Raw genomic sequence first — 57,671 nt, 5'->3', positions numbered from 1 at the left:
CCATTACACAGTCGATATCGACGCCCGGCACTTCGGCTACCTGCTGCAAGCCATCGTGCGCATTCGCCCCTTGCCTGGCAAATTGCAGGAGGTGGAGCGCCAGATCCAGGCGATCCCGGAATTCACCGAATGCGACAAGGTCACCGGCGACGATTGCTTCATCGCCCGCCTGCATGTGCGCACCATGGAACAGCTGGACACCCTGCTTGATCGGCTCAACACCTATGCCGAAACCAACACGGCCATCGTCAAGAAAACCCCGGTAAAACGGCGCTTGCCGCCGCTGGCCGGTTAATAATTGGTCTCACGCATTCACGTGCGCCCCCCGACGACCGCTCAACAACGTCTTGGTGTTCACAGATCAGCTCTAACCCATCAGCGCCTAATCAAACGTTTTAGTGAAACTATTACCTGCCAAATTAAAACGGCAAACCCCACATAAAAGATAAGGCTGACAAACTCCATTCCTGGATGTAAAAATTGTTTAAACGGAATTACACCGGCGGCAACATCATTCAAAAAGTCAGATATGTTTTCTATCGCCCCATTGGCACTTGGGTAGAGACTATACAGATAGTTTTCTTTTTGTTTTACCGTCAACTAATGAAACAGCAAAGCAAGAGCCGCGATCCAGATCAAAGGCCTTACATAGCTTTGCCCAAAATTTGACGCCCACTGATTACTTAGGTATACCCACTTATCCAGCCTGGACCCTCGACCCTCTGAAAGTTCTTTCTGTCTTCTTTTCATTTCCAGTGCAAAAAAGTAATTGGCCTCAATGTGAGCGCCATGGCTGTCAAGCGCATGCTTTATTATCCTGAACGTTTCCCTTGGCGTTCCATCATAACTCACCTTGGCGCGGTGGAAATTTGGCTGCTCTATAGTGTTTATTTTTTCAAGGTCCAACCCAGTATGAAAAGTCGCACCGCGAAAACTTGCAAACTGCATAAAAGTCACATAGGTAAAGTTTGCTGAAGCTGCTGCAGTCGGGTTACGGCCCGCGCTAAGCTCCACGCTCTTAGGGCTGCCAAATTGACACTCCTCGAAGCCAGCAAATGTATCAAATACGCTTTTACGCAAGGTAAAATCAACTACACTGGTCTTATAAAAATCCGAAACCTTCTCAAAATTGCAGTTTACTATCACCACCTTCCTTATAGAGTTTTCTTTGAGTTCAAATTTGCCCTTGAACACGCATGAACGGAGAAGCATGTGTTGGGTTTTTTGGCGATTAACATAAAAGCCGCTATGAAATATGCAATTTTTGGCTCGCAGATTTGATAACACAGACAAGTCCTGACTATCACCGTCTAAAAAATAGCCCCTTAACTCAGCATTCTCCAAGGTCACTCTCCCCTTGAAGTTACAGTTTGCAAAGAGCGGATGACTTATGACCAAACGTTCTTTTTTTTCATGACTACCACAGCGCACCTCGTCTAAAAACCTACACTTCTGGTATAAGCAATCACCATAGGCTTTATCTTTTCTCAAGTGCATATCTAAAACTTCATACTTGGCGGAAAACTGACAATCAAAAAAAGAAACTTTGGGACTTTTCAAAAGTATATTTCGCACGCCGAATGAACATTGGGTAAACTGAAGGCGACCAAAGCATTCAAAAATATCAAACAGCCGTGCACCGTCAATACCGCCTGGAAACCGAATATTATGGACGTGAAGTTCACTGGCGTTAAATTTTTTGAAAATGGCTAGCGCCCCCTTCATACGTCCTTTCTTATCAAGAGTAATGGTGCCTCTGTGCAGTTTGAAAGAGTCTTCAATAAAAGTGAGCAGTGCTTGCTTAAACGCTGGATACTGTGAAAATGACTCTGTTTTCTTAGTCGCCAGAATATGACCCGAGTGCAGATGATTCATAATGCAAACTCAAAAACCCGAGTGTATACATTCTGTCTCCATATGAACACCCGATGTCATATTACCTCTTGAAATGGTTTGACACGCACCTCATCCCATAGGCAAGAAGCTACGGAATAACCATCATGGAGGCCAAATGACCAGTCAGTGCAATGACGAGATAAGTATTCTCGTCAACACTGGCCGATTTTTATGCGTGTTCCACCGTTTGGGACGCCAGGTTTAAAGCGCATGTACGTGATTACCGGTAGGCGGTGCCCTTGCGCGTAACCTACTTGACGCGAAACAACCCGTACGCGGGCTGGTTCGCGATGCCAACAAGGCGGGTTATTGGGCAGAATTGGGTTGCCAGGTCACACTGGCTCATATGGGAGGTGCCCAGTCGTTGACCGAGGCGTTCAAGGGCGCGATGGGTGTGTTTATCCTGCTGCCGTCGGGAGCCGGGCTTTCCTGCTGCGCGCACAAGGCGCCCGACATGCGTTACCGCGTATGCGCATGATTGATAAGCTCAATGAAGGCTGGATCTGCTGGGAGCAGGCGGAGGTGCTGAAGATGGAAACCCGACGCTAAAGGTGCTACGGGAGTTGGTGGAACAGCACCCACCGATGTGAAAGTGCCGAACGCTCAAGAATGACAGCGTGGTTTGTAAGATGGCTTGGCCTCAGCCAAGCCGAGATACAACGCAACTGACTTATGAGGATTCAGCATCGGAGCGGCGTACCGGAATCCAATTGATTTCATCAAAGTCAGGGATCAAGAAAGGCGCATCGGCCTTCATGCATACATATCTACGCATTAATGTCATTCCCCCTTTCGTATCAATCTCTATTTCTCCACTTTCAGGGTCAAAAAAGACATGCGTTATGCCTTTGCCTTGTAGGATTTCTGAATCTAGCTTGTTCGTTGCGAAAGGGTTGTGAAAGACAAAAAGTCCATCGCCGAGCGTTTCATCAGGAGAACTTCCGCTGTACCGGGAGATGTCAAGCGTACCATAATAGTTCTCCTTGGTGACCCTTATGTATTTTTCAAGTGGACTATGACTCTCGCACAAACTGGACAGCTTACCAAGGGTTAACATGCAAGAATAAATCACTGCTGAAACATGCGAATTTTCCCTCCCGGAAAACAAACCCAGCGTCAACGGCGAGCCATTTGATTTAATAAACGACTCGAGATACTTATACTCCTTACCATAAGTATCCTCACCTAGAATCAATAAATTCTGCGTATCCTCTGGATCATAGTAGGCATTGTACAGTAGTGCGAGCATCGGTAAGTAGTAGGACTGCCCGTAGTTAACCTGACCAAAATCTCCGACGGCCACGACAAACGAGTTATTTGTTACCTGCGCCTTGTACTTTTCCTTGAAAACACCTAACTTGTAAGATATGGCATTAGATATTCTCACAATGGATTCATCCATTATTTCCGGATACTCGTTTACGCCATATATTTCCTCTGTAGTTCGCTCCTCTTCTGTTCTTGCCCCGTTGGCAATATTTGCAACCACGGCCTCAACAAAAAACGTGCTACTCCCTCTCTTTAGATGAAAGTCAGGTGATACTGCGCCCGGCAGTATTGCGATGTTCTCTTCGAGAAAAAGCTCGTTAAGATAAATCTCCCAAAATACCGTGTGGAAGGTAGTCTGAAATTCATTTATTGTTTTTTTCAAGCCGTCCTTGACCAAGAACTTTTTTATCCATGAGGATAATATAGTCCTCTCTGCCGTATAGGGAACATCCAGAAGAAATTTGAATTTTTCACTCAGCCGTTCATCATCGACATTAATGTCAAACCAATCCATTTTTTTAATCACTCGTTCTCCTTGTACTATCGGCCCGACAACCTGAGAGAGGTGATCATCATTTTGCAGTTCTGCGACTGAACTTCCCTGTTTTCCACGCCCAGTCTTTCCCCGCGAAAATAAAGTACTTCCCTGCAACGGTGTGACGCTTAAAGATTTTTTTCAGCTCTGACTCGACAAATTCAATAACTTTCGTGCGATCTTTGAATTTATCTTCAAACTCTACAACATAAATATTTGAAGGCAATTTAAGAGTTTTTTTCTTCTTCCCGGAAACGACCTTTGAGTATTCAAGGTCGTCTAGATCCCTAGAAATCTTCTTATAAACATTTGTTCCATTGGGTGACGTACCTACAGCCTTCAAATCAAAGGTGACCGTTATAAAATATCCCATGACTTTCCCTAATCCAAATGCCAACACATCGAGAATGATAGCCATGAGATATCATTGTATCAAGCCTATAAAAACCATTCAGGCAGATAATTTTTTGGCAGCGGCCAAGAGCCCCCGAAACTGTCGATAACGGATTTGCAGGAGTGAACGTTGAGCCACATCGGGAAAGTATCGTGTTTTTACAGGCATTCCCACCTGCAACAACTCTGCGTTCTGCCCTTTCGCCATAAACCCCAGTTTCGCCGCGCCAATACACGCGCTCAGTTCACTGCCGTGTAAGGTGTAGATCTCCCGTTCTAGAATATTGGCCAATAACTGCGCCCAGTATTCACTACGCGCCCCGCCGCCTACCAACGCAAATGCGCTGGCATCCGCACCACTCGACTGCACTGCATGCAACGCGTCCAGCAGGCCGAAACCGACCCCTTCCATCACCGCATACCCCAGCATCGCCGGTGTGCAGTCATGGCCCAGGCCCATGAAACCGCCACGCAGCAACGGGTCGTTGTGGGGCGTACGTTCACCCGCCAGGTAAGGCAAAAACAGCGGGGTGCTCAGCGGCACGCTCTCGGTGATAGGCAACTGCGCCTGCACCAGGTCCAACAGTGTTTGCTCATCCGCGGTACCGGTCAGGCGTGTCACCCAGCGCAGGCAGCTGGCACCGGCAAGCATCGCGCCCATGGTGTACCAGCGGTTGGGTAAAGCGTGGCAGAAGCTGTGCACGGCACTGGCCGGGTTGCCGGCGGCGTGGTCGGTGATGGCGACGATGGCCGCGCTGGTGCCCAAGGTAATAAAGCCGTCACCGGCATTGACCGCACCGATGCCAACCGCCGCCACCGGGTTATCGCCGCCGCCCCCGGCAATCACCACGCTGGGCGGCAGGCCCAACCCCCTGGCATTCAGTACACCACTGGCTGCGCCGCCTTCCACTAGCCGGGGCATGTGTGCCAGCGTCAGACCAGTGGCGTGAAGCATCGGCGCAAACCATTGGCGTTGCGCGACGTCCAGCCACAGCGTGCCTGCCGCATCCGACATATCGCTGATGCGCTCGCCTGTCAGGCGCAGGCGCAGGTAATCCTTGGGTGACAGCACGCAATCAATCGCCTGGAACACCTCGGGTTCGTGCCGTTGCAGCCACAGCAGTTTGGGCGCGGTAAGCCCGGCCATCGGCAGGCTGCCGGTGATGTCGGCAAAGCCAGCGCCCAGTTGCTCGGCCTCGGCCACCGCGCGGGAGTCGTCCCACAGGATCGCCGGGTACAACACGCGGTTATCGTCCCCCAGCAATACCGCACCGTGCATCTGCCCCGACAGGCCGATACAGGCCACGCGGCCGAAGGCCTCATGGGTGCGCAAGCTGCCCAGCGCCTGCAAGCAGGCCTGCCACCAGTCTTGCGGAGACTGCTCGGACCAGCCGCTATGACGGCGCGACACGCTCAAGCGCACGCCTGTTTGAGCCAGCACGTTGCCCAATGCATCCATGAGGATGGCTTTGAGTTCCGATGTACCCAGGTCAATACCGAGAGAAACAGGACTGCTCATACGCACGTGATTCCAATCAATGACAGCCACATGAATTGCGCACCTGCAGGCTCGGCGTCAGGCGTACGCTTTGCGTCGGCGCGCCAGGCGTGGCCATGCGTTGCAGCAACAGGTTGACCGCGCGCGTGCCCAGCGCCTGCACCGGCTGGGCGATCAACGTCAGGCGCGGCACGAAAAAATCCGCCCAGTCAAAATCATCGAACCCCACCAGCGCCATCTGCGTCGGCACTTGCAGCCCGGCGTCACGCAGGGCATGCATGGCGCCCAGGGTCATCAGGTTATTGCCGGCCATGATGGCCGTGGGCGGTGAATCCAGGGCCAACAGTTGCACGGTCGCCAGTCGCGCCGGCTCGGTGTTCGAGCCGCCGTTGACCAGCAGTTGCGGATCGAACGGCAACCCCGCCGCCTGTAACGCCGCCTTGTAGCCTTCGACACGTTCATCGGTGGTGCTGAAGCCCGGACGCCCGGCGATGAAGCCGATGCGACGATGGCCGTGTTCGATCAGATGGGCAATCAGCCCTTGGGTGGCCTGGGTGTTCTCCACGCCGATCTGGTCAAACTGCCCGCTCATCATGCGGTCCACCAGCACCGCCGGAATCCGGTTGGCGTGCAGGTATTCCAAGGCCATCGAGCCGTTCGACGGCGCCAGCACAATGCCGTCGACCCGCCGATGGTGCAGCGCCGTGATCACCCGCAGCTCCTGCTCCGGGTCATCGTGGGTGTCGACGAACAGCATCATGAAGCCATGCTTGGCGCACTCAGTTTCAATCGCGTGCACCGTTTCGCTGAAGTAATGGTTGGACAGCGCCGAAATCGCCACGCCGATGGTGCTGGTGCTCGACCGCGCGAGCGAGCGCGCCAGGGTGTTGGGGATGTACCCCAACGCCTGGATTGCCTGCTGCACCGCCAGCACCGTGGCCGGGCTGACCTTGCGGGTGCCGTTGAGCACATGGGACACCGTCGAGGTCGACACGCCCGCCCTGCTTGCGACGTCATCCATGGTGACCACGGCGCGGTTCCCCTCAACCAATCAACGTTTGCTCGACCAGCCGCTGTAGCTGCCGACATTGTCACGGGTGATCAGCTTGGGCGTGAGCTGGGTGACCGCTTCGGCCGGGGCCTTGTCGTTGAGCAGGTCATTGCCCACGTTCACAGCGGTTTGCGCCATGGCCCACGGGTCCTGGCTGGCGGACGCCTGGATCTGGGTGTCGGTTTTCAGGGCGTTCTCGATATCCGGCGCGCCGTCCACCGAGGTGATGATGATGCCGCTGCGCTTGAGCTGTTTGGCCGCCAGGTCACTGCCGATGGCTTGCGGGTCATTGATCGCGAACAGGCCGTCGATTTTCGGGAAGCGCGTGAGGTAGCCCTGCATCACGTTCAACCCGCCTTCACGCGAGCCCTTGCCGTCCTGGTCGTCGGACAGCACTTTCATGTCCGGCGCGCCGGCCAGCGCGGCTTTGCAGCCTTTGACGCGGTCGGTCACGGCGGTGACCTGCGGGCCGTTCTGGATGATCACGTTGCCCTTGCCGCCAAGCTTGTCCACCAGGAACTGGCAGGCTAGCCTGCCGGCTTCGACGTTGTCGGTCTGTACCGTGGCGTTCACGCCCTTGGCGTCCACGTCCACCGCCACCACGACGATCCCGGCGTCACGCGCTTTCTTGATCGCCGAGGCCATGGCGGACGGGTCGACGGCGTTGATCAGGATCAGGTCGACCTTGGACGAAATGAAATTGTCGATCTGCGAAAACTGCTTGCTCAGGTCATAGTCAGCCGACACCGAGGTGACCTTGACGTTGGGGTTGAGCTCCTTGGCCCGCGCGGTGGCGCCATCGGCCAGGGTCACGAAATACGGGTTGCCCAGCGAGCCCATGCTGATGCCGAGTGCTTTGAGCTCACGGGCTTCGACGGCTTGGGACATCAGGGCAGCCAGGGCCATTACGGGAAACAGGCGTTTGAGGTTCATGCGGGTCTCTCTTGTGATTGTTGTGTGAGGAAACTCAGGTGCGCGCACCGGATTGGCGATAACGGTCCAGCGCGACCGCGCCGATGATCACGATGCCCTTGATGATGTACTGCCAGATGTCCGAGACGCCCAGCAATACCAAACCGTTGGTCAACACAGCGATGATCAGCGCGCCGATCAGGGTGCCGCCGATGGTGCCGACGCCGCCGGTAAAACTGGTGCCGCCGAGGATCACCGCGGCAATCGCGTCCAGTTCATAGGATTGCCCCAGTTGCAGGCCGTTGGCGGCAAACAGGCGCGAGGCGCTCATCACCGCGCCGAGGCCGGCCAGCGCGCCGGACATGGCGTAGACGAACAGCAGCACCTTCCACACCTTGATCCCCGACAGCCGCGCCGCTTCCGGGTTGCCGCCCACCGAATAGATCTGCACGCCCATCACCGTACGGCGCAGGATGAACCACGACAGCGCGACCACCGCGACGGCGATCACCACCAGCCAGGGCACGCCGAGGATCGAATCGTTGCCAATAAAGGCGAACGGCAGGTCGGGGTTGAACACCGTCTTGTCATCTGCCAGCAGGCGCGCCAGGCCACGCATGGCGGTGAGCGCGCCGAGGGTGACGATAAACGGCGGCAGGCGCATGAAGGCGATCAACCCACCGTTGACCAGGCCCAGCAACAGGCCAAAGCCTACGCCTGCAGCGATACCAAACATGCCGAACTGCGGCGACATCGAGGCCTGCAACGCCACCACGGCGGACGCTGCGAGGATCGCGCCCACCGACAGGTCAATGCCCGCCGTGAGGATCACAAAGGTCATGCCCGCCGCCAGCACCACGTTGACCGAAGCCTGCTGGGTGACGATCGAGAGGTTCTGCAGGGTCAGAAAATTTTCGCTGGCCAGGGCAAAGCCCACCAGCAGCAGGACCAGCACCGGCAACATGCCGACGGTGCGCATCAGCTCGCGAACCCGTTCTGCCTTGCCTGTCGTTGTCGCTCCATTCACTTCAGCCATGCGCCACCACCTGATCGCCACCGGTGGCGAGGTCAATAATACGTTCCTGGGAGATGGCGTGGCCGGAGGCCCCGCCGACTTCGGCCACCAACTGGCCTTCGCGCATGATCAGCACGCGGTCGCAGGTGCCGATGATTTCCGGCAGTTCGCTGGAAATGACCACGATGCCAACGCCGGCCTGGGCCAGTTGATTGATGATGCGGTAGATCTCGGACTTGGAGCCGATATCGACGCCACGGGTGGGCTCGTCGAGGATCAGCACATGGGGCTTGACTTCCAGCAGCCGTGCCAGCAGCACCTTTTGCTGGTTGCCGCCGGACAGCGAGCCCACGCTGACCTTGCACGACGCCACGCGAATCGACAGCGACTTGATCGCGTCATTCGAGCGTTGCGCGGCGTGCGTACGGTCGAGCACGCCGCCGGCGTGGGCATCCGGCACGCAGGCGCACACGTTGATGTTGTCGGCCACGCTCATGTCGAGGAACAGGCCCTGGGCCTTGCGGTCCTCGGTGAGGTAGACCACGCCTGCGCGAATCGCATCGGCCGGGTTGCGCAGTTGGGTGACGGTTTTGCCCACCACTTCCAGGGTGCCGCTGGTGCGCGGGTCGGCGGCAAAGATCAACCGCGCCAGCTCGGTGCGCCCTGCCCCCACCAGCCCGGCGATGCCCAGCACTTCACCGGCGTGCAGGTCGAAACTGCAATGGCGCACACGCTTGCCATCGGCCATGTCACTCACGCGCATCACCACGTTGCCGGGGTTGTAGGCGGCGTGTTCCTTCTTGTAAAAGCCGGACAAATCGCGGCCCACCATCATCTTCACCAGCACCTCGGCCGACAGCGCATCGCGGGTCAGCTCGCCGATGTACTGGCCGTCACGCAGCACCGAAACGCGGTCCGACAGCTCGTAGATCTCGGCCATGCGATGGCTGATATAGATGATCGCCAGGCCCTGGCTGCGCAGTTGCTTGATCAACGCAAACAGGCGGTCGGTCTCGCGGGACGATAACGGCGTGGTCGGCTCGTCCATCACCAGGATCCTGGCGTGGGCATGCAGCGCACGGGCGATCTCCACCAACTGGCGCTCGGCAATCGACAGGCTGCTGACCGGCGTGGCTGGCGTGAACTCGGCACCCAGACGCTGCAGCACTTCGACGCAGCCGGCCTGCATGCCCTTGCGGTCGATGGTCCAGCCCCGGCGCAGTTCACGGCCCAGGTAAATGTTCTCGGCCACGCTCAGGTTCGGGCACAGGCTCAGTTCCTGGTAGATCACGGCAATGCCGAGGGCTTTGGCGGTCGCGGGGGTAAAGGTGGGAACGGGCTGGCCGTCGATGCGGATTTCGCCGCCGGGATCGGCCTGGTAAGCGCCGGAAAGGATCTTCATCAAGGTGGATTTGCCGGCACCATTCTCCCCCATCAAGGCGTGGATTTCGCCGGGGAAGACCTTCAGGCCGACACTGTTGAGCACGCGCAAACCGTTGAAGGTTTTGCTGATGCCCTGCATCTCAAGCAAGGGTTCAAGGCTCATTGATGAGCTCCTGGATTTATTATTTTTGTAATCGAGTGAGGCCGACTGTAGTCAGATACATTTGCTTACGCAAGCGCTTGCGTGTGCATTTTGTCGGGGGGTTAAACGATTCACCAACGAGGTTTGGCTTGTTTTTGATCTGTTGAATGCAGTGCTGGCTGCTGGATCTGCATTCGGTCGATCTCGGCTGTTTGGATGGCTGCGGTTGTCAGACCTCTATACACTGCCGGGCTACGCAAGGCGGGCCCTGGAACGATTCCAGCCTGGATACCACAGGACGAAAATAGCGAAATGATCGCACAGAAAAAAAGTCAGTATATTTCCATTCAAATGGTGCGCGGCATCGCCGCCCTACTCGTTGTTTTGTTTCACTCTCATATCGCAATAGACATGATGCCGGACGGGTACAAAGTTGATATACCCTTCGTCTATACCCGTGGGCATTGGGCGATTTATCTATTCTTTGTAGTCAGCGGTTTTATTATTACGCACGTCACGTCGGGAGAGAAATTCAAGCTCTTTCCTTTTCTAGGCAAGCGCATCATCAGGATCTATCCGATATGGTGGCTTTCCTTTGTTTTCGCATTAATTGGCGTGTATATATTCAACGTCTCTTTTTCATACGGAACTCCATTTAATACAACGTCCTATATCAACTCGCTACTGTTATTACCCAGCACGATAAAGCCTATAAATTCAGTAGGTTGGACGCTGATATTCGAAATTTTATTCTACTTCGTCTCAGCCTTGGTGCTGATTCGCTACAGCCACAGAATGTTGATGCTCACCCTTCTGCTGCTGTTCGGTATCGGCGCTGTCCTGTATTCCATTTCTCCAAGTCATCCCTGGCTCGTCAGCGCACTGGGGCACCACTTGTTTTCGCCGTTTCAACTGCTATTTGCGACAGGGATCGCGCTCTACCTGTATCAACGACAGTTGGCATGGATTCATCCAGCGGCAGGTTTCACTCTTTCCATTGCCACGGTTGCAGGAATCATCAATGCGCCATCAGCGGCATTGGGCTCGGGTGAGTTGTACTTTATTGTTGTCGGGGTCGCGCTGGCATCCAGTCTCCTGATAGTTGCTTTATTGAATACTGAACAGCGCGGCTGGTTGCACAGCACAAACAAAGCCATTGCAATCCCGGTGTCCATGCTGAACAGCGCGGGTAACTGCTCATTCAGCCTCTACCTGTTCCACTGGGGGATTTTCACCATAGTGGGTTCTAAAGCCACCCAAGCCTATCTGCAGCTGCCGGCCTGGACCGCAGAATTGTGGCGATTTGGCTGGATCGCTATTTCCATTGCGGTAGCAATGTTCATGTACCGATTCTTCGAAGCGCCGATTTCCCGCCATGGTGGCCGGATTATCCGCCGCCTCAGCGCCCCCTCGGGTCCAAGCCTTCCTGCCGATTCAAGGGAATGGACGACCCAGCACAAGGTGGCACTTGTGATCGAGATCCTGAGTCAGAAGATAACGGTCAAACAGGCTTGTGAAACATTCAACCTGGAACTCAAACAAGTTGAGCAGTGGCTGGGCGCCGCTCAAAAAGGTATGGAGGGGGCTTTTCAGTCGATCCCGCTGGATTCGCAAGCTCGCGGATAGGTGGACCAAATCTTTGGCGGCGCACTCTAACCAGGCGCCGCTTTTTAGCTCCACGCGCAAGGCGCAGGGGTTTCGGGTCAATTTCCAGCCAATAAAAAACCCCGTAGACGTTAATCTACGGGGTTTTCAAGAGTGGAGGCCGAGGTCGGAATCGAACCGGCGTAGGCGGATTTGCAATCCGCTGCATAACCATTTTGCTACTCGGCCTCAAACGATGAATATCTTTACCACCGACATTCACCGCATAAAAACTTGAGTGGGCTATAAGGGCCTGCCTCTACTCGAACAACTATAACTCACTATAACCTATTGAATACATTGAGGTTTTTAACGCCTCGTTGCGTTCGATGGGCGCCATTATGTACCGATTTACCCATGCCTGCAACCCCTTGATTTGGAAAATATTTCGCACCGCATCAAGGGGTTGCGCGCCTGCCCTACTCCTTTATGTGCTGGGTCTGGTAGTGCGGGTCGGCGTGGATCTGGGCGTCGGTGAACGGCAGTGGGCGCAGCTTTTTCTCGGCGAATGCCTGGGTCTGGTCGTTTGAATATTTCGAGTCGGGGTTGCTCGATTCGGAGAACGCGAGCACGCCGAGTGCCTGCGGGCCTTTGTCGTCGAAGGTGACGATTTGCAGGTAGCTGGTGCCGCTGACGACTTCGCGCTTGCCGTCGGCGCGGGGTACGGTTTGCATGGCGTTGTAGATGCCGAGTTCCTGCGGGCCGCCGTGCATCGGGGTTTGGCCGGAGACCTGGACGTCGCCCCAACGGCTCACGCCGAGTTTGCCGACGGCTGCGGTCGAGGCCAGCATGGCTTCGCGCAGGGCGTTGGCCACCGGCGCGCGGTCGATGGCGAGGCCGCGCGGGGTGGTGAGGGGGTTGGCGGGGTCGAAGGCGACGCGCCAGGCGTCGGGGGTTTGCTGCAGGTGTTCCATCAGGTTGATGAAGTGCAGCAGGCCCACGCCGCTGTCGAGGTTGGCGCGTTGGTCCCAGGCCTTGAGGCTGCTGCACAGCGGTTGCAGTGCGTCGGCGTCGCCGACCAGCTGTTTGGCGCAGAACGCCAGCAGGTCGGGCATGACCTGGCCGGCCAGGTACACCTCGTTGTCCATCACCAGGCCTTGCAGGTCGGTGACGCTGATCGGTTGTTTGTCCAGGGCATGCAGGCGCTGGAGGGCGAAGCGCGCACGTGGGCCGAGGCCGATGGAGTCCTGACTGATCACCGGGGAGAAGCCGCTCAATGGCGCCTTGGGGTTGACCATCCACGCGGAATCATTGGAATGCTGCACGTAGTCGGTGCGTTGCAACTGTGGCAACTGCTCTGCCGGGAGAATGCCCGCCTGCGCCGCGCGCGGGTCGATGTCCCAGGCGCAGGCGCTGTGGGCGCCGTCGAGTACGATCATTTGCAGGCCGGCGCGGGGGTCGCTGCATTGCGCCAGTTTGGCGGCGCTGACGTTGGGCACCACCGACAGATTCATGTACAGGCTCTGGCCCTGGTCATCGGCGGCGACCGTGTTCACCCACGGAATGCCTTGCAGGTTGTGCACCGAGGTTTGCAGGGATTTGAGGCTGTCGGCGCGGTTCATCGCGTACCACTGTTGCAGCACGCGGTCGTTATCCAGGTTGGCGTCGCGCAGGCTGAAGGCGTACCTGGCGTCCCAATCGAGTTTGCCGGGCCACTGCACCACCGGGCCGAACGGCGAGCTGTAAACGGTGTGGCTCACCGCCTTGAGGCTGCCGTCCGGCTGCTTGACCTGCACGGTGACCGACGTTTTCTTCAGGGCCACGGATTTGCCGTCCAACAGGTAGCGCGTAGCGTCCTTGGGGTCGAGCGTCAGCCGGTACAGGGTGAAATGTTTGGACGTGTCCACCGTGTGCGTCCACGCCACGTGCTGGTTGAAACCTATATTCACCACCGGCAGGCCCGGCAGTGCGGCGCCCATTACGTCCAACTGGCCGGGGATGGTCAGGTGCATCTCATAGAAACGCATGCCGCCCACCCACGGAAAATGCGGGTTGGCCAGCAGCATGCCACGGCCGTTGAATGAGCGATCACGGCCCACGGCGACGGCATTACTGCCGCGGTCCAGACTGAAACGCTGCTGATTGGCCGCTGCCGTTGCAAACGCCTTGGCGTCGGGCTGTACGGATGCGGTGGCCTGGGGTGGCGTCGCACCCACCAGCGCTTCGGCGAATTGACCAACGCCGCCTTCCACCAGCAGCCTGCGGGTCAACTTCACCAGGTCGTCGGCTACCAGCGGGCGCACCCAGGCACCCTGGCATTGCGCCGGCGCGCCCTGCTCTTGCAGATAACGGTTATAGCCGGCCACGTAGCCTTCAATACGCTGTCTGATCTCCGGGCTCTGGGCTTTCCAGAACGCCGCGACGGTCTCCGGCGTGTTCAGCCAGGTGAAGAACACATCGCTGGCGAGGTTGTTGCGCTCTTCCAGGGTCGTCTGATCGGGACCGAAGAACCTTGCGCGCTGACCATTGACCGTGACCACTTCATTGGCCAGCAGGCACAGATTGTCCTGGGCGTAGGCGTAACCGATACCGAAGCCCAGGCCGCGCTCGTCAGTGGCGCGTATGTGCGGCACGCCGTAGGTGGTGCGGCGGATATCGGCCGACGCCTGCGTCACCTGCTCCCGTGCCGATGCGGTCAGGCTCACCCCCAGCAACAGCCCCGCCATGCACACCCTGGACAACCCGTTGGTAATAATCACGCAGACTCCACAGTCAAATTGAACACCCTCACCGGGGGTAACCACCCCACCGTAAGAACGCAAAAGACCGTGCACAATTTAGCCGCCGGAGCGCTTTATTCCGTGTGTTTGCCTTGTGACAAAACCGATACCGACAAAATTTCTACATTCGCCACTTCATGATTTTGCTCGCTCGTTCGTCTTATTACCTAAGAGCGCCATCATTTTCCTGATCAGGCTCTGATAAGGAGTTTTTGCATGTACAACCCGCCAGTGACCACGGATGGACATTCATCGGCCACCGATGCCAAGTTCGGCAGCGGCACCCAAGCGTTCGGCAAGACACCCGAACAGCAAGGCAACCAGCGTATTCGCCATTTGCTCAAATGTTTTGGCCTGCGTACCAGCCTGATTCGGCTGAAGGTCATCGACGCCCTGCTCACCGCCGCCGACAACCAGCGCACCCTGGGCGTGCGCGGGGTGCACGGCCACCTGCTGGAGCTGGGCATCCCGCTGTCGTTTCTCAGCGTGCGCGAGGTGCTCAAGCGCCTGTGCAGCGAGGGCGTGATCACCCTCAATGCCGACAAGAGCTACAGCCTCCACGAAGAGGCCGCCAAAGTGCTCGAAGGCCGCGCCTGACTCCACTCAGAAGTTGGGCTTGACCTTGCGACGCATGATGCCGTTGATCACCACCACGACCACCGCGATGGCAATGGCGAGGTACTGAAAGGTTTTTTCGCTGATCACGCCCGTGTTCTGCAGGTAGGACAGGCCGAACATCGAGCCCAGTACCACCAGGGAGATCAGAATCGAGTACTTCAAGCGTTGCTTTTGGGTCATGACAGGTTCCTGAAACGTTAAGAATGTTGCACCGGGGCCTGATATTACAGGCGCTGAAAAACTTTGGCTTGTCTGACTGACACGCTGAGGGGCTATGGGGCGTACGAATTTTCTTGCACCATCGTACCTAAAGCTCCTACAGCCCAAGCCGATACCCCTACGAAGCTCCAAAAAAGCCGCGTCAACAATAAACGCTTCGTAAGGACGACCCCATGCCCCCACTGCGCTCCATCCAAGCCCGCTATACCCTGTTTCTGCTGCTGTTCGTTCTGGTGTTGATCGTGTTGACGGTGGTCGGTATCGGCCAGTTGGTCGCACCCACGTTGCGCCATACCGAAGAACAGGTGGTGCTCAACCGTGTCGCGCAAGTGGCCGAACGTATCCAGGGCGAACTGAACAAGGTCCAGGCCCAGCAACGCAGCATTACCCAGACCATTCCGCTGCTCGACAGCGATGCCATCGACAAGGTTCTGCCCGGCCTGGTGGACCAGTACGGCGAGCTGAAGGTGTTTGGCGGCGGCATCTGGCCGTTGCCCAACCAGCGCGCGCCGGGGCGCAACAAATTCAGTACGTTCTGGCACCGCGATGCGTCGGGCAAGCTGGCGGTCAATACCTTCTGGAACAGCGACCCTGCACCCAACTATTACGATCAAAGCTGGTACAAGGGCGGCCTCGCCTCCCCGCCCGGCCAATGCGCCTGGGCCGCTGCCTACAAGGACGACGCCAGCCAGGAGCCGCGTACCAACTGCGCCATGGCGATCCAGCGTGATGGCGCCGCCTATGGCGTGTCCACCATCGACGTGACCCTGGGGTTCTTCAACGACCTGGTGGCCGCCAAGGAAAAAGACATCGGCGGGCAGATGCTGATCGTCGAAGGCGACGGCAAGATCATCAGCAACAGCACCCGTTTCAGCAGCCCGGTGGTGTTGAAGAACATCAGCGAACTGACCGGCACCTCGGCGTTTGCCACCCAGGTCAGCAAGGCCCTGAGCCAACGAGAGCAAGGCCTGCAGCGCAGCGAGTTCGACAACGGCGGCGTGGCCAGCACCTTCTATATGCGCCCGATCGAGGGCACACCGTGGTTCCTCGCGACCGCCCTGCCCACCTCGCTGATCACCGCACAACGCGATGACGTGCTCGGCAGCCTGGCCCTGCTGCAAATCCCCATGGTGTTGCTGCTGGTGCTGCTGGCCGCCTACGCGATCCGCCAACTGGTGCAGCGCATGAAGTCGCTGACGTCCAACATCGACGCGCTGTCCGCTGGCGATGCCGATCTCACGCGGCGCATCACCATCCGCGCCGAAGACGAAATGGGCGCCATCGGCCACTCGGTGAACCGTTTTATCGTCTACCTGCAAAACATGATCGGCGAAGTGACCCAGGCCACCGGCGCCATGTCGTCGGGCCTTGAGCAATTGCAGCGGACCTCGGCCCACACCAACCAGATCCTGGTGCGCCATGCCAGCGAGACCGACCAGACGGTCACCGCCATCACCGAAATGAGCTCCACCGCCGACACCGTCGCGCAAAACGCCGCCGAAACCGCGGCCTTCACCCAACGCGCCAACGAGCATGCCGACCGTTCCCGCGTGGTCGTGGGCGAAGCATCCACCAGCGTCAGCGCCTTGATCGGCGAAGTGTCCAGCGCCACCCACAGCGTGGAAAACATGCGCCAGGACGCGGCGCGCATCACCGAAACCCTCGGCGTGATCGGCGCCATCGCCGGCCAGACCAACCTGCTCGCGCTCAACGCGGCCATTGAAGCGGCGCGCGCGGGCGAGCAAGGTCGTGGCTTTGCGGTGGTGGCCGACGAAGTCCGGGCACTGGCCGCACGCACCCAGGCCAGCACCTCGCAGATCAATGAAATGCTCGCGCGCTTGACCAGCGGCGTGAGCTCGTCGGTGGCGGCGATGGAAAATACCCAGGCCAGCTGCCAGTCGGCGGCGGACGCCACGGCGCGGGTGAATACCGGGCTGGATGAGATGGCCGGTTCGGTGGCGCACATCAACAACCTCAGCACCCAGATCGCCACGGCCGCCGAGCAGCAGAGCGCAGTGACCGAGGAGATTAACCGCAGCATGGTGCAGATCCGACAGATGGTCGAAGAGCTGGTAGAGAGCGGCCATGCCACCGAAACCAATACCCAGAGCCTGATGGAGGCCAATGGCCGAGTGATCAGCCTGATGGGGCGTTTCAAGGTGCAGTAATAAATTTATGAAACACTCCCGTGCACAGCGCGGGAGTGGGACTATTCTGACAGCTCAAGGATTTCGCCACACAGGAGGTGTGCCATGCGCACTGCCGATTGCTCGGTCCGTCTGGAGCGGATCAGTCAGGAACGCTTTCTCCAGGCCCCTATCGACGCCGTCTACGACTATGTGACCCAGCCGGATCACTGGCACGAATGGCACCCTACCTCCCTCAGCGCTGACACCGGCACCCGTGGTTCCCTCGCCGCCGGCGCACGCTTTGGCGAAATGATCGACCTGCTCGGCGTGCGTGTGCCCCTGAGCTACCGCGTGCAAATCGCCCAGCCCCCTGGCGAGTTCAAGGCCGCATTCACCTCGGTAGCGGTCGACGGCTCCATCCACTACTTCCTGCAACCCTATCGCGACGGCACGCTGTTCAAGCGTGTGCTCACCTACGAAACCGAGTTGCAACTGGCCACCTTGCATGCGCGCATGGTCGAGCTGTCGGCGCTTGCGCTGGACCGGCTCAAGCAACGGCTGGAGAATGCCTGACCCCTCCACGGTGAAACCCACGATGAATCCTCGCACTTGATCGGCTACCTCGGCCTGTTCCTCGCGGCCTTTGGCGCCGCCACGCTGTTGCCGCTGCAATCGGAAGCCGTGCTGGTCGGGCTGCTGCTGAGCGGTGACTACGCACTGGGGTGGCTGCTGGTTATCGCCACCCTGGGCAATGTGCTGGGTTCAGTGGTCAATTGGCTGCTCGGCCGTTGGGTGGACCATTTCAAGGACCGGCGCTGGTTTCCGGTCAACGCCAGGCAGTTGGAAAAAGCACGTAACAGTTATCAGCGCTGGGGGCACTGGACGCTGTTGCTCAGTTGGGTGCCGATCATCGGCGACCCACTGACCCTCGTCGCCGGCGTCATGCGCGAACCGCTGTGGCGATTCCTGCTGCTGGTCACCCTCGCCAAAAGCCTGCGGTATGGTGTACTCGCTGCCGTGACGCTGCACTGGGTATTAATTCCTGCTTAATCCGCTGTAAACAGCATCCGGACACCCTTTTCTGGAGTATTGCTCATGCCTCTGATCCGCGACATGTTCATCACCGGCCTGCTCGCCACTGGCGCCGCCTCAGCCTTTGCCGCCACCTACGGGCCTGAACTGCAAGGTTTTCAGTACCCCTATCCGCTCAAGCACTTCAAGTTCGAATCCCAGGGCACGTCCCTGCAGATGGGCTATATGGACGTGCCGGCCAACGGCACGCCCAATGGCCGCAGCGTGGTGCTGATGCACGGCAAGAATTTCTGCGGCGCCACCTGGGAAGGCTCGATCAAAGCCTTGAGCGATGCCGGCTACCGGGTGATCGCCCCGGACCAGATCGGCTTTTGCACCTCCAGCAAGCCCGAGCACTATCAATACAGCTTTCAGCAATTAGCCACCAATACCCACCAACTGCTGGAACAGCTCGGCGTGAAAAAGGCCACGATCATCGGCCACTCCACCGGCGGCATGCTTGCCACCCGTTACGCACTGATGTACCCGGCACAGACCGAACAGCTGGCGATGGTCAACCCGATTGGCCTGGAAGACTGGAAAGCGCTGGGCGTGCCCTCTATCAGCGTTGACCAGTGGTACGCGCGTGAGCTGAAAGTCAGTGCCGAGGGGATTCGCAACTACCAGCTCAACACCTATTACGTCGGGCGCTGGAAGCCGGAGTACGAGCGTTGGGTGGACATGTACGCAGGCTTGAGCAACGGCCCGGGGCACACGCTAGTGGCATGGAACTCGGCGTTGATTTACGACATGATCCTCACCCAGCCGGTGTATTACGAATTCAAAAACCTGAAGATGCCCACCCTGTTGCTGATCGGCACGGCCGATAACACCGCCATCGGCAAGGACGTGGCCCCGCCCGAGGTCAAGGCCAAGCTTGGCGATTACACCGTGCTGGGCAAGCAAGTGGCCAAGCTGATTCCCAAGGCGACACTGGTGGAATTCCCGGGCCTGGGCCATGCGCCGCAGATGGAAGAACCGGCTCGGTTTCACAAGGCGCTGTTGCAGGGGTTGAACAGCCTTTAATCCAACTTTTTTCGAGGCACTCGTGAATGTCGGTACAGATCGCAGTCATTGATGATTGGCAGGACGTGGCCAGTGGCGTGGTGGATTGGTCGGCGCTGGCGCAGGTCGGGCAGGTGCACTTCCTGCATGACTACCCGGCGGACACGGCGGTGATGATCGAACGGTTGAAGGCCTTCGACGTGATTTGCCTGATGCGCGAACGCACGACCTTCGACCAGGCGCTGCTGCAAGGCCTGCCCAACCTCAAACTGCTGGTGACCGGCGGCATGCGCAATGCCGCCATCGACATTCCCGCCGCCAAGGCGCTGGGCATCCCGGTGTGCGGCACCGACAGCTATAAACATGCGGCGCCGGAGCTGACGTGGGCGCTGATCATGGCCTCGACGCGCAACCTGCTTGCCGAAGCCGCTTCGCTGCGGGCCGGTCACTGGCAGGTCGGCCTGGGCGGCGACCTGCACGGCAAGACCCTGGGCATTCTCGGCCTGGGCAGCATTGGCCAGAAAGTCGCCAGGTTTGCCCAGGTATTCGGCATGCGCGTGATCGCCTGGAGCGAAAACCTCACGCCCGAGCGCGCTGCCGAAGTCGGCGTGACCTGGGTGAGCAAGCGCCAGCTGTTCGAGCAGGCCGATATCCTCACCGTGCACCTGGTGCTGAGTGCCCGCAGCCGCGGGCTGGTGGACGCCGAGGCGCTGGGCTGGATGAAACCGACGGCCAGGCTGGTGAACACCGCGCGCGGGCCGATTGTGGATGAGCAGGCGCTGGTCGAAGCCCTGAGCGCCGGGCGACTGGCCGGGGCGGCGCTGGATGTGTATGGCGAGGAACCGTTGCCGGTCGATCACCCCTTCCGGCGCTTGCCCAATGTGCTGGCGACGCCCCATGTTGGGTATGTCAGCGAGCAGAATTACCGGCAGTTCTACCAGCAGATGATCGAAAACATCCTGGCCTGGGCTGAAGGTGCGCCCTTTCGCGTGCTGGCATAACCGTCCGCCGCACCATTGCAGGGCAGCTCTGGCTTGATTCGGAATGAACAGGCCACTGTGGCGAGCAGGCTTGCCCTGCGCTGGGCTGCGTAGCAGCCCCTTCTGCAAATGTGTGATCGCTGAGGGAGCGCTGCGCACTCCAACGCAGGGCAAGCCTGCTCGCCACAACAGCGTGTTCCACAACAGCCTGCATCTAGCAACCACAACGCCCATTTTGCACAGCGTCAGCCCTACCGGCCGTCGGCTTATATCCGTCCGCTAGCCTGTTACAAGTCTTTTGTCCTACAAAATCTTCCCAAAATCCCTACGGTGTCTGGGTTATGTCCTAGACTGATGACCCATGGGTCCGTTTCAAAATAAAAACCCCGCAAAAAATCGAAACTTTCAAACTCTGCCGTAGGTCAAGTTTCAGGTAGGGCGTGTTCAGCGGTTCCCGCCAGATGCCGTCCATCCAATCTTTTCGACATAACCGTGCAGCTGGCATACGCCTTGCCAGTTTGTATAGCGCTTGTGCGCCTGGCCGCAGGAAGCGGCCAATTCGAGCTAGTGGCAGCGGGCTATTAGCCGACCAACATCAAGGGGAGTGCATTATGATCAGTGCCGCAGTTGTAACTCAGGGAGAGCGTTTTAGTCAGCCGGTAGGGGGGCCTACGTCATTGGCCGACCTGCCCGGCACTGTGCGGCCGATCGTGAGTCAAAATCCAAATCGCAAGAAAGTGCTGTTTGTCACCTCCGAGTTTGCCGACCTGGTGAAAACCGGCGGCCTGGGCGACGTCTCCGCCGCCCTGCCCCGCGCCATGGCGCATCTGCATGATGTGCGCGTGTTGATCCCCGGTTACCCGCAGGTGATGGAAAGCGACAACCCCATCCACATCGTCGGCGAGCTGGGTGGCCATGCCGCGCTGCCGCCGTGCAAGATCGGGCGCATGGACCTCAAGGATGGCCTGGTCATCTATGTACTGATCTGCCCCGAACTGTACGAACGTGAAGGCACTCCCTACGGCGCCAACAACGGCCGCGACTGGCCGGACAACCATATTCGCTTCGCCCGCCTGGGTCTGGCCGCCGCTGACATGGCCGCCAACCTCGCGCAGATTCACTGGTGCCCGGACCTGGTGCACGCCCATGACTGGCCTGCCGGCCTGGCTCCGGCCTATATGCACTGGCGCGGGTCGCGCACCCCGACCCTGTTCACTATCCATAACCTGGCCTATCAAGGCGTGGTCAGCCTGGCCTCGACGCCGGAGCTGGGCATTCCGCCCCACGCCCTGCAACAGGAAGGCATGGAGTTCTACGGCAAGATGTCGTTCCTCAAGGCCGGCATGGCGTATTCCAGCCATATCACCACCGTGAGCGCCACTTACGCCGAAGAAATCACCACCCCTGAATTCGGCTGCGGCCTCGATGGCTTTTTGGCCAGCAAGACCCAGCAAGGCTTGCTCAGCGGCATTCCCAACGGGATCGAAGACAGCTGGGAAACCTCCACCGACTCGCACCTGACCCACAACTTCAACATCGGCGACTGGGAAGGCAAGGCGGTCAACGCCAGACAAGTGCGCGACCTGTTCGGCCTGAGCGAATCCACCGGCCCGCTGTTTGCGGTGGTCTCGCGTCTGGTGTTCCAGAAAGGCCTGGACCTCACCGAGGCCGTTGCCAGCTTTATTGTCGAGCAAGGTGGCCAGATTGCGATCATCGGTCGCGGCGAGCCGGAAGAAGAAAACGCCATGCGCGAACTGGCATTGCGTTTCCCGGGCCAGATCGGTGTGCGCATCGGCTTCAACGAAACCGACGCGCGCCGCATGTTCGCCGGCAGCGATTTCCTGCTCATGCCGTCGCGCTACGAGCCGTGCGGCCTGAGCCAGATGTACGCCCAGCGTTTCGGTTCGCTGCCGGTAGCGCGCAACACCGGCGGCCTGGCCGACACCATTGAAAACGGTGTGACCGGCTTTCTGTTCAATGAATCGACCGTCGACAGCTACAAGGAAGCCCTGAGCCGCGCGTTCAAGGTATTCGCTTTCCCGGACCTGCTTAACGCCATGCGTTGCCGGGCCATGACACGACCTTTCAACTGGAGCCAGGCGGTGGAACCCTACGCCGAACTCTATGAGCAACTGGTGGCTAAAGCACTGGGGAAATCCGCTAAATAATCAAAGGGAGGTTTTTGTAGATGCCGTTACGGACTCTGGAAACCTGGCCCCACGGCGCAATCATGCTGGACGCGCAACACACGCGTTTTGCCCTGTGGGCGCCAGACGCGTTTTATGTCAGCGTTGAATTGGAACACGGTAAATCCATCGCCATGCTGCCCCAGGCAGATGGCTGGTTCGAGACAGAAGTGGCGTGCCCTGCGGGGACACGCTATCGCTTCAACATCGATGGGGAAATGGAAGTGCCCGACCCCGCTTCAAGGGCACAGGCCGACGATGTACACGGCTGGAGCCTGGTGGTCGACCCGCTCGCCTATGAGTGGCGACACAGCCAGTGGCAGGGCCGCCCCTGGCACGAAGCGGTGATCTACGAGCTGCACGTGGGCGCACTGGGCGGCTACGCTGCGGTTGAGCAACACCTGCCGCGTCTGGCCGAGCTGGGTGTCACGGCCATCGAACTGATGCCTCTGGCGCAGTTTCCCGGCGAGCGCAATTGGGGCTACGACGGGGTCCTGCCCTACGCGCCGCAATCCTCCTACGGTTCCCCCGAACAGCTCAAGCACCTGATCGACACGGCCCACGAACACGGCTTGGCCGTGATCCTCGATGTGGTCTACAACCACTTCGGGCCGGACGGCAATTACCTGGGCCAATACGCCGCAGGCTTCTTCCAGGAAGAGGTGCACACCCCCTGGGGCGCCGGCATCGACTTCAATCGCCGCGAGGTGCGGGACTTCTTCCTCGATAACGCGCTGATGTGGTTGCTGGAGTACCGTTTCGACGGCCTGCGCCTGGATGCGGTGCACGCCATCGACAACCCGGACTTCCTGCAGGAACTGGCGCACCGCGTGCGTCAGCAGGTGGACACCGGCCGTCACGTGTGGCTGATGCTGGAAAACGAGCTGAATCAGGCCAGCCTGTTGCGGCAGGATTTCGATGCGCAGTGGAATGACGATTTCCACAACGTGCTGCACGTGTTGCTCACCGGCGAAACCGACGCCTACTACAGCGACTTTGCGCAGGACCCGACCGCCAAACTCGCGCGCTGCCTGGGTGAAGGCTTTATCTACCAGGGCCACACCACGCGCCACGGCCATGCCCGTGGCGAGCCCAGCGCTGATCTGCCACCTACCGCGTTCGTCGCGTTTTTGCAGAACCATGACCAGATCGGCAACCGCGCCCTCGGCGAGCGCCTGCACCAGCTCTGCTCGCCGCAGGCGCTCAACGCCGCCACGGCCCTGCTGTTGCTGTCGCCGATGATTCCGCTGCTGTTCATGGGCGACGAAGTCAACGCCAGCGAGCCGTTCCTGTTCTTCACCGATCACCATGGCGACCTGGCCGAAGCCGTGCGCGAAGGCCGGCGCAACGAATTTGCCGACTTCGCCGCCTTCCACGACCCCGAGCGGCGCGAACGCATTCCCGACCCGAATGCGCTGTCGACCTTCACCCGGTCGACCCCCCGCTTTGCCGACAACGAACAGGCCGAGCTGTATCGCCACCTGCTGCGCCTGCGCCACCGGCACATCGTGCCGCACCTGCCCGGCGCCGTCGCCCTGGGCGCGCAGGTGCTGGCCGACGCCGCCGTCAGTGCGCGCTGGCGGCTGGGCGATGGCAGCACCTTGCAGATCGACCTTAACCTGGGCACCACGACGCTGGCCTGCGCCGCGTCAGGCCCGGTTATCTTTCAAACGCCGGCCAGCCAGGATGCGCAACTGCCGCCCTGCAGCGCGCGCGTCACCTTATCCCCTGTTGGAGAGCACCCTTGAGCGAAGCGAACCTGGAAATCCTCGCCAGCCGCGCGGGCCTGGCCGTCGATTGGATCGACGCAAACGGCCGCCCGCAACGCGTCAGCGCCGATGCCCTGCGTGCCGTGTTGAAAGGCCTCGGTCACCCGGCCGACAACGATGCCGAGATCGACGCCAGCCTGCATGAACTGGAACAGGCACAAAACGACAAACACCTGCCGCCCCTGCTGACCGTTGAAAGCGGCGACGGCCTCGACCTGGCGCACTTCTTCGCGCCCGACACGCCCTGCCGCGTGAACCTGGAACAGGGTGACGCCCTGGAACTGCGCCTGGACGGCAACGCTGTGCTGCCGGGGGTGATCGCTCTTGGGTATCACCAGGTGCATATCGCCGATCAGCAGTTCACCCTCGCCGTGGCGCCCCGCCATTGCTACAGCGTGGCCGAAGCAGTCGACACCCACCCTGCCCGCGCCTGGGGCCTCAGTGCCCAGTTGTATTCGCTGCGGCGCCTCGGCGATGGCGGTTTCGGCGACACCCTGGCCCTGGAAAACCTGGTGCGCGCCGCCGCCGAACGCGGCGCCGATGCGTTGGCGATCAGCCCGATGCACGCGATGTTCAGCGCCAACACAGGCAGCTACAGCCCCTACTCGCCGTCCAGCCGCTTGTTTCTCAACAGCCTTTACGCATCGCCCGCCAGCATCCTTGGCGAACGGGAAGTGCGTAACGCGATTGAGGCCCTGGATCTGGACGAAGAACTGCACCGGCTCGAACAGGAAACCCTGATCGACTGGCCGGCCGCCGCCAAGGCCAAACAACGCCTGCTGCGCGCCCTGTATGAAGATTTTCGCCATGGCCATCACCCGCAGCACGCCGACTTCCTGAGCTTTCGCCAGGCCGGTGGCGAAGCCCTGGAAAACCATTGCCGCTTTGAAGCCGTACAAGCGACGCGCGCCGCTGCCGGCGAAGACCTCGACTGGCGCCATTGGCCAGAGGACTGGCGCACGCCGCAGAGCCCGGCACTGGCGCAATTTGCCGAAGACAACCGCGATGAAATTGGCTTTTACGCCTTCAGCCAATGGTTGATCGCGCGCTGCCTGGCGCGTGCGCAACAAGCCGCACGTGGCAGCGGCATGGGCGTCGGCCTGATCGCCGACCTGGCCGTGGGCGCCGACGGCGGCGGCAGCCAGGCCTGGAGCCGCCAGGATGAACTGCTCGCCGACCTCACCGTGGGCGCGCCGCCGGATATTCTCAACCGTGCCGGCCAGGGCTGGGGCATCTCCGCGTTTTCCCCCGAAGGCCTCAAGCGCAACGGCTTTCGTGCGTTCATCGAGATGCTGCGTGCCAACTTCGCCCACGCCGGCGGCCTGCGCATCGACCATGTGATGGGCCTGCAGCGCCTGTGGGTGATCCCCATGGACGCCTCGCCGCGCGAAGGCGCTTACCTGTATTTCCCGGTGGACGACATGCTGCGCCTGCTGGCGCTGGAATCGCACCGCCACCAGGCCATCGTATTGGGCGAAGACCTCGGCACGGTGCCCGACGGCCTGCGGGAAAAACTCAGCAGCCGCTCCATCCTTGGCATGCGCGTGCTGTTGTTCGAACAGAACCATGAGGGCCGGTTCACGCCGATTCTCGACTGGCCGGACAACGCCCTGGCGACCACCAGCACCCACGACCTGCCCACCCTCAACGGTTGGTGGCACAGCCGCGATATCGACTGGAACGTTCAGCTCGGCCTGATCGACGCGCCCACCGTGGAGCAATGGAGCGAGCATCGCTTGCGTGAACGCCAGGCGCTGCGCCAGGCCTTGGGCCAGGACCCGCAGAACTTCGTCGACGAGATCCGCAACGAGACCGACCACATGATCGACGCCAGCGTGCGCTACCTGGGGCACACCCGTGCGCCGCTGGTGTTGCTGCCTCTGGAGGATGCGTTGGCCATCGAAGAACAACCCAACCTGCCCGGCACCACCGATACCCATCCCAATTGGCGCCGCCGCCTGCCGGGCGAGGCCGCTAGCCTGCTCGACAACGCCGGCGCCGCGCGTCGCCTCGAGCTGCTGGCCGTCGCGCGCAACCAAGCCTATGAGCGTGACCGATGAAAGCACTGCCCCTGCGCGCGACCCAGCGCCTGCAATTCCATAAAGGTTTTACCCTCGATGACGCGGTGCCGCTGGTGCCGTACTTCGCCCGATTGGGCATCAGCCACCTGTACGCCTCGCCGCTGCTGAGCGCGCGCGCCGGTTCCATGCACGGCTACGATGTGGTCGACCCCACCAGCGTCAACCCGGAACTGGGTGGCGAAGCGGCCCTGCGCCGGCTGGTCGCGGCGCTGCGCGAGCACGACATGGGGCTGATCCTCGATATCGTCTCCAACCACATGGCCGTTGGCGGTGCCGATAACCCCTGGTGGCTCGACCTGCTGGAATGGGGGCGCCTGAGCCCCTACAGCGAATTTTTCGACATCCAGTGGCACTCGCCGGACCCGCTGCTCAAGGGCCAGCTGCTGATGCCGTTTCTGGGCAGCGACTACGGCGAAGCCCTGCAGACCGGCACCCTGAAGTTGCTGTTTGACGCCGCGCACGGTGCGTTCTACGTCGAGCATTACGAGCACCGCTTCCCGATCTGCCCGCGCGACTACGCGATGATCCTGGGCAATGACGAGCCACTCAAACCGCTCGCCGAGCGTTTCAGCGCCCTCGCCCATCAGGACGACGCCTACGCCGAAGCCGCCTGGCTCAAACAGGCCCTGGCCGAGCGGGCCACCGAGGTGCTGCCGGCCATCGAGCAGCGTCTGGCCGCGTTCGACAGCCGTCAACCGGACGGCTTCAAGCGCCTGCACCAACTGCTCGAACAACAGGCCTACCGCCTGGCCAGCTGGCGCACGGCGGCGGACGATATCAACTGGCGGCGTTTCTTCGACGTCAACGAGCTGGGCGGCCTGCGGGTGGAACGCACGGCCGTGTTCGAAGCCACCCATGGCAAGATTTTCGAGCTGATCAGCGCAGGGCTGGTGGACGGCCTGCGCATCGACCACATTGACGGCCTGGCCGATCCGCGCGGTTACTGCCGCAAGCTGCGTCGCCGCGTGGACTCACTGGCGCCGGACCGGCACTTGCCGATCTTTGTCGAGAAGATCCTCGGCGACGGCGAAACCCTGCGCGAAGACTGGCAAGTGGACGGCACTACCGGCTACGAGTTCATGAACCAGCTGTCGCTGCTGCAACACGACCCGCAAGGCTTTGCACCGCTGGCCGAGCTGTGGACGCGTCACAGCGAGCGGCCTTCGGCATTTATCGAGGAAGCCCGGCTGGCGCGCCAGCAGATCCTCAATGGCTCGCTGGGCGGCGACTTCGAAAGCGTGGCCCAGGCGCTGTTGCAGGTGGCCCGCGATGACGTAATGACCCGCGACCTGACCCTGGGCGCCATTCGCCGGGCCTTGCAGGAACTGATCGTGCATTTCCCGGTGTACCGCACCTACATCAGTGCCCGAGGCCGCAGCGCCGCCGACGACAAGATCTTCCAGCAGGCCATGGACGGTGCGCGCAGCACCTTGAACGAAAGCGACTGGCCGGTGCTCGAACATCTCGAGCAGTGGCTCGGCGGCCAGCCGTGGCGCAATCGCCCGGTGGGCCGTGAACGCAAGATCCTCAAGCATGCCTGCGTGCGCTTCCAGCAATTGACCTCGCCGGCCGCTGCCAAGGCCGTGGAAGACACCGCGTTCTATCGCTCGGTGGTGCTGCTGTCGCGTAACGATGTGGGCTTCAGCACCGAGCAGTTCAGCGCGCCAGTGGAGGCATTTCACGCAGTCAACCAACAGCGCCTGCAGGCGTTCCCGGAGAACCTGCTGGCCACCGCCACCCACGACCACAAGCGTGGCGAAGATACTCGCGCGCGCCTGGCGGTGCTCAGCGAGTGCGCGCCATGGTATGTCGAGCAAGTAGAGCACTGGCGCACCCTCGCCGCGCCCTTGCGCAGCGATGCCGACATACCCAGCGCTGGCGATGAGCTGATTCTGTACCAGGTGCTGCTGGGCAGTTGGCCGCTGGACATGGGCGCGGACTTTAGCGACTACCAGCAACGCCTGTGGCAATGGCAGCAGAAGGCCCTGCGCGAAGCCAAGTTGCAGAGCAGCTGGAGCGCGCCCAACGAAGCTTACGAACAAGGCGTGGAAGCATTCCTCTCGCGCCTGTTGCTCAGCGACGAAGGCCGCGTACTGCGCGATGCCATCGGCAGCGCCGCTCAGGCCATCGCACCGGCCGGCGCCTTGAATGGTCTGGCGCAAACCTTGCTTCGCGTCACCGTACCGGGTGTGCCGGACCTGTACCAGGGCGCCGAGTTCTGGGATTTCAGTCTGGTGGACCCGGACAACCGTCGCCCGGTGAATTTCAGCGCACGGCAAGAGGCGCTGGATACACCGCCGGATCCTGGTGAGCTGCTGTTCAACTGGCGTGACGGACGGATCAAGCAAGCGTTGATCGCTCAGGTGCTGGCCTTGCGCGAGGCCCATCCCGAGGTATTCCGCAGCGGCAGCTACACGCCGCTGGAAGTGGTCGGGCAACACGCCGCCCACGTAGTTGCATTCTGCCGCGAGCACGCCGGGACACAGGTGCTGGTGGTGGTGCCACGCTGGCCGCAGCGCCTGCTTGAAAACGGTGTGCATCCCACCATCACTGCGCAGGTTTGGGGCGATACACGGGTGAAATTACCGTTCAACGCGCCAACGCAAAACTGGAAGGGACTTTTTCATACAGGCGCAGTCACACCAGACAAGGAGCTGTTGATCAGCACTGCCCTGGGGGATTTCCCGGTCAATGTCTTTATCAATCCTGATATTCAAGAAAGCTGAACATTTTCTGTGAGGAGCGTGTGATGAGTAATGAAGACAAACGCATTCGCGAATTGGCGCATCAGATCTGGGAATCCGAAGGCAAGCCCCACGGTGACGACGCACGGCATTGGGAAATGGCGCGCAAGCTGGCTGAAGCCGAGGCGCTGACGCCGAGCAAGGGCAAGCCTGCGGACAAACCCAAAACCGGCCCGAAGGCCGTGCCCAAGGCGGGGCCTAAAGCGGCGCCCAAGCCCAAGCCGGCACCACCTGCCGACAGCAAATCGGCTGCCCCGGCTGCGAAAAAGCCGCCAGCGCCGAAAAAACCAAAGCCTTGACCTCCACACCGCTTGTCGACACCGTCGGCAAGGGGTGCTTTTACCTTCCAGACAGTCAGCTGAATTTTCGTCAGTACGGCCGCGTTCGGCCTGAAAAAGACCATTGCAGGAGCAACATCATGAGCAAGCCCGACAAAAACCCTCCGACGCCGAGCCATGAGCCGTCGAGGATCCGTGAAGGTTTGCCCTTCCCGCTTGGCGCCACCTGGGATGGCCTGGGCGTCAACTTTGCGCTGTTCTCGGCCAACGCCACCAAAGTGGAGCTGTGCCTGTTCGATGACAGCGGCGAAGTGGAACTTGAGCGTATCGAGCTGCCTGAATACACCGACGAGATTTTCCACGGCTACCTGCCCGACGCCCATCCAGGGCTGATCTACGGCTATCGCGTGTACGGTGCTTACGACCCGGCCAACGGCCACCGCTTCAACCACAACAAACTGCTGATCGACCCCTACGCCAAGCAACTCGTGGGTGAATTGAAGTGGTCCGAGGCGCTGTTCGGCTACACCATCGGCCATCCGGACGACGACCTCAGCTTTGACGAACGCGACAGCGCGCCGTTCGTGCCCAAGTGCAAGGTCATCGACCCGGCGCACACCTGGGGCAACGACCAGCCGGTGCGGGTGCCGTGGGACCGTACGATCATTTATGAAACCCACCTGCGCGGCATCAGCATGCGTCACCCCTCGGTCGAGGAATCGGTACGCGGCACCTGCGCCGGCTTGATGGAAGACGATGTGCTCAAGCACATTCGCCAGTTGGGCGTCTCGTCGGTGGAGCTGTTGCCCGTGCATGCCTTCGTCAATGACCAGCACCTGCTGGAAAAAGGCATGACCAACTACTGGGGCTACAACAGCATCGCGTTCTTCGCCCCCGACCCGCGCTACCTGGCCAGCGGCAAGATCGCCGAGTTCAAGGAGATGGTTGCGCACCTGCATGAGCAGAAGCTCGAAGTGATCCTCGACGTGGTCTACAACCACACGGCCGAGGGCAACGAGCGCGGCCCTACCCTGTCGATGCGCGGTATCGACAACGCCTCCTACTACCGTCTGATGCCCGACGACAAGCGCTACTACATCAACGATTCGGGCACCGGCAACACGCTCGACCTGAGCCACCCTTGCGTGTTGCAGATGGTCACCGACTCGCTGCGTTACTGGGCCACCGAGATGCACGTCGATGGTTTCCGCTTCGACCTGGCCACCATTCTTGGCCGCTACCGCGACGGTTTCGACGAGCGCCACAGTTTCCTCGTGGCCTGCCGTCAGGACCCGATACTGCGCCAGTTGAAAATGATCGCCGAACCCTGGGACTGCGGCCCCGGCGGCTATCAGGTGGGCAACTTCCCGCCGGGCTGGGTGGAATGGAACGACCGCTTCCGCGACACCGTGCGTGCCTTCTGGAAGGGCGACGACGCGCAACTGGCCGACTTTGCCGGGCGCATGACCGCCTCGGGCGAGATGTTCAACCACCGGGGTCGCCGTCCGTACAGCTCGGTGAACTTCATCACCGCCCATGACGGATTCACCCTGCACGACCTGGTGTCGTACAACGACAAGCACAACGAAGCCAACGACGAGAACAATCAGGACGGCAGCAACAACAACCTGTCCTGGAACCATGGCGTCGAAGGCCCGACCGAAGACCCGGAAATCAACGCACTGCGCCTGCGCCAGATGCGCAACTTCTTCGCCACCCTGTTGCTGGCCCAAGGCACGCCGATGATCGTGGCCGGTGATGAATTCGCCCGCACCCAGCACGGCAACAACAATGCCTATTGCCAGGACAGCGAAATCGGCTGGGTCAATTGGGACCTGGACGAAGACGGCAAGGCCCTGCTCAAGTTCGTCAAGCGTCTGATCAAGCTGCGCCTGGCCTATCCGATCCTGCGTCGCGGGCGTTTCCTGGTGGGCGACTACAACGAAGACATCGGCGTGAAGGACGTCACCTGGCTCGCGCCGGATGGCAACGAAATGAGCACCGAGCAATGGGAGGACGCCCACGGTCGTTGCCTGGGCATGCTGATGGATGGCCGCGCCCAGGAAACCGGGATTCGCCGTGCCGGCGCCGATGCGACGTTGCTGCTGGTGGTGAACGCCCACCACGACCTGGTCAATTTCCGCCTGCCCCACGTGCCCGAAGGTCAGTTCTGGACCTGCATGCTCGACACCAACGAACCGGCGGTGCGCGGCCAGGAACGCTTCGACTTTGAACACGAGTACGCCGTAACCGGTCGTTCGCTGCTATTGTTCGAACTTCAGCGAGACGACGAGGTGTGAGATGGCTTTGCACGGATTCCTTCGCGGCTACCGGGGCTATGCGGACACGCAGGCCCTGGGTGACGCCGTGAAGGCTCTTCAGGAAGAAGGACTCGATCAACTCCCGCTGCCCGGCAGCGGGCAGACCCTGGAACGGTTCAGCCGCCTGGCGCAGGTGGCCGGGCACGACCTGCGCCTGTGCAAGTTGTTCGAGGGCCATACCGACGCCTTGGCGATCATTGCCGAGCTACGCTGCCCGCTGCCGCCACTGGGCAGCACCTGGGGCATGTGGGCCGCCGAACCGCCCAATGCGAAAGTAAGGGTGCGCAAGGCGGGCCAGCGCCTGCTGCTGGAGGGGCGCAAGGCTTGGTGCTCGGGCGCGGCGGTGGTCAGCCATGGCTTGCTCACCGCCTGGGATGAGGATGATCGCCAGCAACTGGTGGCGGTGGAAATGCACCAGCCAGGCGTCACGGTGACGGATCAAGGCTGGAACGCGGTGGGCATGGCGGCCACTGGCAGTGTCGAGGTGGTCTTCAATGAGGCCTGGGGCATTGCCATCGGCCAACCCGGGGATTATCTGGCGCGGCCGGGCTTCTGGCACGGCGGCGTCGGTATTGCCGCATGCTGGTACGGTGGCGCGCAACGCCTGGCCGAAGTGCTGCGCGAGCACTGCGGCAAACGCTCGGAACCCCATGCTCTGGCCCATCTGGGTGCAGTCGACAGTGCGCTGAACAGCGCGGCCTGTGTGCTGCGCGCCAGTGCCTGGCAGATCGACCAGGAGCCTCTGGCTGACGCGCGCCTGCTGGCGCAGCAAACCCGCGCCAGCATCGAAAACATGACCGAACAGGTGATCCACCATGTCGGACGTGCCGTCGGCGCCGGGCCGTATTGCAAGGATCCGCATTTTGCCCAGTTGATGGCGGACCTGCCGGTGTACGTGCGCCAAAGCCATGCCGAACGTGACCTCGCCTCGTTGGGCGAACTGGTGGCGGGCGAGCCGTCCGGGAGTTGGCAGTTATGAAACCCAACCCGATTGTCGGCCAGGGCACACCCTTGCACCAATGGCAGAATTCACCCCACATGGCCGGATTGCCGCAGATAAGCGTCGAACAACTGGTGCCCGAGGGCCATCGCGCCGTGATCATCGCGCCGCACCCGGACGATGAAGTGCTCGGTACGGGCGGCCTGCTGCAAGGCCTGGCGGCGCTGGGCCGGGCGATTCAGCTGATTTCGGTAACGGACGGCAGCGCCAGTCATCCGGGGTCGCAGCGCTGGCCGGTGGAGCGCTTGAGCGTGGTGCGCCCGCAGGAGTCGGCCCAGGCCCTGCATCGCCTGGGTGTGCCCTTGCACAGTCTTAAATGGCTGCGCGCAGGTTTCGCCGACAGCAAGGTCGCTGCCGGCGAAGCGCAATTGGTGGCGTTCATCCAGCGCCACCTCAAGCCTGATGATGTGGTGTTCGCCACCTGGCGCGAAGACGGGCATTGCGACCATGAAGCGGTTGGTCGCGCCAGCGCCAAGGCCGCCCAGGCCGTAGGCGCAACGCTGTATGAACTGCCGGTGTGGACCTGGCACTGGGCGACACCCGAGGACAGCCAGGTGCCATGGCACCGCGCGCGCAAGATCCCGTTGAGCCCTGAAGCGGTGGCTCGCAAGCGCCACGCGATCCATGCGTTTGCCAGCCAATTGGAGGGTGACCCGCAGATCGGTCTGCCGCCAGTCCTGGCGCCCTATGTGGTCGAACGGTTGCTGCAACCGTTTGAAGTGGTGTTTGTATGAGTGTCGCAACGCCCTACTTCGACCAATTATTCGACGGTAACGATGACCCCTGGGCGTTTCGCCAACGCTGGTACGAGCAACGCAAACGCGCGCTGACCCTGGCCGTACTGCCGCGTCCGCACTACGCCTCGATCTTCGAACCCGGCTGCGCCAACGGCGAGCTGAGCGCCGCACTGGCGCCGCGCTGTGACCGGTTATTGTGCTGCGACACCGCCTCGGCGGCGGTGGCCCTGGCAAAAAAGCGCCTGCAGGACTTCCCCCATGTGCAGGTGCAGCAAAGCCGCCTGCCGCAGGAATGGCCCGAGGGCCAGTTCGAACTGATTGTATTGAGCGAATGGTGTTACTACCTGGATGCCGATGACCTTTCCCGCCTGATCGACCGTGCCCTCGGATCGCTCAGCGCCAACGGGCAACTGCTCGCCTGTCACTGGCGCCCGGCCATCGACGGCTGCCCGCAGACCGCCGAACAGGTGCATGCCCTGCTCGACCAGCGCCTGGCGATGCCACGCGTGCTGATGCACCACGAAGCGGATTTCATCCTCGACCTGTGGAGCCGTGACGGCACCTCGGTGGCCACTCACGAAGGCCTGCGATGATAGCAACGCCTCAAAAATCGTCGTTGTGCCATGTGACAACGGCGGATCCTTGTCTATGCTGACAACGCCTGACTGGGATTCCCGGGCTGGAATGCCAGGCATTCGTCGCAACGGAGTCTGCGGCGGTTACCCAAGTGTCGTACCGCATGCGGTGGCGACCGAGTTCAATCGACAAGGATGTGTCACCCATGAATCCTGCTTCCCTGCGTGACGGCCGCCGCGGTCCTGCGCAAGTCTGGAACAGCGCGCCGCAATTGGCGCAGATCCCCACTATTCACCCCAACTCATTGGTACCGCCAGGTGCGCGCGTGGTAGTGGTTGCGCCGCACCCGGGCGATGAAGTGCTGGCCTGTGGTGGTCTATTGCAGCGCCTGAGCGTGCTCGAACACCCGCTGCAATTGATCTCGATCACCGACGGCAGTGCCAGCCATCCGGGTTCGCGGGTGTGGCCGGCCAGCCGGTTGAGCGTGGTGCGGCCCCAGGAAAGCGTGGAAGCGTTACGCCGTCTGGGCATGCCGCTGCACAGCCTTAAATGGATTCGCGGCGGTTTTCGTGACGGCGGCCTGGCCGGCGATGAACACGCGGTAAGTCAATTTATCGCGCGTTACCTGCAACCCGGCGACGTGGCCTTCACCACCTGGCGCCACGACGGCACGCCCGATCACGAGGCCGTTGGGCGTGCCTGCGCGACGGCCTGCAACCTGGTGGGCGCCCATCTGTACGAATTGCCGGTGTGGGCGTGGCACAGTCCGGTGCGCGAAGGCTCGACGATTCCCTGGCTGCGCGCGCGCAAGGTGCGCCTGGATAGCTGGTGCGTCGCGCGCAAGCTGCACGCCGCCCACGCCTTCGCCAGCCAGCTGGCCGGCGATCCCGCCATCGGCCTGCCGCCGATGCTCGCCCATGATCTGCTCGAGCGGATGCGCGAACCGTTCGAGATTGTGTTCGTCTAGCGTCCTGATTGACGGCGAGGTGCGTGCCCTCGCCCGAATGTCGTTCAGTTATGCGGATGCAGTGCTTGAAGCGACGAAGGTCAAATGAGCGAACGTTCGACTTGCACGCGAAGGCGGTTTTTTGGTGTGTATATCCGTTGATGCGGTGACGGCGACTTAGGGTTCCGCCCTTACGGCGGGTCACTTTTGGAAAAGAGCCCCAAAAGTAACCAAAAGGGCTCTTGCCCCACCACTCGGCACCTCGCTAAGGCTCGGTGTGCCCGCACTCCGGCTTGAATCCGTGGGCCGCCGCAATGGGCCATCCCTGGCCCAGTGCGGCTAACCCGGCGTCCTGCCGGGTTACCCACGGATTCAAGCCTGCGTGCGGCCAGCGTGGTTGACGGGGCGCCTAAGATCAAGATCAAGAGCGCGGCGGCCTGAGAGCCGACCGAAATGGTCTGCCGAACGCTGTACAAAATGTGGGAGGGGGCTTGCTCCCGATGGCGTCGGCCCAGCAGACATTGATGTTGACTGACTCTCCGCTTTCGCGGGCAAATCGCACCGCCGCTCCCACGGGGAAGCCGCACTAAACTAAACGACATTGGCCCTCATCCCAGACGATTTACACATCGCCCTTCATGTGAAAAATTCGTTAACCAATTCTCTGCAAACGCTTTTTTGCCCGGACACCTTCTGTCACACTGATGCGAATAATTATCAACCGTCTTATTATTCGCCAGGGAAGGCGCATCGGGGAGAGCTTGTTCCATGTCTGTGCAACAACAAGGCAACACCATTTTTGCACCGAGTTTGATGGCGTTGGCCATTTGTCTCGCCAGTTCACACGCGGCCTTTGCCGCCGAGGTCGAGCCCTCCTCCGGCCCTATCGAACTGGGCGCCACACAAGTTTCCGGCGAGGGGCAATTGGGCGAAACCACCGAGGGCACGCAGTCCTACACCACGGGCGCGATGAAAACCGCGACCAAGCTGCCCCTGACCCTGCGTGAAACCCCACAGGCCGTCACCGTTGTCACCCGTCAGCGCATGGACGACCAGGCGATGACCAGCATCAATGATGTGGTCGCCGCCACCCCGGGGTTATTCCTCAACTTCTCCAACGGCCCTGGCCGGCAGTCGTACACCGCGCGCGGTTTCGACATCGATAACCTGATGTACGACGGCATTCCAAGTGGCTACAACGGCGTCAACGTGGGTGCCCAACCGAACCTGGCGATGTTCGACCGCGTCGAGGTGGTGCGTGGCGCTACGGGCCTGGTCACCGGCGCGGGTAACCCCTCGGCCGCCATCAACCTGATCCGCAAGCGGCCGCTGGACGAGCAGAAAGTCACCCTCACCGGCGCGGCCGGCACCTGGGACAACTACCGTGGCGAGCTGGATGCCTCCAGCCCGCTGAATGACAGCGGCACCTGGCGTGGCCGGGTGGTCACCTCCTACCGCGATGCCAACAGCTTTATCGACAATGTCGGGGATTACCACGGGCTGTTCTATGCGGTCACCGAAGCCGACCTCAGTGAAAACACCCGCCTGACCCTGGGTTTCTCGAACCAGAAGGACAAGACCAACTACTTCTGGGGCTCGTCGATGGTAGGCCAGGATGGTCACCACTTGAACCTGTCGCGCTCCTACAACCCCGGTACACGTTGGGAGAACAAGGACCAGGAAATCAACACGGTCTTTGCCGAATTGCGTCAGCAACTGGCCAACGACTGGAAACTGCAGGTCAACGCCAACTACGCCGAGCAGAACGCCCTGTTTTCCGGTTCCTACCAGTCGCGCTGGGTCAACAACACCCTGGCCCGCACCGTGTACCAGTCGGCAGCGGATGAAAACCAGGCGGGCCTCGACGCCTTTGTCAGCGGCCCCTTCCAGGCGCTCGGGCGCACCCATGAACTGGTGGTGGGCGCCAGCCGTCGCGTCTACGACCTGACCACTCACAGCTACTCGCCATACGACATGAACTGGCCACTCACAGCGGGCAAGCCGGAGTTCGCCCACACCGCCAACGGTCGTGAAGTCACCACCCAAGACGGTGTCTACGTGACCACCCGCCTGAGCCTGGCCGACCCATTGAAGCTGATCCTCGGCGCCCGTCTGGACTGGTACGACTACGACAACCACGATGGCGACGGCGACTACAAGGTCACCCGCAACGTCACCCGCTACTCCGGCCTGATCTACGACCTGGACGATCATCATTCGGTGTACGCCAGCTACAGCGATATCTTCACCCCACAGACGGCCAAGGACACCTCCGGCACCCCGGTCAGGCCCATCGTCGGCAAGAACTACGAGGTGGGCATCAAGGGCGAATACCTGGGTGGCGCGCTGAATGCCAGCGTCGCGCTGTTCCGCGTCGATCAGCAGAACCGCGCCGTCGACGTGGTGGTGCCGAACTGCCCGCAGGCCTCTTGCGCTGAGGCCTCGGGCGAGATTCGCAGCCAGGGTATCGACTTTGAACTGCAAGGCGCCCTTACCGAACACTGGCAAGTGGGCGGTGGCTACACCTACGCGCGCACCCACGTGATCAAGGACCCGTCCAATCCGCAGAGCGTGAACAAGCAGTTCGACACCGACACCCCGGAACACCTGTTCAAGCTCACCACGCGCTATAACTTCCAGGGCCCGCTGGAAAAACTCCGCGTGGGCGGCAACATCTCCTGGCAGAGCCGCATGTACAACGACCTGACCGTCGCGGATGGCAGCCGCTACCGGCTCAAACAGGGCGCTTATGCCGTCACCGACCTGATGGCCGGCTACCAGGTCAATCAGCATCTGGACCTGCAGCTCAACGCCAACAACATCTTCGACCGCACGTACTACGAGACCATCGCCAACTCCGTGGACTATGGCGGCGATTCCTACGGCGCACCGCGCAACATGATGCTGACCGCCAAGTACAGCTTCTGACCCTCCTGCGGCTGCCCGCCCGGGCAGCCGTTCCTGGCTTAAAGTCCCGTGCGGGCTTGCCGATAACAGCCTGAAGCGCAAAAAAACAACGATCCGCTTCACTCAGCACGCGGCCGTCGTGGCACGCCCCATGCTTTGTTCCTGGCCAAACCACAAGGAGTAAACGTGAATGCCCGTCCCCAGCCCCTTTTTGGAGCACTACCGCAAGGCCGACCGCATCATGCTGGCGCTTATCTGGCTGATGTTCCTGTTTTCCCTGGGCCTGGCGTTCTGGCATGACACCCTGATACAGGCGCTGTTGGTCGGTGGCGGCACTGCTTTGGTGCTCACCGTGCTGTACCGCGCCATCGGTGGCAGCCGGTTGATGCGTTGCGCACTGGGCGCCGGCCTTATGGTAATGGCCGCGCTGCATATCAACCAGGCTCAGGGCGTGATCGAATCCCACTTCGGGATCTTCGCGCTGCTGGCAGTGCTGACCTTTTACCGTGACTGGCTGCCGATCCTGGTGGCCGCCGCGACCATCGCCGTGCATCACGTGGTGTTCCACGCCTTGCAGCATCAGGGCTTCCCGGTGTTCGTGATGGAGCATCACGGCGGCTGGACGATGGTCTTCGTGCACGCGTTCTACGTGGTCATGGAAACGATCGCACTGCTCTATCTGGCGGTGCACAGCCAGGCCGAAGCAGTCGAAAGCCAGGAAATGCTCGACAAGATGCTCGCAGTGACCTCGCAGTTCACCGCCGAAAGCGCGCACACCGAAGGCAAGGTGCATGTGTCCCTGGCCAAACGGTTCGACCACTTCCTGCAACAGCTCACCCTCCTGATCGACGGCGTCGCCCGCGACTCCCATGGCCTGGGGCAACTCGGCCAGGAACTGGCCAGCGCCAGCGGCACCCTGGAAAAAGGCGCTCGGCATCAACTGGCCGAGATCACCGAGATGACCGGTTCGATGCAGCGCATGGAAGACGCCATGGGCCACATCACGGTGCAGGTCGAACAGGCCGTGGAGCACGCTGGTCAGGCCAGCCGCCAGATCGTGCGCGGTCAGGAGAGCGTCAGCCGCGCCCGCCAGGAAATCAACCAACTGGCCTCGCACATCAACGGCACCGAATCCACCGTCCAATCCCTGGCCGCCCAGGCCGAACAGATCGGCTCGGTGCTCGAGGTGATCAGCAGCATTGCCAACCAGACCAACCTGCTCGCCCTCAACGCCGCCATCGAAGCCGCCCGCGCCGGCGAGCAAGGCCGCGGCTTTGCGGTGGTGGCCGATGAAGTGCGCAGCCTGGCCCAGCGCACCGCCCTCTCCACCCAGGAAATCAAGACCATCATCGAAGGCCTGCAACACGGCAGCCGCCAGGCCGTCGCCGCCATGCACGACAGCCGTGAAGGCGTGGAACGCTGCGTGGAAGACAGCCGGCAGGCCGTCGAGATGCTGCAAGCGGTGGGCCATGACATCGCGCAGATCGACGCGCTCAACGGGCGCATCGTCAGCACCACCCGCGACCAGTCCTCGGCGAACCTTGAAATCGTCGGACGCCTGCAGTCGGTGCAGAGCATCGCGCAAAGCACCGCCGACGACGTGGAAACCCTGGCGCGCAGCAGCGAGCGCCTGCCGCCGATTGCCGTGCGCCTGGACGCGCTGGGGCGCAGGTTTCACCCCTGACAATCAACCTGTGGGAGGGGGCTTGCTCCCGATTGCGGTGGGCCAGCCAGTACATCTTTGGCCGATACACCGCAATCGGAGGCAAGCCCCCTCTCCACATGGGTTACTCTGCGCGCCTCTGCATCGCCTCCCACCAGGATTCACGACATGCGCCTGCCCGATTTCATCCTCGAACACCTCGAGCCGATTCTGCAGGCCTGGGAAGATTTCGCCAGAACCATCAAGACGCCGGGCGCCGAGCTCGACAGCCTGGCGCTGCGCGATCACGCCGAGCAGATGCTGCGGGCCATCGTGTCGGACCTGCGCACCCGCCAGACCCGCCGCGAGCAAACGGCCAAGGCCCAGGGCCATGGCCCGGTGGATGAGCAGGAAACCGCTGCCGAAACCCACGCCATCACGCGGCTGATGGCAGGTTTCACCATTGACCAGATGGTCTCGGAATACCGCGCCCTCAGAACCAGCGTGGTCAGCCAGTGGATGCGCCAGGTCCAGGACGGCACGCCGATCAACGTCGACGACATGACCCGCTTCCACGAGGCCATTGATCAGGCACTCGCCGAATCCATCGCCAGTTACTCGCGTGCGGTCGAGGCCTCGCGCAACGTGTTCCTCGGCATTCTCGGTCACGACCTGCGCACCCCGCTTGGCGCAATCATGCTGGGTGCCGACATTCTCAGGCGTTCGGAAGGCGCCGGCGCCCGCTCGACCAAAGTCGCCAATCAGATCTACACCAGCGTGCGGCGCGCGAGCCAGATTGTCGGCGACCTGCTCGACCTGACCCGCTGCCAGATGGGACCGGGGATTCCGGTCAGAACCGCAGCGGTTGACCTCGCACCGCTCTGCGAGCGTGTGGTTGAAGAAATCCAGGCGTTTCATCCCGAGGCCAGGATCGTGCTCGAAACACCGTCACCGGTCGCCGGGCTGTTCGATGGCGCGAGGATGCAACAGGTCTTCTCGAACATCATCAGCAACGCGGTGCAGCACGGCGACACCGCCCGGCCTATCAAGGTCGAGCTGACGACTCACGAGCACCACGCCGTGTTCTCGGTGCACAACAGCGGTGAGGCGATACCCGAAGACGTGCTGCCGTTCATCTTCAACCCGATGGGCCGCTTCTCCCAGCGCACGGCAATTGATCACGGCCCCACGGAGGGCTTGGGCCTGGGTCTTTTTATTGCGTCGGAAATCGTGGCGTCACATGGTGGAACGATCGAGGTCAGCTCTGACGCGGACCGGGGCACGGTGTTCCAGGTAAAGATAGCGCTGGATAAAGACGCCTCCACCATTGCCTGACGCCGCGTGACAATCAGCGTTTCTTCAACCGCGCCAACACCTCGTCACACGCCTGAGCCCAGGCCTGGGTTGCGCCCTGCTCCCTCAGCACCTCCAGCCCCGCTCGGGTAAAGGTGCCCGGCGTCGCAATCGCTTCGCCCAGCGCTTTCACGCTGGTGTCGGGTTGGTGGCGGGCACTGGCCAGGCAATCCTGCAGATTGCCCATCACCAGTTGCTGTGCCTGCTCCTCGGACAACCCCCTGGCGGTAAACCATTGCTGAAGGTCATGCACAAAGAAATAGAACCAGCCGTTCATGCAAGCCGCGACCGTGGCCAGTTCGAACTCGGGCTCATCGTCCAGCACGACCAATTGCCCGAGCGCGCCGAGTACCGATTGATGGGGCTCGCCACCCGGGCTGATCACCACCGTGGACTGGTTGATCTGCGCCGTATACGACAGCATCGCCCGCACCGGCAGTGCTGAGGGAAAGTGCCCGGCGAGGTCGCCGAGGGTCAAGCCGGCGACCAGCGAGACCAGCGTCTGCCGAGGCTTGAGCTGCACCTGCGTGGCAAGCTGCGCGACCGCATCAGGCCGCACGCCGAGGAACAGCAGGTCCGACCCATCGACGACCGCTTGATTGTCGGCCATCACCTCGCAGGCACAACGATTGGCCAGCGCCTGGGCACGTTCATGGTTGCGCGCAGACAGCAGAATTTGCCCGGTGAAGCCACTGCGGCGCAGGCCGATCACGACTTTCTCGGTGAGCTCGCCGACGCCTAGTATTCCGATGTTCAGCATGTGATTGCTCCGTTTTGTTCGCAGTGCCGTTTTGCTAAAGTTCGCGACTGACAAGCCGACAGTTTTTGTTCCTACTTCACGGATGATTTCAAATGTTCCGATCCGTTTTTTCCGGCGTTGCCTTGCTCGCCGTCGCCGCTGCCTGTAATGCCGCCCAGGCTCAGACCGTCACCACGCCCGAACAGCTCCTGACCGAGTTCTCTCGCTGCGATGCGCATTTCTTCGAGAGCCTGCGCGACGCCCGCCTGCCGGCAGATACCTTGCGCCTGAGTCAGTACGGCTCGGTCAAGGCGCCGACCATCATGAACCCGTTGCAGGAAGGTGGCACCTATCAACGCTTCGAAAAGCCCCTGATCGTCAACGGCGTGCCTATGATCGGCTACTACAACCAGGCACAAACCATGAACGACGTCGGCAACTTTCTGTTCTGGGGTTTCGTAGCCGATGGTCTGCCGCAAGAGGTGGCCGAAAAACTCAAGCCGCTGATTGTCGATAACGCACGCTTTGTCAGTGAGGGCAAAGCCATTGCCCGCGCCGAAATTCGCCGCGTCGGTGACCCCATCGGCCAATGGCGCACCGAAGGCTTGACCGGCCCTGGCGTCGCCACGCCGTTTGGTTTCGTAGACCGCGTGTTCATGGTCGACAAGGGCGACGCGACACCGCCGCTCAAGGGACACACCACTGTGTTCTGCTCGCTGCAAGGCACCGTGACCGCACCGCTTTTGCAGGTCTATCGCCCTGACCTCAACGCTCGGCTGTTTGACTGACAAGGAAGTTTTTCATGACTATTCGCTGGCCCGCACTCATAGCATGCGTCTTCATTCTCACCGGATGTGCCGGAATGCAGAACCCGCAAAAAGCCAACCTTGCGCACTGCGCAACTCAGTTCAAGGCCTACAAAGCCGAGAACTACCCTCTGGTGCTGCAAGAGGGTGATTTGTGCCTGCAGAAAAACACCCTGCCCGCCTCACTGCAAAGTCTGGTTTACGCGTTGCAGGCCGACGCCTACAGCAACCTCAAGCAATTTGCGCAAGCCGTTACAGCCAAGGAAAAATCCCTGCAATTGGCGACCAAGCCTGACCCACGCGCCAACCTGGACTTGAGTGCCATGTATCGCGACGCTGGCAACCCGAAAAAAGCCCTTGAACTGGTGCAGTACAACCTGGACAACGGCCTGGGAGAAGCCGGAAAAGGCTCGGGCTTCCACATGCCGACCTACTATCACCTGGGCCTTGCACTGACAGACCTGGGCCAGTACCGGGAAGCCGCTGAAGCATTCAGCACCGGCCTTCAACGCCAGCCGGACTTTGCCTGGGCTTACTACGCGCGCGGCATCGCGTACGACCATCTGGGAGACAGGGACAGCGCCAAGGCTGACTTCCTGAAGTTCTCGCAGATCGTCAAAAAGAAATACGTGGAGGAGAAGCACAAGGCGAAGCTGGCTGAGTATGGGATATCCGTGCCGTAACAGGAGAGTGGTTATTGGCTGATTGTTGGGTTTTATGAAGGGCTGCAATCGGCCAGAAGCGGGCGTTCAACCCAAGGAAAATAAATCTGTCCCGTTATAACGATTTGAATAATTTAATTACCATGTTTTTATAGGGAATTTTAGATACGCGACTAAACCCTTGCTCATTGCGTCCAGCCTGGCGTGGTCGAAGTTGTCGTGAGTTTCGACCAGATTTTTCAGTTTTGTGAAAAGCTTATCCGCCTTTTCGTCTTTGAACTCACCTAATTGTAATTCGCATAAGCGTGCAAAAGCTTCTGCTCGAAGCCCAAGAGCTACCGCAAAATGATAAGTAGCAAGGCGGCGACGTTCCTTGTCCCAATATTGCAGCGTTTTTACACCCTCTACTTCAGAGTGCTCAAATATTTTGCCAATTCCTATTAAGGCTGACATTTCATCTGAAAAGCTATGAACGGAATCACAGAGTGGTGCATAAAAAGCGTAATAATGATTCTCCCACCCCAAAGCCTTGAATAAACCTTTCCCGCTAGGATATCTAGCGACATCGCTCCATTCTTCATTGAAGTGCGATAACATAGAAGCACCATTTTTCTGCCTCGCTTGGGCCGCAGGGTTCTGAGCATCTTGCGACTCAAGATATGCTGTCCAAGCTTTTCCGTTGCTTTCAATCAGCTGATTGCTGCTACGCAGTAGAGAACGGCCATTATTTCCTTCATCCATACCCACATAGAGCTTATTGGCAGATTGCTCCATTACCACACGCGATAGGGCTTCAAGCGTCGAATATGATTTGTTCTTAAGGCATTCGCAAGCTTGACGGCAAAGCTCATCAATTATGCGTAGGTAGTGTCGTATTATTAATCGCTGAGTGTCGTCTGTTAGAGCGGTCAGAAGCGTATCTTTGTATTTTTTGATCAGCTCATCTAAATCCGAATTGAAATTCAAGATTGTGTAAGTGTCCTTCTTTAAGTCAATCACTGCTGGTCCTTCGTACTTTAAAACAGGATTTACGATCAAGGCATCGATCCGTGTGAAGGCAGAGTGCCACAACACGAAAAAATGCGCTAAAAGAAGCTCAGTTGCTCAATGTATCGGGCAGCTAAGCCGCCGACCGCTTCTGGCGGTTCTCTGCCTGTCACCAACGTCAGCTTTGGGTCGACTTCTGCCCTTCGTGACAGGCAACAATCGGCCATGAGCGGTCACTCGAACACATCACCTGACCAACTGTTTTGTCAGACAAAGCGGCCACCCATGCTCCGCTCTCAACATTGACCTGAACTGAGAAATGATCTCTGAAGATAGTGAGTCGAGTCGAGTCGATGCGTCACTAGTGGCTTCCGCAGAGGTGGGGGGGCCTTGAGGCTGGAGAGCAAAGGCCACCCATAAGTAGACATTCAAATCTAGGAATTACTCAAAGTCGATGAAGAGTGACTAGGGAAGGTCTGAAGTAGTCAGCGATTTTTGATGCCCTCGTTGGTAGAGATTCAAAAAACGCTGGCTGGTCAGAAATCAGACCTTTCCTGTTCTTAACTCATCGTTTCACCCTTGAGCGACGCCTTTTCAAGGCGCTTTTCCCGCATTACAGGCGCACCTCTCCCGCGACCAGCAGTCGTTTTCGCATCATCCACAGGTTCGACAGGGCAAATAGCGTGGCCTGTTGCGCGGTGTTTTTCATCAGGCCGCGAAAGCGCACTTTCGTATAGCCAAACTGACGCTTGATCACTCGGAATGGATGCTCAACCTTCGCCCGCACTTGTGCTTTCGCATATTCGATTGTGCGCCGCAGGCGCCCGATCAAACTCTTTTTCGCGTGTTTTTTATAGCTGCTGGGCCGGGCGGCAATCGACCAGATCATCTTGCGATTCTGATGCTCAGGACGCTTGTCCACGCCGGTGTAACCGGCATCGCCAGATACGTATGATTCCTCGCCATGCAGCAACTGATCGACCTGCGTCACGTCCGCCACATTGGCCGCCGTGCCCACCAGGCTATGCACCAAACCCGACTCGGCATCGACGCCGATATGCGCTTTCATCCCGAAGAAATACATGTTCCCCTTCTTCGTCTGATGCATTTCGGGGTCGCGTTTGCCGTCTTTATTCTTGGTCGAACTCGGCGCATGAATGATCGTCGCATCGACCACCGTACCGTGGCGCAACATCAGGCCACGGTCGCCCAGATAACCGTTGATGACCTGCAAAATCCCGCCGGCCAATTCATGTTTCTCCAACAAGCGCCGGAAGTTGAGGATCGTGGTTTCATCGGGAATCCGATCCAGATGCAGTCCCGAAAACTGGCGCAGGATAGTGGTCTCGTACAGCGCTTCTTCCATCGCCGGATCGCTGTAGCCGAACCAGTTCTGCATCAGATGAACTCGCAACATCGCCATCAACGGATACGCCGGACGACCACCTTCGCCTTTCGGATAATACGGCTCGATCAAGGCAATCAGACCCTTCCAGGGCACGACCTGATCCATCTCGATCAGGAAACGCTCGCGGCGGGTCTGCTTACGTTTGCCGGCGTACTCGGCATCGGCGAAGGACATCTGTTTCATCGGGGCTCAACCGTCGTATTCGGATCAGACGGCTATTTCACCAAATCTGAAAGTCTTTTTCAGAGTTTCCCTAGGAGTCATTCATCACTGCTTTACATTTGATCTAATTCCTCCAGGGAGGTAATAAGGTGTTGTTCACCCTCCCGTTTGTCCCAATCTGACGGGTCAAAATCGTTGGGGTTGAAATCCCATTCATCGTCAGCGTCGGCTGGGTCTATTTCGATGTGACCGTTTTTGACGTCAAACGTGACCTCCTCGTAGATCACTGCCGTGACTTGGTGAACCAGCAAGGTTTCTGCCTTGAGGGCCAATGCTGGAATAGCGGCAGTGAATAAAACAATATTCCGGGCATCGCTGTCATTCTGTCGTTGAGCCGACCTAAAAATCACCCCTTCGATAGGGTTGGGTGGCTGGGTGGCAAAGTATTCTGCAATCACCTGCGTCACGAGGTACTCGTGTTCGTCATCCGGCAAAACCGGCGAACTGATGATCTTGTGCAAAGACTTCAGGAAGTGCTCACGCTGCTTTTGCTCCTGATACGTATCGTCAAAATAGCTAGTCGGGACACTCTCGATGTACGCGGTGTCAAGGCCCGCGAAATCAAAAACTCGCACATCCCGGCTGATCACAAATTCTCCGCTTACAACATTCCCTCCAACGGGTGGTCGAAGCTCCGCAATGCAAGTCGCTCGGTCGAATGCACCATAGAAGAAGGGAACTCCCGCTGGGTTCATCCGCCCAGCCTTTGCGAATTGCCTAGGGGGAGCATTAAGCTCGGCGACAGGGTTTGATATTACCTTTTCCACTGCACTTCTGCTGTCGCACCGACGGGCCCTATAGAATGTACTGCCTGCAGGGATCGTTCTTATTACCGACTCACGGTCTGCGAAGGGCGTGTAAACCCCAAACTCTTCAGCTCCTGCAAAAAGCCAATCCAGAAATGGCTTGGCTTCAGAGCTGAAGAATCTGCGTCCATACATTATTTCCGCCTTGAATCGCTTCCAGCGACGCTCGACGTTAGCCGGGCGATATCGGCGTTCAACGTAGTTGATGTCGGGCGGGAACTCGCTTTCCCCCCCATCAGCAATGTCTCGGTGCGATGGTTGTAGTTCACGTGAGATAGCTGCAACGATTGGTAGACTGTCATCGGACAGGCCCAACACATCGCCGATCCAGAACTGCAACGGGTCACCAAACCGCTCCTCATGACTGACTCGATCATCCTCGCCAAAAATCGGGTAGCTGTCGCCAGGCCGGATCAGCCAACTCAAGACGGATTGCACTTCCGCAGTTAGCCATCCAATGGAACAGCACTTTCGCCGTTTGTTACAGAACGAACATTTCGCGGCATCCCCTTCCGACATGATGCTGCTTTTTAAGATCGCATCCCCAACACATCCCCAACACACCTGCTCTTCCATGGATGCCTCATCCGCCTACATCGTGAACTGTAAAAGCAAGGCTACCTGACTGAGAGCCTGGCGATTGGCGGTGCTCAAATACAATGCACCTGGAACGGGATGTCGATACATGCCTTTGCAAGCTCAGACATGATCATGGAATCCGCCTTCAAGTCTGTGATGATATGCACCGTCGCAAGCGGATACATTTGCTTGGCTAGGCGCACGCCCCGGGTGAAGAGCTCAACACTTTCACTACCGGCAAACAGCCACGCGCCGACCGCATTCATGTCGACCTCTAGGGGGCCAGTTGAGGGTAGGCAGATGACTTTATGGGACGTTAGTAGGTCGCTATGCAATTGCCCAACCTTGTCTCGAAGCGCGGCCAGCCTCGCCTCCATGCTTGATGAACCATCAATGATCAGCACGGGCTGGGGTTGAACTTCAACTTGTGAGAATTCGTTGAGCACGGCCGCTAGCGGTGCAGCTAGGGTATGCCGCGTCTGTGGTCTGAACTCGTCGATTAGCGTGTAATCGTGGGGAAAATCGACGTTGTCGTAATTCACCAGTACCAGTGCGCCGTCTGTGGCGACGGCATCAGCATAGGACGCGGCCACACCATCGAAATAGCGTTTCTTCAGCGTCTTCAACGACTCATCGTCAGGCATCTTATGTTGCTTGCATTCGATGATAGCGGCCACGTCATCTGGCTGAATCACCGTCGATGTACCACGGACAACTACGATATCCGGCTGTACATTTTTGCCGGCGCGACGCAGATAGGACGGCTGGTAGATGATCTGGCCAAATGGGAGGCTCTTGCGTTCGGCGACTACGACCGTTTGCCCCAACTCAAGTAGTGCCGCACCTGTCGGCGAGCGATTGAGCTCGAATCCGCGTCGCGCAAACAGCTGTAGCGTAGTGACCAAGCACCAAAGCTCGTAGATTTGCCAACGATGGCGCCAGAATGGCAAGTCAAGGATGTCTTCGGCCTTGAGATTGGGGGCACATTGATCCAGCAGTGACTGTAGATGTGCAAAGGCATGCATATCCCAGAGCGATAGGTTCTTGATGGCCCATAACGCGGGTACTGCATCAGCCGTCCCCCGGTAGCCGCTTTTTTCCAGCCCCTGGTCGCGCACGCTTTCGCATAGGTCGTAAATCCTTGAAGCGACACTTTTGGGCATCGCACCTTTAGGCTTAGCTGGCAGCTTGGCTGGTCTCTCGTTAGGTCTGTTTTCCTGATAGTTCCTGCAAGCGTCAGCGAAGCCATTGCAGAGATTATTGAAAGCATTGCTTTCTGGTACTTGCTCAAGTAGCTGGCGATAGCGCCTAAAGGCCTCGAAATTGATCGTGACTTGGTCACCCTTAATGTTGAAATTCCAACTGATGTCGAGGGTGTTCTTCGACGTCTTCGTCATGCTGCGTTCGCAGTAATTCCAGATGTCTTGGAACATGACCGAGAGTGGTTCAAGGACCTCTAGCATGGCCATCAGGTACTGTTGGGCGCTGATAGCCTTACTCTCGTCGGAAAGAATAAAGCTCTCATCCGGAATGCTCAGCTTGATCGCCAAAGATTTCAGCAGCGCCTCGTCGCGGGGATTTTTTCCATAGCCTTGCGCCACCGCGAGCTCATTGCTGTACCAGAGCTTCCGATGGATCTGCGCGCACGTTTCTATCATGGGGTCCTTTCCGTGGGAGTTGACTGCAGAGGCCAGCCTAGACTAACAAAGAGCCTTGCACCATCATTTCACATTGAGCATTCCCATGGCTGGTACTGGCCGAAAAGGGCCGCTAGCTAGTGGCCGCTATTGGCCGGCTTCTGTCACTCCTAATTGGTAGAGCTCAGCTAGTTCCGGGCTCATCAGTGCTTGGACGACGAGCGAGCGGCGTTGCGACACTCAAAGGACAAGCATGTCCATTTCCATACTAGGGAAACTAGGCCAGCTGGAACTGCCCACGGAGCTGCAGCGCAAGTCGCGATCGCCATTGCTCCACGACCAGCCCCGCTAAGTCTGCCAGGTTGCTGTCAGTTGAATTCATGATGGCATGGACGGCGGAAAGCAGGTTATCCGCCAAATCTTGTTCGGGGCTCATTCCTAGTGTGCGGATAAGAGTGATTGTGTCTTGCGATTGCCCTGGCGCGCCGCGCCAGTCCTTCGGCCACTCGAAGCGGTGTTTATAAAAATTTGCAGCTCCGTTTGCGATCGCGACGTAGCTCAGGCTTGACCTCGAATCGAGATCTGCCTCCAACGACATCACGGCGTTCTTATTTATCTTCTGTCCGTTTAGCTCGTAGATCCGCTTTACAATCGAAACCGTCTCGGTGATGGCCGCCTGAATAAGTACAAACATGGCCCCGAGCAGTACACCGGCCTCGTCGTATATTAGCTCCGCTGGGTGATCCCAGAATTTTCGCCCCGGATGGCCTATCTCCCGGAGGCGATCAGACCAAGCATCGAGTGCTTGTTTAGTTAACTCCGCGTGCGATCGGATTACGCTGGAGAGGGGAAACTGATCGAGCTCGTCTTCTAGCTCCTGCACCAATCTCAATATCTGCGTTTGCTTGTCCAAGATGTCCTCCTATGCAGATGGGCATCATAACGTCAGCAGAGTCCAATGCGCCTCGCTGGATGCGTACAGGGAGACTGTGTCTGGCCGATTGCTGCCGTTCGCGGCGGGCAGCAACCGGCCCGTCGCTGCCCAGCAAAGCCGAAAGAAGAACCAACCACCAACACCTGCGTCGACTACGCCCGATCTATCCGCCCAGAGTAACAACCCTGCTTGGCATGGTGCACGTGAATGCACCCAACCTCTGGATTGGCAAACATCCGGGTAACGACAGTTTCCATTGCTATTCCATCAACGACGTCGGCGTCGAGCATCATCCCATCATCAGTGAAAGCGCGAAGTGATAGCAGGCGGATTCGCATGGACTCGGGTACCTCATCGACTGCGTCATAAGCCTGTGTGGCCCACTCCCGTATGAAGATCGCGTGTGAGGCGCGGTATGGCGTCTTGGCAGGCTGGCTGACATGGTTGAGTAAAAGCACGCTCTGACCTGGCTGCGCATCCTTCATTTCGATACGGTCAGGAAAGCCTGGGTGGCTGTCAACGATGTAACGATTTATCCCGAGCGATGCGAGATCTTTGTCGGGCAATCCAAACAGTGACTGGAATGGCTCGGGGTAAAGGCCAGTGATACGAAACGCCATGGTCGAACTCCTATGGGGTTGGAGTTCTATCAGGCTGGAATTCGTACCGTACCTGCTATCCGATTCTTGCTGCTTTATTCAAGCTGCCGCGATTCGATGAATTGAAAGCCATGGCGGGGATGATGGTCGAGCGAAACGTTCAACTCGAACCTGTTCATGGTTGAGCTGAATCGCCGTCGCGTACAAGCTCGGCGATCCAGTCAGCGAATGCGCGTACGGCCGGCGAGAGAAAACGCTGATGCGGATAGAGCAAGGTCACGGGCACTGAGGCGGGTTGCCAGTCCGCAAGCACCTCGATCAGCCGGCCTTCCTGCAGATGCTCAGAGACCACGTTCTCGGCAACCTGCACCAGGCCGAATCCTTCAAGACACATCTTTATGTAGAGTCCTGTCTCATTGACAGCCACCGCACCGCTCACCGGGACTGAGATATTTTCGGTGCCGCTGACGAAGCGCATTTTACCCACTCCCCGGTCATGCCCTGAAAAATAATGGATGGCTCGATGGTGGAGCAAGTCCTCCGGTGTTTGCGGAGTACCGTTCGCTCCGAGATAGGCCGCAGACGCACAGGTCACCCAGCGAAACCGGCCGAGTGGGCGCGCAACGAGCGTTGAGTCATTGAGGTGCCCTGTACGAATGACGCAATCGACGCCTTCCAGAACCAGATCAACCTGCTGGTCGTTGACGCCTATCATCAGGTAAACATCGGGATACCGTTTGTAAAAGTCTTGCAGGTTTGGCATGACGATAAAATGTGCAATGCCACCGGGCATATCCACCCGCAAACGACCTTGCGGGCGTTTTGCGTCTTGCGTCAGGCTGGACTCCGTATGCTCGATCAGCTCGAGTATCTCCCGGCATTGCGCCAGGTACCGTGCTCCCTCCGGCGTCAGGCTGACGCGACGTGTTGTTCTGTTAAGCAGACGCACCTGCAGATATTTTTCAAGATTTTTAACGCTGCTGGTCACCGTCGAGGCCGGCAAGGAGAGCGTTTGTGCCGCATGAGTAAAGCTGCCCGCCTCTGCCACACGGACGAAAACCTGCATTGCCTGGATCCGATCCATGTTTTTCCACTAGCCGCAACGGCGCAACGCGCGCGGTCATCATTGTTCGTATTTGCTGAATAATTAAAACAGTTTAACCTCCTTTTTCGGGAGTATCACTTTCCGTACCTTTTTCTCACTGCATTTAAAAGGTGAACTGGAAATGACCGAATATAAGCGCAATATCGTACACGCCTCGGCGTCACAGACCGCCCGCACGGTTATCCGCGGAGCCACTGTTCTAAGCATGGACGGTGGCATAGGTAATCTGGTACGCGGCGATATCCTTATCGAAGGTTGTACCATCAGAGCCATTCAGGAACATATCGAAGCCGGCGACGCCGTTGTTATCGAGGCATCCGGGATGATTGCCATGCCGGGCATGGTCGATACGCATCGTCCCTCCTGGGAGGGACAACTGCGTCGGCTCAACCCAAATGCCGAAACGCTGGAAGACTACTGCAACGCAACGCACTACTCGTTTGCCAAATACTATCGCCCTGCGGACATGTACATCGGCAACCTGCTGACCGCACTGGGCTGTATCGACGCCGGCATCACCACGGTGGTTGATAACTCGCACAATAGCCGCACCGGCGCGCACTCCGACGCAGCCATCGAGGCACTGCTTGACGCAGGTATTCGCTCAATACACGCCAGCGGTGCGCCGGTGTCCGGGGACTGGGACAAAGACCACTGGCCCGGCAACCTGGAGCGCCTGCAGGAAAAGTATTTCAAGAACGGCGACAACTCGCTGGTTTCTCTTGCAGTGATGGCACCGTTGGAACCTGAGCTATGGGCTGAAGCCCGGCGGCTGGGCCTGCCGATCATCACCGAATTTTTTGGGGGAGAAATGGCCGCTGAGCTGGAAGCGTTGCACCGGCAAGGACTGCTGGGCCCGGATAACATCTTTAACCACTGCACCTCACTGCCGGACGCAGGATGGAAAATCCTTCGCGAGGCTGGCGTGCGGGTCAACGTGTGTCCGCGCTCGGATGCCCACTATGGCATCGAGGATGGAATGTTCGCCATGCAGTCGGCCCTGCGTCACGGTATCAGTCCGGGACTGAGCGTGGATAACGAAACATCCTACAGTGGTGACATGTTCATGGAGATGCGGGTGGCGTTTTACCTGCAGCGTGTCATGGGCATGCACCAGCAGCGCTGCTGCGGATCAGACCATCACCCGTTTACATTGCCGGCTCATCGCCTGTTGAAGGCCGCGACTGCCGACGGCGCCGCCTGTGCTGGATTGCAGGACAAAATCGGCAGCCTGTCACGCGGAAAGCAAGCCGACCTGATCCTTATCAATGCACAGGACATAAACCTGTACCCGTCAGGCAACGCATTCGGCACGGTGGTACACGCGGCCGAACGCAGCAATGTAGACACCGTCATGATTGGCGGACGCGTCGTCAAGCGCGACGGTAAGGTACTGGGTGTGGATAGCGAGCAGCTTCGCACGGCGATCGACGAATCCCGTGAGTATCTATTTGCTGCTGCAGGCTATCAGCCTGACGTTTTTGCCGAGACATTTGCGCCGCTTGAATCGGCCCGGTGAAGAGCCAGGAGGAGATTGCGTAGCGGCACTTAAAAACAGTCCAACGGATTGATCAAAGATCTCAACGTGTGATCCTCCCACACCCCTGCAATCTTCAGATAGGCACGCGCATAGCCTTCGCTTTCAAACCCCAGTGATTCTAGAAGACGTTCACTTCGGATATTGCTGGGTAGGTGATTGGCCATGATTCGATGAATCGCCATCTGCTCGAAGCAATAACGGTTAGTGATCTGCAGTGTTTTTCTCATTAAACCCTGGCCTTGCGCAGATACGGCTAATGAAAAACCGAGGTTACAGGCCTGAAAAACGCCCCTCACAATATTCGTGTAGTTACATCGACCGAGAAGCTCTCCGCTCTCGTTATCGAGCAACAGGAAAAACATGGACGCTGCGGCTTCCATGCTTTCCACCTGCTGTTCGACTCTGGCCCTGGCGTTGTCAATGGTGAAATACTGTGCGTCCCTCTGGGGTTCCCAAGGCTGTAGGTGCGCACAGTTCGCTTTTTCGTAACGGCTGATCAACTCGAAATCGTTACGTTCCAATGTTCGAAGGCAGTTACCTTCCACCGAGTAGTTCATAACCTCTCCTGGTTCATTGATAGCCAAGTTTGACTGAGTAGAAGCCAGAAAGGTTAAGTTGCTAACTGCTCACCTCCACGGCTGGCCGATTGCCCGAACGCCCTCACCCACCTTATCCTGATCCCTCTCAGTCTCACGAGCCCGGAGCCGCCATGGACCTCTCCACCCTCGCTCTATTCCTCCCCGCGTGCTTTGCCCTGAACATGGCGCCCGGCCCTAACAACCTGCTTTCCGTGAGCAACTCCAACCGGTACGGCTACCGCATTTCCTGCCTGGCCGGCATCGGGCGCCTGGTGGCCTTCGCCGGCATGATCGCTCTCGCCTCGGCCGGGCTGGCGATAGTGCTGCAGACCTCGGAGTTGTTGTTCTACGGGATAAAGATCCTGGGGGCGGCGTATCTGTTTTACCTGGCGTTCCAGCTGTGGCGCGCGAATCCGCTGGCCGATGCGCAATCGCAGGCCAATAAGGCAGGGTTATGGGCATTGGCGCGTCAGGAGTTTCTGGTAGCGGCGGGCAATCCGAAAGCGATCCTGATCTTCACTGCATTCCTCCCACAATTCGTGGTCCCCGACCAACCTGTCACGCCGCAATTTGCCTTGCTGGGCGCGATGTTCCTGGCCCTGGAATGGATCGCCATCAGCGCCTACGCCTACATGGGCCTGCACATGCGCCGCTGGTTCGCAGCGCCACGGGGCAAGCGGATATTCAATCGGTGCTGCGCCGGGTTGTTGTCGGCGGCGGCAACGGTGTTGTTGATGGCCCGCCGGGCTTGAGCCATCTCGCGCTTCAGCGTGCCCGTTCATGCGCGCCGTGTCAGGGCCGAGGATTCTTGACGTAGCGCATGACGACGAAACAGGCGACTAAAATCAATGGCGCGATGGAGAGCATGCCCATGTAGGTGGAGCCAGACAGATCGTTGATCTTGCCTACCATCACAGGTGCAACGATGCCGCTCAACTGGCCGATGGAGTTGATTGCAGCCGTGCCCGTGGCGATCGCCAATCCCGAAAAGGTTGATTGCGGAATGGTCCAGAAAATCGGAATCGCGATAAAGGTGCCCGCCGTCGCGAGTACGAGAGCGGCCATCATGGCCCATGACGAGTCCGAGAACAGGCAGGCCAGCAGATAGCCCACTGCCGCCGCCATTAGGCACAGAACCAGATAACGCTTGCGCTCACCGGTACGATCGGAGCGCCGTGTCAGCCATATCATGCCGACGCACGCCACGATGTAAGGCAGCGCCGAAAGCATCCCGACCCAGAGCAGATCCTGCACGCCGGAAGATTTGATCAGGTGCGGCATCCAGAAGTTGAGGCCATAGGAAGCGGACTTGATCACGAAGTAGATGAACGCCATGATCGCGACTTCCCGGGTCAGCAACACACGCCACAAGGAGCCCAATACCGGTTTCTGGTTGACCTTGTCATGCGCCAGATTGGCCGCCAGCAGGTCCTTCTCGCTACGGCTTAACCACTTGGCCGATTCGATGTCTCGGTCCAGTTTCCACAGTACCAGCAGGCCGAGTACCACGCAGGGCAGCCCGGACATCAGGAACAGCCAGTGCCAGCCAGCCAGACCGAACACGCCATCCATCGTGCCCAACAGAATGCCCGCTGCCGGCCCTCCGACGGCGCCTGCCAAAGGTACAGCGAGGAACCACAGGCCATTCATTTTCGCCAGGTGCTTCTTGGGAAACCAGCACGCCAGGTAGAACAGGATCGCCGGGCCAAAACCGGCTTCCATGACGCCGATCAAAAAGCGCAGGAAGTACAGGGTGTATTGGGTGTAAGCGAACATCAACGCCGCCGTCGCCAGCCCCCAGGAAACCATGATCCGGCAGATCCAGGCAGGCGCGCCATAGCGCTTGAGCCCCAGGCTGCTGGGGACTTCGAACAGCACGTAGCCGAAGAAAAACATGCTCGCAGCCAGGCCATACGCCGCGTCGCTCAAACCCAACTCTTGCTGCATCTGGGCCTTGGCGAAGCTGATGTTGATTCGGTCAAAATAGGAAAAAAGAAAGCAGATAATGGCCAGCGGCATAATGCGCCAGGCCACACGCCGATAGAGCAGCAGCTCGTTGATCGTTTCTGTGTTGCGCGCGAGCGCGATTTCGCCAGTCATGGCAACCATGATATTTCTCCATTGTTGTAATTATTGGAGAGAAGCAAGGTTCCTCAGGAACCCTGCTCAATGGGTTCAGCTGATTAGAATAAGTTTGGCCTTGTACGTCTGACCTTTAACGACATAGTCGGCGGCGTTTTGCTGCATACCGGCAATTGCTTCAGGTGTCAGTTCGCGCACGACTTTGGCGGGCGAGCCGAGAATCAGGGAGTTGTCCGCGAACACCTTGCCTTCGGTGACAACCGCCCCGGCACCGACCAGGCAGTTCTTGCCGATGACCGCGCCATTGAGCACCACAGCCTGAATCCCGATCAGCGCTCCGTCGCCGATGGTGCAACCATGCAACATGGCCTGGTGGCCGATGGTGACGCCCTCGCCCACCGTCAGCGCAAATCCTGGGTCGGCATGCAGCACAGCCCCCTCCTGCACATTGCTGTGCCGCCCTACTCTGATCGGCTCGTTGTCACCACGCAGTACCGCCTGCGGCCAAACACTGACGCCCTTTTCCAGGATGACATTGCCGATGATGGTGGCGTCCTGCGCGATGAACGTTTCGGCGTGAATGGCAGGAATAAGGGTGTCGTATTGATAAATCGCCATGACAGTTCCCCCTCAAGCCTGAGCATCGGTTTTCAGAACACCGGCGGCACACAGCTCGGCGATGTGTTCATCGCTGTAGCCCAGTTCGCGCATGACGTTGTGGGTATGCTCGCCGACGCGTGGAATTGATCGCCGCGGTTGCAGGCGCTCGCCATCCAGGGACAACGGCAGCAACGGCATGGCGGTGAACGATCCGTCTTCGAGTTCAAGATTTGCCAGGCCGCCGCTATGCAGCAGGTGAGGATCCTCAAACAGTTCCTCGGGTCGCCGAATCGGTGCAAACGGAATGCTGTTGGCCTCGAGTTCCAGGGCCAACGCTTGAGCGTCCATGGTGGCAAACACCTCAGCCAGGTGAGCCAACAGGCGCGGCCGTTGCAGCACGCGATCGTTGTTGGTCGCCAGGGTCTGGTCGTCCAGCAAGGCGCTCTGGCCCAGCAAATGACACAAGGCGCTCCATTGGCCTTCACCGGTGGCAGCGACGAACATCTGTTCGCCACCGGCGAACTCGAACACATCGTAAATGGCCCAGGCGCTGATACGGTTTGGCATCGGGGCAGCCGCCTGGCCGGTCACGGCGTACTGCTGCATATGCTGTGCGGCGAGCAATACGCAGTTTTCGTAAAGCGCGCTCTGCACCTCACGACCGACACCCGTGACATTACGATCATTAAGTGCAGCAAGCACACCAATGGCACCGAACATGCCCCCCATGATGTCATTCACGGAGCTGCCGGCACGCAGAGGTCTGCCTACCGGGCCGGTCATATAGGCCAGGCCTGCCATCATTTGCACCACTTCATCCAGGGCCAGGCGATTGTCGTAAGGGCCGCTGAGAAAGCCTTTGTGCGAGGCGTAGATGATGCGCGGGTTACGCGCTCGAATCGCTGCGTAACCGAAGCCGAGCTCGCTCATGCGACCGGGTTTGAAGTTCTCGATGAAAACGTCAGCGGTATCGATCAAAGCCAGTACCGCATCTCGGCCTTGTGCAGTATTGACGTCGATGGCGATGCACTGTTTGTTGCGGTTGAAGGTGCGAAAAAAACCGGCACCCGCGCCCAGCAGACGGCGTGTACCGTCTCCGCGAATGGGTTCAATCTTGATCACCTCGGCACCGAGGTCACCCAGGATCATTCCGCAGGTCGGACCCATCACCATATGAGAAATTTCAACGACACGAATGCCGTCCAATGGAAGCCTGGACATTATTGTTTTCCTCGATCAGACAGGTTCAGCGGCGACTGGCAGCCGACACGTAATTGAGTGGCAGGCCGGCGCGGGCAATGCAGCCGTAAAGGGTTTCGTGCGGCAAGGCGTCGCGCAGCACCTCGCGGGATGCGATCAATGCAGCC

49 protein-coding genes and 1 tRNA gene (2 of these 50 running past the window's edge) are annotated in these 57,671 nt (G+C 59.4%); 26 read left to right on the top strand and 24 right to left on the bottom strand.

Annotation, left to right across the window (positions count from 1 at the left end; genetic code table 11):
• Positions 1 to 295, top strand: partial view of an Lrp/AsnC family transcriptional regulator gene (locus tag JOE32_RS04410; RefSeq protein ID WP_209981795.1) — the 3' portion only. Its footprint begins 146 nt before the window's first position; 295 of the gene's 441 nt are visible here — the last part of the coding sequence; the start codon falls outside the window, past its left edge; it ends in the stop codon at positions 293 to 295.
• Between the two features lie 305 nt (positions 296 to 600).
• Here JOE32_RS04410 and JOE32_RS04405 read toward each other — a convergent pair whose 3' ends face one another.
• Positions 601 to 1,875, bottom strand: coding sequence for a hypothetical protein (locus JOE32_RS04405; protein WP_209981793.1), 1,275 nt, complete (start codon positions 1,873 to 1,875; stop codon positions 601 to 603).
• 301 nt (positions 1,876 to 2,176) lie between these two features.
• On the opposite strand from JOE32_RS04405, the gene JOE32_RS04400 reads away from it, so the two are divergent.
• A complete protein-coding gene (locus JOE32_RS04400; RefSeq protein WP_245229187.1) occupies positions 2,177 to 2,374 on the top strand; it encodes a hypothetical protein in 198 nt (65 codons plus the stop codon).
• 192 nt (positions 2,375 to 2,566) lie between these two features.
• Here the strand turns inward: JOE32_RS04400 and JOE32_RS04395 are convergent, their stop codons facing one another.
• From JOE32_RS04395 to JOE32_RS04365, 7 genes are read right to left on the bottom strand one after another with little or no spacing between them, the layout of a single operon-like run.
• Positions 2,567 to 3,691: a hypothetical protein gene (locus JOE32_RS04395; protein ID WP_209981791.1), complete on the bottom strand. Its 1,125-nt coding sequence runs from the start codon at positions 3,689 to 3,691 to the stop codon at positions 2,567 to 2,569.
• A gap of 46 nt (positions 3,692 to 3,737) precedes the next feature.
• A complete protein-coding gene (locus JOE32_RS04390) occupies positions 3,738 to 4,118 on the bottom strand; it encodes a hypothetical protein (RefSeq protein ID WP_209981789.1) in 381 nt (126 codons plus the stop codon).
• Positions 4,119 to 4,151: 33 nt separating this feature from the next.
• Entirely contained in the window at positions 4,152 to 5,612 is a 1,461-nt protein-coding gene (gene xylB / locus JOE32_RS04385) for a xylulokinase (RefSeq protein ID WP_209981787.1), read from the bottom strand.
• A gap of 16 nt (positions 5,613 to 5,628) precedes the next feature.
• Positions 5,629 to 6,621, bottom strand: a complete 993-nt coding sequence (locus JOE32_RS04380; protein WP_209981786.1) for a LacI family DNA-binding transcriptional regulator — start codon at positions 6,619 to 6,621, stop codon at positions 5,629 to 5,631.
• Between the two features lie 21 nt (positions 6,622 to 6,642).
• Positions 6,643 to 7,575: an ABC transporter substrate-binding protein gene (locus JOE32_RS04375; protein ID WP_209981784.1), complete on the bottom strand. Its 933-nt coding sequence runs from the start codon at positions 7,573 to 7,575 to the stop codon at positions 6,643 to 6,645.
• Positions 7,576 to 7,609: 34 nt separating this feature from the next.
• Entirely contained in the window at positions 7,610 to 8,590 is a 981-nt protein-coding gene (locus JOE32_RS04370; RefSeq protein WP_209981782.1) for a ribose ABC transporter permease, read from the bottom strand.
• On the bottom strand, positions 8,583 to 10,115 hold the full coding sequence (locus tag JOE32_RS04365) for a sugar ABC transporter ATP-binding protein (RefSeq protein WP_209981778.1): 1,533 nt from the start codon (positions 10,113 to 10,115) through the stop codon (positions 8,583 to 8,585). The genes JOE32_RS04370 and JOE32_RS04365 overlap by 8 nt, the downstream gene beginning before the upstream one ends.
• A gap of 291 nt (positions 10,116 to 10,406) precedes the next feature.
• Here JOE32_RS04365 and JOE32_RS04360 point away from each other — a divergent pair, with 291 nt between their 5' ends.
• On the top strand, positions 10,407 to 11,720 hold the full coding sequence (locus JOE32_RS04360) for an acyltransferase (RefSeq protein WP_209981774.1): 1,314 nt from the start codon (positions 10,407 to 10,409) through the stop codon (positions 11,718 to 11,720).
• Positions 11,721 to 11,853: 133 nt separating this feature from the next.
• Here the strand turns inward: JOE32_RS04360 and JOE32_RS04355 are convergent.
• Together JOE32_RS04355 and JOE32_RS04350 are read right to left on the bottom strand one after the other, a co-directional pair.
• Positions 11,854 to 11,927: transfer RNA gene (locus JOE32_RS04355), tRNA-Cys, on the bottom strand.
• A gap of 230 nt (positions 11,928 to 12,157) precedes the next feature.
• Positions 12,158 to 14,437, bottom strand: a complete 2,280-nt coding sequence (locus tag JOE32_RS04350) for an acylase (RefSeq protein ID WP_307495625.1) — start codon at positions 14,435 to 14,437, stop codon at positions 12,158 to 12,160.
• Between the two features lie 237 nt (positions 14,438 to 14,674).
• On the opposite strand from JOE32_RS04350, the gene JOE32_RS04345 reads away from it, so the two are divergent.
• On the top strand, positions 14,675 to 15,055 hold the full coding sequence (locus tag JOE32_RS04345) for a fe2+ zn2+ uptake regulation protein (protein ID WP_209981772.1): 381 nt from the start codon (positions 14,675 to 14,677) through the stop codon (positions 15,053 to 15,055).
• 6 nt (positions 15,056 to 15,061) lie between these two features.
• On the opposite strand, the gene JOE32_RS04340 is transcribed toward JOE32_RS04345, so the two are convergent.
• Positions 15,062 to 15,256: a hypothetical protein gene (locus JOE32_RS04340; RefSeq protein WP_209981770.1), complete on the bottom strand. Its 195-nt coding sequence runs from the start codon at positions 15,254 to 15,256 to the stop codon at positions 15,062 to 15,064.
• A 212-nt stretch (positions 15,257 to 15,468) separates the two neighbouring features.
• On the opposite strand from JOE32_RS04340, the gene JOE32_RS04335 reads away from it, so the two are divergent.
• The 18 genes from JOE32_RS04335 (at position 15,469) to JOE32_RS04250 (ending at position 41,002) form a co-directional block, all read left to right on the top strand.
• A complete protein-coding gene (locus tag JOE32_RS04335) occupies positions 15,469 to 17,463 on the top strand; it encodes a methyl-accepting chemotaxis protein (protein WP_209981768.1) in 1,995 nt (664 codons plus the stop codon).
• Between the two features lie 84 nt (positions 17,464 to 17,547).
• Positions 17,548 to 17,997, top strand: a complete 450-nt coding sequence (locus tag JOE32_RS04330; RefSeq protein WP_209981766.1) for an SRPBCC family protein — start codon at positions 17,548 to 17,550, stop codon at positions 17,995 to 17,997.
• Positions 17,998 to 18,036: 39 nt separating this feature from the next.
• Entirely contained in the window at positions 18,037 to 18,474 is a 438-nt protein-coding gene (locus JOE32_RS04325; RefSeq protein ID WP_209990326.1) for a YqaA family protein, read from the top strand.
• A 45-nt stretch (positions 18,475 to 18,519) separates the two neighbouring features.
• On the top strand, positions 18,520 to 19,521 hold the full coding sequence (locus JOE32_RS04320; protein ID WP_209981764.1) for an alpha/beta hydrolase: 1,002 nt from the start codon (positions 18,520 to 18,522) through the stop codon (positions 19,519 to 19,521).
• Positions 19,522 to 19,547: 26 nt separating this feature from the next.
• Positions 19,548 to 20,501, top strand: a complete 954-nt coding sequence (locus JOE32_RS04315; protein ID WP_209981762.1) for a D-2-hydroxyacid dehydrogenase family protein — start codon at positions 19,548 to 19,550, stop codon at positions 20,499 to 20,501.
• A 590-nt stretch (positions 20,502 to 21,091) separates the two neighbouring features.
• Positions 21,092 to 22,648 (top strand): glycogen synthase GlgA, encoded by a 1,557-nt coding sequence (gene glgA, locus JOE32_RS04310; RefSeq protein ID WP_209981760.1) that lies wholly within the window; start codon positions 21,092 to 21,094, stop codon positions 22,646 to 22,648.
• Positions 22,649 to 22,668: 20 nt separating this feature from the next.
• Positions 22,669 to 24,414, top strand: a complete 1,746-nt coding sequence (gene treZ, locus JOE32_RS04305) for a malto-oligosyltrehalose trehalohydrolase (protein ID WP_209981758.1) — start codon at positions 22,669 to 22,671, stop codon at positions 24,412 to 24,414.
• Entirely contained in the window at positions 24,411 to 26,495 is a 2,085-nt protein-coding gene (malQ, locus tag JOE32_RS04300) for a 4-alpha-glucanotransferase (protein ID WP_209981756.1), read from the top strand. Before treZ ends, malQ begins: the two co-directional genes overlap by 4 nt.
• A complete protein-coding gene (locus JOE32_RS04295; RefSeq protein WP_209981754.1) occupies positions 26,492 to 29,242 on the top strand; it encodes a malto-oligosyltrehalose synthase in 2,751 nt (916 codons plus the stop codon). Before malQ ends, JOE32_RS04295 begins: the two co-directional genes overlap by 4 nt.
• Before the next feature lie 23 nt (positions 29,243 to 29,265).
• A complete protein-coding gene (locus tag JOE32_RS04290; protein ID WP_209981752.1) occupies positions 29,266 to 29,559 on the top strand; it encodes a DUF2934 domain-containing protein in 294 nt (97 codons plus the stop codon).
• A gap of 119 nt (positions 29,560 to 29,678) precedes the next feature.
• Positions 29,679 to 31,838 (top strand): glycogen debranching protein GlgX, encoded by a 2,160-nt coding sequence (gene glgX, locus JOE32_RS04285; RefSeq protein ID WP_209981750.1) that lies wholly within the window; start codon positions 29,679 to 29,681, stop codon positions 31,836 to 31,838.
• A 1-nt stretch (position 31,839) separates the two neighbouring features.
• Positions 31,840 to 32,838, top strand: a complete 999-nt coding sequence (locus JOE32_RS04280) for an acyl-CoA dehydrogenase family protein (protein ID WP_209981749.1) — start codon at positions 31,840 to 31,842, stop codon at positions 32,836 to 32,838.
• Complete coding sequence (locus JOE32_RS04275) at positions 32,835 to 33,593, top strand: PIG-L family deacetylase (protein WP_209981747.1); 759 nt, start codon at positions 32,835 to 32,837, stop codon at positions 33,591 to 33,593. The genes JOE32_RS04280 and JOE32_RS04275 overlap by 4 nt, the downstream gene beginning before the upstream one ends.
• Positions 33,590 to 34,189, top strand: a complete 600-nt coding sequence (locus JOE32_RS04270) for an SAM-dependent methyltransferase (protein WP_209981745.1) — start codon at positions 33,590 to 33,592, stop codon at positions 34,187 to 34,189. Before JOE32_RS04275 ends, JOE32_RS04270 begins: the two co-directional genes overlap by 4 nt.
• Before the next feature lie 188 nt (positions 34,190 to 34,377).
• Positions 34,378 to 35,139: a PIG-L family deacetylase gene (locus tag JOE32_RS04265; RefSeq protein ID WP_209981743.1), complete on the top strand. Its 762-nt coding sequence runs from the start codon at positions 34,378 to 34,380 to the stop codon at positions 35,137 to 35,139.
• Positions 35,140 to 35,886: 747 nt separating this feature from the next.
• Positions 35,887 to 38,046 (top strand): TonB-dependent siderophore receptor, encoded by a 2,160-nt coding sequence (locus tag JOE32_RS04260; RefSeq protein ID WP_209981741.1) that lies wholly within the window; start codon positions 35,887 to 35,889, stop codon positions 38,044 to 38,046.
• Positions 38,047 to 38,215: 169 nt separating this feature from the next.
• On the top strand, positions 38,216 to 39,709 hold the full coding sequence (locus JOE32_RS04255; RefSeq protein WP_209981739.1) for a methyl-accepting chemotaxis protein: 1,494 nt from the start codon (positions 38,216 to 38,218) through the stop codon (positions 39,707 to 39,709).
• A 147-nt stretch (positions 39,710 to 39,856) separates the two neighbouring features.
• On the top strand, positions 39,857 to 41,002 hold the full coding sequence (locus JOE32_RS04250; protein WP_209981737.1) for a sensor histidine kinase: 1,146 nt from the start codon (positions 39,857 to 39,859) through the stop codon (positions 41,000 to 41,002).
• 13 nt (positions 41,003 to 41,015) lie between these two features.
• Here JOE32_RS04250 and JOE32_RS04245 read toward each other — a convergent pair whose 3' ends face one another.
• Positions 41,016 to 41,780 carry an NAD(P)-binding domain-containing protein gene (locus tag JOE32_RS04245; RefSeq protein ID WP_209981735.1) on the bottom strand — a complete coding sequence of 255 codons (765 nt, stop codon included), beginning with the start codon at positions 41,778 to 41,780 and terminating at the stop codon, positions 41,016 to 41,018.
• 92 nt (positions 41,781 to 41,872) lie between these two features.
• On the opposite strand from JOE32_RS04245, the gene JOE32_RS04240 reads away from it, so the two are divergent.
• Both JOE32_RS04240 and JOE32_RS04235 read left to right on the top strand, forming a co-directional pair.
• Entirely contained in the window at positions 41,873 to 42,547 is a 675-nt protein-coding gene (locus tag JOE32_RS04240; RefSeq protein ID WP_209981733.1) for a hypothetical protein, read from the top strand.
• A 14-nt stretch (positions 42,548 to 42,561) separates the two neighbouring features.
• Positions 42,562 to 43,248 (top strand): tetratricopeptide repeat protein, encoded by a 687-nt coding sequence (locus JOE32_RS04235; protein ID WP_209981731.1) that lies wholly within the window; start codon positions 42,562 to 42,564, stop codon positions 43,246 to 43,248.
• 117 nt (positions 43,249 to 43,365) lie between these two features.
• Here the strand turns inward: JOE32_RS04235 and JOE32_RS04230 are convergent, their stop codons facing one another.
• The 7 genes from JOE32_RS04230 to JOE32_RS04200 all read right to left on the bottom strand — a co-directional run bounded on the left by JOE32_RS04230 (position 43,366) and on the right by JOE32_RS04200 (position 51,483).
• Entirely contained in the window at positions 43,366 to 44,265 is a 900-nt protein-coding gene (locus JOE32_RS04230; protein WP_209981729.1) for a hypothetical protein, read from the bottom strand.
• 562 nt (positions 44,266 to 44,827) lie between these two features.
• Positions 44,828 to 45,805, bottom strand: a complete 978-nt coding sequence (locus JOE32_RS04225) for an IS5 family transposase (protein WP_209981727.1) — start codon at positions 45,803 to 45,805, stop codon at positions 44,828 to 44,830.
• A 92-nt stretch (positions 45,806 to 45,897) separates the two neighbouring features.
• Entirely contained in the window at positions 45,898 to 47,226 is a 1,329-nt protein-coding gene (locus JOE32_RS04220; RefSeq protein ID WP_209981724.1) for an RES family NAD+ phosphorylase, read from the bottom strand.
• A gap of 74 nt (positions 47,227 to 47,300) precedes the next feature.
• A complete protein-coding gene (locus tag JOE32_RS04215; protein ID WP_209981722.1) occupies positions 47,301 to 48,887 on the bottom strand; it encodes a hypothetical protein in 1,587 nt (528 codons plus the stop codon).
• Positions 48,888 to 49,143: 256 nt separating this feature from the next.
• Positions 49,144 to 49,779 (bottom strand): hypothetical protein, encoded by a 636-nt coding sequence (locus JOE32_RS04210; RefSeq protein ID WP_209981720.1) that lies wholly within the window; start codon positions 49,777 to 49,779, stop codon positions 49,144 to 49,146.
• Between the two features lie 173 nt (positions 49,780 to 49,952).
• Entirely contained in the window at positions 49,953 to 50,420 is a 468-nt protein-coding gene (locus JOE32_RS04205; RefSeq protein WP_209981718.1) for a DUF1203 domain-containing protein, read from the bottom strand.
• A 154-nt stretch (positions 50,421 to 50,574) separates the two neighbouring features.
• Positions 50,575 to 51,483 carry a LysR family transcriptional regulator gene (locus JOE32_RS04200; protein ID WP_209981716.1) on the bottom strand — a complete coding sequence of 303 codons (909 nt, stop codon included), beginning with the start codon at positions 51,481 to 51,483 and terminating at the stop codon, positions 50,575 to 50,577.
• 142 nt (positions 51,484 to 51,625) lie between these two features.
• Between JOE32_RS04200 and JOE32_RS04195 the strand changes: the two genes are divergently transcribed.
• A complete protein-coding gene (locus JOE32_RS04195; protein WP_209981714.1) occupies positions 51,626 to 53,023 on the top strand; it encodes an amidohydrolase family protein in 1,398 nt (465 codons plus the stop codon).
• A gap of 29 nt (positions 53,024 to 53,052) precedes the next feature.
• Here the strand turns inward: JOE32_RS04195 and JOE32_RS04190 are convergent, their stop codons facing one another.
• Positions 53,053 to 53,601, bottom strand: coding sequence for a GNAT family N-acetyltransferase (locus JOE32_RS04190; protein WP_209981712.1), 549 nt, complete (start codon positions 53,599 to 53,601; stop codon positions 53,053 to 53,055).
• A gap of 152 nt (positions 53,602 to 53,753) precedes the next feature.
• On the opposite strand from JOE32_RS04190, the gene JOE32_RS04185 reads away from it, so the two are divergent.
• A complete protein-coding gene (locus JOE32_RS04185) occupies positions 53,754 to 54,374 on the top strand; it encodes a LysE family translocator (RefSeq protein WP_209981709.1) in 621 nt (206 codons plus the stop codon).
• 40 nt (positions 54,375 to 54,414) lie between these two features.
• Here JOE32_RS04185 and JOE32_RS04180 read toward each other — a convergent pair whose 3' ends face one another.
• From JOE32_RS04180 to JOE32_RS04165, 4 genes are all read right to left on the bottom strand, one after another.
• Complete coding sequence (locus JOE32_RS04180; RefSeq protein WP_209981707.1) at positions 54,415 to 55,731, bottom strand: MFS transporter; 1,317 nt, start codon at positions 55,729 to 55,731, stop codon at positions 54,415 to 54,417.
• Positions 55,732 to 55,797: 66 nt separating this feature from the next.
• The gene (locus JOE32_RS04175; protein WP_209981705.1) at positions 55,798 to 56,322 is read right to left on the bottom strand and encodes a gamma carbonic anhydrase family protein; all 525 of its coding nucleotides are present in this window, start codon (positions 56,320 to 56,322) and stop codon (positions 55,798 to 55,800) included.
• A 12-nt stretch (positions 56,323 to 56,334) separates the two neighbouring features.
• Positions 56,335 to 57,525, bottom strand: a complete 1,191-nt coding sequence (locus JOE32_RS04170) for a CaiB/BaiF CoA-transferase family protein (RefSeq protein WP_209981702.1) — start codon at positions 57,523 to 57,525, stop codon at positions 56,335 to 56,337.
• Between the two features lie 25 nt (positions 57,526 to 57,550).
• Positions 57,551 to 57,671: the 3' portion of a hydroxymethylglutaryl-CoA lyase gene (locus JOE32_RS04165; RefSeq protein ID WP_209981700.1), read on the bottom strand. 809 nt of this gene lie beyond the right edge of the window; 121 of the gene's 930 nt are visible here — the last part of the coding sequence; the start codon falls outside the window, past its right edge; its stop codon occupies positions 57,551 to 57,553.

Origin of the sequence: Pseudomonas sp. PvP025 (assembly GCF_017832155.1) — a bacterium.
In the GTDB taxonomy this organism is placed as follows: Bacteria; Pseudomonadota; Gammaproteobacteria; order Pseudomonadales; family Pseudomonadaceae; genus Aquipseudomonas.
Note: the sequence above shows the minus strand (reverse complement) of the source record. Positions and strands in the feature narration are given on the sequence as shown.

Coding starts and splice junctions, on each gene's coding strand:
- JOE32_RS04275 (WP_209981747.1), top strand. CDS start 32,835: ATGAAACCCAACCCGATTGTCGGCCAGGGCACACCCTTGCACCAATGG.
- JOE32_RS04360 (WP_209981774.1), top strand. CDS start 10,407: ATGATCGCACAGAAAAAAAGTCAGTATATTTCCATTCAAATGGTGCGC.
- JOE32_RS04200 (WP_209981716.1), bottom strand. CDS start 51,483: ATGGATCGGATCCAGGCAATGCAGGTTTTCGTCCGTGTGGCAGAGGCG.
- JOE32_RS04255 (WP_209981739.1), top strand. CDS start 38,216: ATGCCCGTCCCCAGCCCCTTTTTGGAGCACTACCGCAAGGCCGACCGC.
- JOE32_RS04320 (WP_209981764.1), top strand. CDS start 18,520: ATGCCTCTGATCCGCGACATGTTCATCACCGGCCTGCTCGCCACTGGC.
- xylB (WP_209981787.1), bottom strand. CDS start 5,612: ATGAGCAGTCCTGTTTCTCTCGGTATTGACCTGGGTACATCGGAACTC.
- JOE32_RS04245 (WP_209981735.1), bottom strand. CDS start 41,780: ATGCTGAACATCGGAATACTAGGCGTCGGCGAGCTCACCGAGAAAGTC.
- JOE32_RS04405 (WP_209981793.1), bottom strand. CDS start 1,875: ATGAATCATCTGCACTCGGGTCATATTCTGGCGACTAAGAAAACAGAG.
- JOE32_RS04240 (WP_209981733.1), top strand. CDS start 41,873: ATGTTCCGATCCGTTTTTTCCGGCGTTGCCTTGCTCGCCGTCGCCGCT.
- JOE32_RS04195 (WP_209981714.1), top strand. CDS start 51,626: ATGACCGAATATAAGCGCAATATCGTACACGCCTCGGCGTCACAGACC.
- JOE32_RS04180 (WP_209981707.1), bottom strand. CDS start 55,731: ATGGTTGCCATGACTGGCGAAATCGCGCTCGCGCGCAACACAGAAACG.
- JOE32_RS04330 (WP_209981766.1), top strand. CDS start 17,548: ATGCGCACTGCCGATTGCTCGGTCCGTCTGGAGCGGATCAGTCAGGAA.
- glgX (WP_209981750.1), top strand. CDS start 29,679: ATGAGCAAGCCCGACAAAAACCCTCCGACGCCGAGCCATGAGCCGTCG.
- JOE32_RS04170 (WP_209981702.1), bottom strand. CDS start 57,525: ATGTCCAGGCTTCCATTGGACGGCATTCGTGTCGTTGAAATTTCTCAT.
- glgA (WP_209981760.1), top strand. CDS start 21,092: ATGATCAGTGCCGCAGTTGTAACTCAGGGAGAGCGTTTTAGTCAGCCG.
- JOE32_RS04175 (WP_209981705.1), bottom strand. CDS start 56,322: ATGGCGATTTATCAATACGACACCCTTATTCCTGCCATTCACGCCGAA.
- treZ (WP_209981758.1), top strand. CDS start 22,669: ATGCCGTTACGGACTCTGGAAACCTGGCCCCACGGCGCAATCATGCTG.
- JOE32_RS04335 (WP_209981768.1), top strand. CDS start 15,469: ATGCCCCCACTGCGCTCCATCCAAGCCCGCTATACCCTGTTTCTGCTG.
- JOE32_RS04220 (WP_209981724.1), bottom strand. CDS start 47,226: ATGGAAGAGCAGGTGTGTTGGGGATGTGTTGGGGATGCGATCTTAAAA.
- JOE32_RS04315 (WP_209981762.1), top strand. CDS start 19,548: ATGTCGGTACAGATCGCAGTCATTGATGATTGGCAGGACGTGGCCAGT.
- JOE32_RS04265 (WP_209981743.1), top strand. CDS start 34,378: ATGAATCCTGCTTCCCTGCGTGACGGCCGCCGCGGTCCTGCGCAAGTC.
- JOE32_RS04375 (WP_209981784.1), bottom strand. CDS start 7,575: ATGAACCTCAAACGCCTGTTTCCCGTAATGGCCCTGGCTGCCCTGATG.
- JOE32_RS04270 (WP_209981745.1), top strand. CDS start 33,590: ATGAGTGTCGCAACGCCCTACTTCGACCAATTATTCGACGGTAACGAT.
- JOE32_RS04260 (WP_209981741.1), top strand. CDS start 35,887: ATGTCTGTGCAACAACAAGGCAACACCATTTTTGCACCGAGTTTGATG.
- JOE32_RS04215 (WP_209981722.1), bottom strand. CDS start 48,887: ATGATAGAAACGTGCGCGCAGATCCATCGGAAGCTCTGGTACAGCAAT.
- JOE32_RS04365 (WP_209981778.1), bottom strand. CDS start 10,115: ATGAGCCTTGAACCCTTGCTTGAGATGCAGGGCATCAGCAAAACCTTC.
- JOE32_RS04295 (WP_209981754.1), top strand. CDS start 26,492: ATGAAAGCACTGCCCCTGCGCGCGACCCAGCGCCTGCAATTCCATAAA.
- JOE32_RS04190 (WP_209981712.1), bottom strand. CDS start 53,601: ATGAACTACTCGGTGGAAGGTAACTGCCTTCGAACATTGGAACGTAAC.
- JOE32_RS04235 (WP_209981731.1), top strand. CDS start 42,562: ATGACTATTCGCTGGCCCGCACTCATAGCATGCGTCTTCATTCTCACC.
- JOE32_RS04185 (WP_209981709.1), top strand. CDS start 53,754: ATGGACCTCTCCACCCTCGCTCTATTCCTCCCCGCGTGCTTTGCCCTG.
- JOE32_RS04225 (WP_209981727.1), bottom strand. CDS start 45,805: ATGAAACAGATGTCCTTCGCCGATGCCGAGTACGCCGGCAAACGTAAG.
- JOE32_RS04370 (WP_209981782.1), bottom strand. CDS start 8,590: ATGGCTGAAGTGAATGGAGCGACAACGACAGGCAAGGCAGAACGGGTT.
- JOE32_RS04205 (WP_209981718.1), bottom strand. CDS start 50,420: ATGGCGTTTCGTATCACTGGCCTTTACCCCGAGCCATTCCAGTCACTG.
- JOE32_RS04280 (WP_209981749.1), top strand. CDS start 31,840: ATGGCTTTGCACGGATTCCTTCGCGGCTACCGGGGCTATGCGGACACG.
- JOE32_RS04290 (WP_209981752.1), top strand. CDS start 29,266: ATGAGTAATGAAGACAAACGCATTCGCGAATTGGCGCATCAGATCTGG.
- JOE32_RS04390 (WP_209981789.1), bottom strand. CDS start 4,118: ATGGCTATCATTCTCGATGTGTTGGCATTTGGATTAGGGAAAGTCATG.
- JOE32_RS04250 (WP_209981737.1), top strand. CDS start 39,857: ATGCGCCTGCCCGATTTCATCCTCGAACACCTCGAGCCGATTCTGCAG.
- JOE32_RS04340 (WP_209981770.1), bottom strand. CDS start 15,256: ATGACCCAAAAGCAACGCTTGAAGTACTCGATTCTGATCTCCCTGGTG.
- JOE32_RS04345 (WP_209981772.1), top strand. CDS start 14,675: ATGTACAACCCGCCAGTGACCACGGATGGACATTCATCGGCCACCGAT.